Origin of the sequence: Streptomyces roseolilacinus (genome assembly GCF_014649335.1) — a bacterium.
GTDB lineage: Bacteria > Actinomycetota > Actinomycetes > Streptomycetales > Streptomycetaceae > Streptomyces > Streptomyces roseolilacinus.
Genome location: NZ_BMSV01000007.1, coordinates 218,897 through 273,764 on the forward strand (window position 1 = coordinate 218,897; position 54,868 = coordinate 273,764).

Consider the following 54,868-nt stretch of genomic DNA (forward strand, 5'->3'; position numbering starts at 1 on the left):
CGGATGGGCGACCTCACCGACGCGCCGGTCGCGGCGTTCGAGCGGACCACGGCCAAGGCGGTGGGGAAGCTCCACTGACCCAGGCACCTGCGGCCCCGTGGCCGCGGGCGGCGTGGGACCGGCGCGTACGGGGGTCGCGCCGGGCCCCTTCGCCGCGGCCGGCGCCCCGCACGGGACCGGCTCCGCGGCCGTGCCCGTGCGGGGCGTTCGGGACGGCCCTAGACTGGCGGGTGCCCGAAATGCCCGAAACGCCCCCTCGTGGGGCCGTGAAGGGAGTGATCCCATGTCGAAGCGCGGCAACAAGCGACGCGCCCGCAGGGGCAAGAAGGCCAATCACGGCAAGCGGCCCAACACCTGACGTCCGGGGGGCTCACCCGGCCCCGTGCGCCGCCTCCACCGCGTCCAGGGCCAGCGCCCAGGGGAAGCGGTCCGGCCAGTCCTGGTCGGGCGGGTCCGGGAGGTAGCCGCCCTCCCCGTACAGCACCGTCACGCCCGCCGCCCGCAGGGTCTCCACCGACCGGTCGAACTGCGGGTGGCGCACGTACGCCGCGTTCGCGCAGGGCATCGCCGCGATGGGGAGGCCCTTCCCGATGGCCTCCGCCGCGACGCCCACCACGAACGCGCCGGTCAGGCCGAGCGCCCAGGCGTTCACCGTGTTGAACGTGGCCGGGGCGAACAGCACCGCGTCGGCCGGTGGCCACACGTCCGGGTCGCCGGGGCGTTTGTAGTCGAAGCGGACCGGGTGCCCGGTCAGCGCGGCCAGCCCGTCGAGGCTCGGCTCCAGCCACCGCGCGGCGCTCGGCGTCAGTCCCAGGCAGACGTCCCAGCCGCGTGCCTGTGCGTCCTCGATCACCCTCGCCACGTCGAACACCGGGGGAGCGGCCGAGCAGAACAGATACAGAGTCCTCGCCTTGATCATGGGGTTCATCTGATCACATGCCGGACGGGTGCATCCTGGCGGTGAGGAACCGCCCCGACCGCCCCGACCGCCCGAGGAGCGCCATGTGCCGCAGCATCAAGACCCTCCGCCCGCCCGTGCTCCCCGAGGAGGCCACCGAGGACGACATCCACGCCGCCGCGCTCCAGTACGTGCGCAAGGTCTCCGGCTTCCGGGCGCCCGCCGCGCACAACCGGGAGGTGTTCGAGCGCGCCGTCGCCGAGGTCGCCGGGGCGACGCGGCGGCTGCTCGACGGGATCGAGGTGCGCGGCGCCGCTAGGAAGCCGGTGTCGGAGCGGGCGGAGGCGCCGGGCGCCGCATGACGTACGCCGCGACGCTCCCCGCCAGGAACAGCGCGAGCACCGACACCGCCGCGCTGAACCACGTCGCGCCCAGCCACTGCCCGCCGAAGTAGCCCACGCCCACGCTGTACGAGGCCCACGCGACGCCCGCCAGGACCGACCACGGCACGAACTCGCGGGCCCGGCGCCGCGCGGCCCCCGCGCCCAGCGACACCACCGACCGGCCGGCCGGGGCGAACCGGGCGATGACCACGAGGGCGCCGCCGCCCCGCCCGAGGGCCGTGCCGAGACGTTCCTGCGCGGTGGTGAGGCGCCGGGAGCGGGCGATGGCCCGGTCGAGGCGGGGCCCGCCGCGCCAGGCGAGGCGGTAGGCGACCAGGTCGCCGAGGACCGAGGCGGACGCCGCGCACAGGGCGAGGGCGACGAGCGAGATCCCGCCGGGGGCGGCCGTCGCCGTCGCCGCGGTCGCCGCGGTCGCGGCCGAGATCACCAGGACGCCGCTGGGCAGCACCGGGAGGAACACGTCCAGCACCACGGAGGTGGCCACCGCGGCGTAGATCCATGGGCTCGCGGCCAGCCACCGCACGCTCTCCAGCACCTTGACTCCCCGCTCCACCCCTGAGAAACCGCAACAGCGTACGCCTTACACGTCACCGGGCGCGCGGAGGGCGGCGCAAGGGGCGGAGCGCCCCGGCACGCGCGCGGGGCGCGGGGCCGTCGCCCCGCGCCCTGCGCGCGTCGTGCGGGTCCGCTTCGCGTGCGGACCGGTGGTCAGGCGGCCGCCGTCGCGCGGTCCCGCCCGGTCTCCCGGACGCGGGAGGAGAACAGGCCGTCCAGCGCCAGCGCGCCCGGTCCGGTGAAGACCAGCAGGAGCAGCGCCCAGCAGTACAGGGCCGCGGCCTCGCCGCCGTTCTCCATCGGGAACAGGCCCGAGGGCTGGTGCATCTTGAAGTACGCGTACGCCATGGCGCCCGACGAGACGAACGCCGCGGCGCGGGTGCCCAGGCCGACGAGGATGAGCGCACCGCCGACCAGCTCGATCACGGCCCCGTACCAGAACGGCCAGGTGCCGGCCGGGACCGTGGCGCCCGAGCCGTTCGAACCGCCGAGGACGCCGAACAGCTTCGCGGCGCCGTGGCAGAGGAACAGCAGGCCGACGACGATCCGGAACAGCGCCAGCGCGTACGGCTGGGACTGCTGGAGTCGGCTGGTGAGTGCGGACATGGGGGCTCCTTCGGCTGGGGACTGAACCGACGCGTCCCACGTTAGGCACCCCTAAGCATTACTTGCAAGTTCAACATTCAGTCGCGCGGAGATATCCGGGCCGAGAGTGGTGGTCGTCCGGCCGCCCGTGATCGGGCGGCCGGAACCGCAGGCCGGGGCGGTACCGGAGGGCGTTCGGGCGGTGGGGGACGGGGCGGCGGGCCCCTTCCGGCCCCGGTGGACGGGTCCCGCGCCACGTCGGGGGCGGGGCGGCCGCTCCCCGCTCAATGGCCGGATCTCGCCCCCCACGCCCGCTCGTGCACCGTCACGAGCTCCCGGTCCGCCCGCGCCCGCTCCAGCCGCAGCAGCGCCGCGCGCCCGTGGAGCGTCAGCGTCATCAGCTGGTTGCCGAACCACGGGCCGCCCGTCCTGGCCCAGCCGGTCTCCGAGGCGCCCACCCGGCCGTGCCGGGCCAGCGCCCGCCCGAGCCACCGCCCCGCACGGCTCCAGCCGAAGCGGAAGCCGAGCCGCAGGGCGTACGGGATGCGCTGGTGGACCGGCGAGCAGGTCAGCTGCAGCACCCGCGCCGCCGCGCCCGGCAGGTCGGGTTCGGCCACGTACGCGTGGTGCACGTCCCCCGACAGCACCGACACCGTCGCCGGGGCGTCCGGGCCCCGCGCCGCGTCGGTCAGCAGCCCCGTCAGCCACGCGAACGACTCCGGGAAAGCCGCCCAGTGCTCCAGGTCCGAACGGCGGCGCAGGGACTCGCCGGCCCGGGCCCAGCGCTCGCCGCGCTCGCCCCGGCACAGCGCCGCGTTCCACCGCTCGGCGTCGTGCACCAGCGGCGGCAGCAGCCACGGCAGGGAGCTGCCGATCAGCAGGTGGTCCCGGTCCGCGCGGCCCTCCAGCGCCTGCTCGCCCACCCAGCGGGCGTCCTCCTCGCCGAGCATGGCCCGCTTCTGCTCGTCCAGCACGCGGCCCGCCCGGGTGTCCACCATCACCAGCCGCGTCCGGCCCAGGTCCCGCCGGTAGCTCCACCGGATCCGCGCCGGGTCGGCGTCCGCCTCGGTGGCGAACCGGCGCAGCGCCGCCGTGCCGTCCGGGACCGCCCGCACCCGGGCGTACAGCGGGTCGACGGCGAGTTCGGAGGGGGACAGGTTGCCCAGGTGCTGGTGGACCCAGTACGACATGAGGCCGCTCAGCAGCCGCTCGCGCCACCACGGCCGGGCGCGCATCCCGGCCAGCCACTCGGCGCTCGTGTTCCAGTCGTCGATCACGTCGTGGTCATCGAAGATCATCATGCTGGGCACGGTGGAGAGGAGCCACCGGACCTCGGGGTCGAGCCAGGACTCGTAGTAGAGGCGGGTGTACTCCTCGTAGTCCGCCACCTGCTCGCCGGGCGGCTCGGCCAGGTCGCGGCGGCCGGCCAGCCAGCGCCTGGTCGCCTCGGACGGCTTGTCCGCGTACACCTGGTCGCCCAGCAGGAGCAGCACGTCGGGGCGTTCGGCGGCCGGGTCGGCGGCCAGCCGGGCGCCGAGCGCGCCCAGGGCGTCGGGCCCGGCGGGGCTGCGGCCGACCGCGCCCGTGGCGGCCCAGCGGCAGGACCCGAACGTGACGCGCAGCGGCCCCTCCGGGCCGCCCGGGGTCGTGAGGGTGCTCGGCGGGAACGGCGAGTCGGGGAGCGGCCACACGCGCCGCCCGTCGAGCAGCACCTCGTACTCCGTGGTGGTGCCCGGCGTCAGACCGGTGACCGGCACCAGCGCGTAGTGGTGCCCGGCGATCCGGAACGTGCGGGCGCTGCCGCCCGCGCCGTCCGCGCACCGCACCTCGGCGGTGCGCGGCGCGTCGGCCTCGATCCACACGGTCGCGGCCGGGCGGTACGCGCCCCCGGTCGCGTCCGGCCACTCCACGTACCTCAGCAGCGGTCCCAGCCGCAGTCCGGCGTCCATGCCCGACCCCCTTCACCCCGCCGTACGGTACGTGAACCGGGTGGGCGGGGATCACGGAGGGCCGCTCAACTCGACTGGTGGGAACGACCGTTGCGGATGCGGTCAGAAAGCCCCGAAGTCGCCCGCCTTGACGCCCGCCACGAACGAGGCGAACGCGTGGGCGGGGAGGTGCAGTGCGGGGCCGGCCGGGTTCTTGGAGTCGCGGACGGGGACCACGCCGTGCGAGGCGACGAGGTCGGCGGCGACCTCGACGCAGGCGCCGCCGTTGTCGCTGTACGACGACTTGAACCAGCGGGGGGAAGCGGTCGTAGTCATCACGGGGTGCCCTTTCGTAACTGATCGATCATGGTCACGGAGGCCGCCTGCGACGGCGCCTCGGCCTGCAGTTGATGGTAGGCCGTCAGAAGAGGCACCACCGAGGTGCTTTCTCGCTCAAGATGGCCCCGCTGCACGGACTCGGCGTACGACATGAGCGAGCGATCCGGCATCGTCAGTATGTAGAGCGGGAGGTTGAACGGGCGTCGTGCGCCCATGTCGAACGGGGCGATCTGGAGCACGGTGTTCGGCTGCTCGGCGAACTCGATCAGCCGCTCGAACTGCTCCTCCATGACCGCCGGTCCCCCCACGGGTCGACGGATGCAGCTCTCGTCCAGCACTACGAAGACCATCGGGGGCGGCGTCCGGACCAGCGTCGCCTGCCGCTCCACGATGAGCGAGACCCGCTCCTCGGCCTGGTCGGGTGTGATCGCCCCCCGCTTCACGGCGCTCTCCGCGAGTACGGAGGCGTACGCCGGGGTCTGGAGGAGACCGGGCATGACACCGACCTCGTACAACCGGATCTCCGCAGCGCGGCCTTCGTGTTCGAGGAACTCCGGAAAGCCCTCCAGCAACGAGCCGTGCCGCATCTCGCGCCACTCCCGCTCGAACGTGTCGCCGGTTCCCAGGGCCGCGTCCGCGCGCCGCGCGAGACGCAAGGTCGGCATCTTGCGACCGGTTTCTATGGACGACAGATGCGTGCTGGAGTACCCCATCCGGTCGCCCAACTCGTCCTGCGTCCAGCCGCGCTCTCCGCGCAACCTGCGCAGACGTGCCCCGAACGCCGCCTGCGGGGAACTGTCCGGGTCCAACTCCTTGATGTTCAAGAGCCCAACACCGACCTTCCTTCCTTCCGTGACACGTTGAAGCGGGTGCGGCACCGGGCCACGCTGAGACGTCGCGTAGTGAAGTGGCTACACAGAGGAGTTGCCCATGCCCGGAGAAACCGTACAACCCACCCCGCCAGGCCCAGCGCCCGTTCCGGTCCCCGGCACACTCGTGGTGGACACCAGTCGTGGTGACCGGCTCGGGGAGTTCCGGGGGGCCGCGGGGCCCTACTGGTCGTTGCGTGCCGTGTGCGGCGGGGTCGAGTGGGAGGCCGAGCCCGGGGCGGTCCGGCGGGCGACCCGCAAGGAGCGGCTCCACGCGGAGATCGAGCGGTGGAACGCACGGAGCCGGGGCGAGGTGCTGTGACGCGCCCGCACATCTCCGCGTCCGTCCGCTCCCCCTCTCCCGGCCGGGAGGTCCCCGTGCTCCAGTGCACCGCCGTCACCGCCGTCCTCTCCCCACGGGGGGAGGTCGGCTACCCGATGTGCGAACTCGGCGAGGGGCACGAGGGGGAGCACGCGCAGTACTGCTGGGACGACGACGTGGCGGGCGGGGCGGTCTGGTTCCGCTGGCGCGGGCTCGGCGGACGCTTCGTGCTGCTGGCCTGGTGCGAGACCGTCGGGGGCGCGTACGGGGACGCGTGCACGCTGTTCCGGGACCACTCCGCCGCGCACTCGTGGGACGTCACCGACCCGACCCTGGAAGCGGTGCGGCAGGACCTCGAACGGCGGTTTCCCGAACTGCTCCGGGAGCCGGACCCGGGGCCCGAGCAGGACTGACGGCTCCACCGGCAGCGGCGCCCACGGGTTCGCCGGCGCCCGGACCCTGTCCGAAGCGCCCGCCGGGGCCGCCCGGCCGGAGCCATGGGAGCGGGTCCCGGCAGCCGGACGGAACAGCGGCAGGGCCGCGACCGCCGGAACCCGGGCACCGGCATCGATGTCAGTGGCCTGGTGCATGATCGGCGCGTCGGTTCCTCCACGGGCTCGGGAGCGGTATGTCGATCACGAACCAGCAGGCGGCGGGGCGCGCGTTCCTGCGGGCGCTGTACGCGGACCCCTACTTTCCCGATCACGTCGTCGACAAGGGCAGGGCGGTCCTGCTGCGGCTGTGCGAGCGCATCGAGGCCGAGCGGCCGCGGGACCTCACGGCCCTGTACGCGCTGACCCGGACCGCGACGGAGGAGTTCAACCTGCTGGAGGCCGATTTCGAGGCGGCCGGGAGCGAGATCGAGACGGTCGCGCGTGAGGAGATCGCCGAGGACTTCCGGTTCGTCGCGTCGGCCTACGGGTTCGCGGACGCGGACGTGGAGGAGCTGATCGCCGCCCGGGACTGGTGAGCGGCGGCCGGGAGGGGCCGGGCGCCGGTCACGGCCGCTCGTCGCGGGCCGCGGCCGGTACGGCCGCTTCGTGTGGTCACCTCTTGACGGTCACCTTTCGGCGGATGGCCGGTGGTGGGTGGCGGGTGGTGCCCGTGGGGCTCGGTGGGCGGGCGCCCCGCCGGGGGCCGTGCGCCGGGCCCCCTCCGGCGCCCCCGCCGTGTGGCGCGGGGCCCGTGCGGTACGGAGAGCCGAGGGGGCCGGTTCCGCCGGGCCGTGCCGGCGGAGTGACGTTTCGTCAGGAGCAGCCGTTCAGCACCGACTGCAGGGCGCTCTTCTCGGCGGAGTCCACCGAGAGGCCCCAGTGGTGCTTCACGTGCACCCACATGCGTGCGTACGTGCAGCGGTACGCGGTGCGCGGGGGCATCCACTCGGCCGGGTCCTGGTCGCCCTTGGCCTGGTTGACGTTGTCCGTGACGGCGATGAGCTGCGGCCGCGACAGGTCGTTGGCGAAGGAGCCGCGCTGCGTGGTGGTCCAGGAGTTCGCGCCCGAGCGCCAGGCCTCGGCGAGCGGGACGACGTGGTCGATGTCGAGGTCGGAGGCGACGGTCCAGGTGGCGCCGTCGTACTCGGAGTACCAGCTGCCGCTGGTCGCCGCGCAGGAGGAGTCCTGGACGACGTTCACGCCGTCGCGCTTGAGGACGACCTCGCGGGTGTTGCAGGCGCCGTACTGGGTGCTCCAGTGGGGGAACAGGTCCCGGCTGTAACCGGTGGAGGAACCTTCCGTCCGGACCGCGAGCTGGCCCAGGTAGGTGCGCGCGGTGGCGGCGCTGACGGGGGTGGGCGGGGCCGCCTGGGCGGTGGGCGCGGTGGCCAGCAGGCCGGTGAGCGCGAGGGCGGCCGTCGTGGCGAGCGCGGCGAGGCGGCGCGTCGATCGACGCGCGTAGACACGGGACATGCGAACTCCCTTGTGCGGTGGGGGTGTTGGCCGGTGCGCCCGCGTGGGCGGCCCGTCCATGCTGGTGGCGCCGGGTGTCCTGGGGATGGGCTCCAGGTAACAGCCTGACGACATGAACACGTCACATCAAGGTCTGTGTCCAGTTCTTGACACAAGGACAGGTGCCGCCCGGCGCCCTAGGGTTGGCGTGTGCTGCTGCCGGTCGACCTCGCCTTCGGTGCCGTCCTCGCCGTCCTGCTCGCCGCCGCGGCGGCCGTCGTCGCCGCCGCCCGGCTGCGCCCGGCCCGCGAGACCGTCGTCGCGGGGGTGCGCGCGGCGGTGCAGCTCGCGGCCGTCTCGCTGGTGATCGGCTGGGTGGTGCGCGCCGTCCCGCTGCTGCTGCTCTTCCTGCTGATGATGTACGGCGTCGCCGTGCGGACCGCCGGGCGGCGCCTCACGCACAACCGCACCTGGTGGTGGGCCGCCGCCCCGGTGGGCGCCGGGGTCGCCCCGGTCGTCGCGGCACTGCTGCTCACCGGGCTCGTACCGGTCGAGGGCATCGCGCTGATCCCCGTGACGGGCATCCTCATCGGCGGGGCGCTCACCGCCACCGTCCTCGGCGGGCGGCGCGCCCTGGACGAGCTCGCCACCCGTCACGGCGAGGTCGAGGCGGGCCTCGCGCTGGGGCTGCTGCCGCGGGAGGCCAGGCTGGAGGTGGCGCGGCAGGCGGCGGCGGACGCGCTGCTGCCGGGGCTCGACCAGACCAGGACCGTGGGCCTCGTCACCCTGCCGGGCGCGTTCGTCGGGATGCTGCTGGGCGGGGCGTCGCCGCTGCTCGCGGGGGCCGTGCAGCTGTTCGTGCTGGTCGCGCTGATGGCCGTGCAGGCGGTCGCGGTCGCGGTGGTGCTGGAGCTGGTCGCGCGGGGAGTGCTGCACCGGGAGGAGGGGTCCGGCCGGCGTCGCGTACCCTGGAGGGAGCAGAAGGGGAGTAGCTCCTAGCCGGACCGTCGACATACTGCTGGGCCTCGTGCCCGGCCGGCGCCCGGAGGCGGACCTCGTCAGAGACCGCCAGCGAGACCTTCGGCATCAGCAGAATCCATGTATCCATGGCTCTGCCGTGCCGAAGCGACCCCTGGAACGCGTGAGCGAAGGTCCCTCGGCACGGCGGTGGCCCGACCGATTGAGGAACCAGCCCGTGCTCAGCTTCACGATCATGGCGATCACCTTCGGTGTCGTCTTTCTCGCAGAACTCCCCGACAAGACCGCCCTCGCCGGCCTCATGCTGGGCACCCGCTACCGCGCGTCGTACGTCTTCGCGGGCGTCGCCGCCGCCTTCGCGATCCACGTCGCGCTCGCCGTCGCCGCGGGCAGCGTCCTCACGCTGCTGCCGCACCGGCTGGTACAGGCGTTCGTCGGCGTGCTGTTCCTCGCGGGCGCGGCGATGCTGCTGCTGAAGAAGGACGACGACGAGGACGAGGAGATGAAGGCCCCCGCCGACCAGTCGTTCTGGAAGGTCTCCGGGGCGGGCTTCATGCTGATCCTCGTCGCGGAGTTCGGCGACCTCACGCAGATCATGACCGCGAACCTCGCCGCCCGCTACGACGACCCGCTCTCCGTCGGCCTCGGCGCCGTCCTCGCCCTGTGGGCGGTCGCCGGACTGGGCATCGTCGGCGGGCGGACGCTGATGAAGTACGTGCCGCTGCGGCTGATCACGAAGGTGGCGGCGGCCCTGATGCTGGCCCTCGCCGGCTTCAGCCTGTACGAGGCGCTGGTCGGCTGACCGGCCGGCCGGGGCGCCGCGGGAAGGGGCGCCCCGGCCGCCGGGCGCGGAGCCCAGGGAGTGTCTTCAAAGTGGCGTCGCCCGGCAGACGGGACTTCGAAGACACGACTCAGGGCGCGACGCGGAGGCGGACCGCGCCGTCGGCGCCCGCCTCCACCCGCAGGTGCGTCAGGTCCGGCACGTGCACGTCCGGCGCGAACGCCGCCGCCCGCGGGCCCACGCCCACGACGCGCATCCCGGCGGCCCGCCCGGCCGCGATGCCGGCCTCGGAGTCCTCGAACACCACGCAGTCCTCGGGCGCGAAGCCCAGCTCGACCGCGCCCTTCAGGAAGCCCTCCGGGTCCGGCTTGCTGGCGCTCACGCACTCGGCGGTCACCCGCGTGTCCGGCATCCGCAGCCCCGCCGCACCCATCCGGGCCCGCGCCAGCGCCGCGTCGGCGGAGGTCACCAGGGCGTGCGGGAGCGCGGCGATCGCCGCGAGGAAGGCGGGCGCGCCGGGTACCGGGACGACGCCGTCGAGGTCGGCGGTCTCCTCGGCGAGCAGTTCGAGGTTCTCCGCGACGTTCCGCTCCATCGGGCGGTCCGGGAGGAGGAGGGCCATCGTGGCGTACCCCTGGCGGCCGTGCACCACCTTCAGGGCCTCCTGGGGGTCCAGCCCGTGCCGCAGCGCCCACCGCCGCCAGACGCGCTCCACCACCGCGTCGGAGTTCACGAGCGTGCCGTCCATGTCGAGCAGCAGGGCGCGGGCGGTGAGGACGTCGGGGGCGGAAGCGGTGGCCGTCATGGGCACTCCAGAGGCGCGAAGGTGTACGAAGTGGGCCCGCCCGCCGGTCAGGGAATACGGGCGGGACCACTTTGTTTCTGCACGATACAAAACAAAGGGCGTGCAGCGCCACCCGGCCCCCGCGAAGACACCCGGACCGGGGCCGCGAAGACACCCGGACCGGGGCCGCGGAGGCGGACGGACCGGACCCGCGGAGGCGCCCGGAGCAGGGCCCGCGGCGGGCCGTGCGGGACGGGACGGCGGGCGCGGCTCAGTCGTCGTCGCGGGACTCGGCCTCCAGCGTCTCCCTGGTGGCGGGGCCGTAGACGCCGGAGGGGTCGGCGGTGATCCCGCGGTACGCCTGGTACCGGGCGACGGCCCGCTCGACGTTCTTGTCGTAGCGGCCGTGCATCGCGCTGTCGTACAGGCCGACCGCGCGCAGCCGGTGCTGGAGCTCCAGCACCTCCTCGCCCTGGTCGCCGCGGCTCAGGGTGGAGCCGCCCTCCTGAGGCCGTCCGCTGTCCGGCGCGGACGGCTCCCGCTCGCCGGGCCGGGGCCGCACCGAGGCGGTCGCCCGCAGCTCCGGGAGCCTCGACGCGGTCGGGCCCGCGGACGGCGCGGCGCTCGTGGCCTCCGCGGAGGCCGGGGCGCTCGACGCGGACGGCGAGGGGGTCGTCGCCGAGGACGCGGAGGAGGTGGCGGCGGACGGCTCCGACGAGGCGGTCCGCGAGGGCGTCGCGCTCTCCTCCGGCGTCGGGCCCGCCGGGCCGGACGGCCACGGGGGCGCGCTCAGGTTCGGGTCGGGCGCCACCCGGTCGGCCGTATCGTCGGCGTCGAACAGGCCGCTCGCGAACGCGGCCGTGCCGACCACCGCCACGACCGCCGCCACCGCGGCGGCGACCGCCCCGGGGCGCCGCCCGCCCGACGACCGCCGCGCCTCCTCCCGCCGGCGCGAACGGCGCGGCTCCGGGGTGACGTCCACGCCGTCCCCACCCCCCACGCCGTCGTCGCCGTGCACACCACCGGTACCGCCGCCACCGCCCGCGCCGTGCGCATCGTCCGCGCCGGCGAAACCCGCCGCGTACCCCGGGTCCGGCGCCGCGCCCCCGGCCGGCGGGCCCGCCACCGGGTACAGCGGCGCCGTGGACTCCACGTCCGGCTCCGCCCGCCAGGCCCCGTGGGCCGGCGCCGCCTCCGGCGGGAGCGGCACCCCCGCGCTCGCCCCGCCCCCCGCCGGGGCGCCCCAGGCCGGTGCGCGGGGGTCCCGCCCGGCCGGGGCCGCGCCGGTGCCGTACGGGTCGGGGGCGCCCGCGGCCGCGTCGCCCGCCGGCCAGGGGGAGGCGGGGTCGGACGGCTGCGGGAGGTTCACGTACGGGCGTATCCGCAGGGGCTCGAACGCGGCCGGGCCCGGCCCGGTGCCCCCCGCCCCACCGCAGGCGCAGCCGGCGCCCTGCGGCGCCGCGGGCGTGCCGCACTCAGGACAGACCGTTCCGGCCACTGTGGGTCCCTCCCCTAGAGGTACTGCTGTCTGGATCCCGCCCCCGGGAACTGGCAGCGATTATGCAGCCCCGACGTGACCTTCCCAACATCCCCGGCCGCTCTCGGCAGGCCATAACGGGCCGGACCGCCCACGATGGATGGGAAACAGTGAGGGAGGCGCCCATGACGCGGCCAGTCGGCACCCCGGCCACCAGCCCCGCCCCCGGGACGGGGTACGACCGGCGCGGGGTCCTGGTGCCCATCGGAGCGCTGCTGCTGGGCATGCTGCTCGCCGCGCTCGACCAGACCATCGTGTCCACCGCCCTGCCGACGATCGTCAGCGAGCTCGGCGGCATGGACCACCTGTCGTGGGTCGTCACCGCCTACATGCTCGCCTCCACCGCGGCCACGCCCCTGTGGGGCAAGCTCGGCGACCAGTACGGGCGCAAGAAGCTCTTCCAGGCGGCGATCGTCCTCTTCCTCCTCGGCTCCGTGCTGTGCGGCGTCGCGCAGGACATGCCGCAGCTCATCGCCTACCGCGCCGTGCAGGGCCTGGGCGGCGGCGGGCTCATGGTGCTGTCCATGGCGATCGTCGGCGACCTCGTCCCGCCCCGGGACCGCGGCCGCTACCAGGGGGTCTTCGGCGCCGTCTTCGGCACGACCAGCGTCCTCGGGCCGCTCCTCGGCGGCGTCTTCACCGAGCACCTCACCTGGCGCTGGGTGTTCTACGTCAACGTGCCCGTCGGGATCGTCGCCCTCTTCGTCATCGCCGCCGCCCTGCACATCCCGGCCCGCCGCACCCCCCACACCATCGACTACCTCGGCACGTTCCTGATCGCCTCGGTCGCCACCTGCCTGGTGCTCGTCGCCTCCCTCGGCGGCACCACCTGGCCGTGGGCCTCCGCCCGGATCATCGGCCTCGCCGTCCTCGGCGCCGTGCTGCTGGTGGCGTTCGTGTACGTGGAGCGGCGCGCCGCCGAGCCCGTGCTGCCGCTGCGGCTGTTCCGGATCCGCACCTTCACGCTCGTCTCCGTCATCAGCTTCGTCATCGGCTTCGCGATGTTCGGCGCCATGACCTACCTGCCGACGTTCCTCCAGGTCGTCCGGGGCGTCAGCCCCACCATGTCCGGCGTCCACATGCTGCCGATGGTCCTCGGCATGCTGCTCACCTCCACCGCGTCCGGGCAGGTCGTCAGCCGCACCGGCCGGTGGAAGGTCTTCCCCGTGGCCGGCACCGCGCTCACCACCGTGGGCCTGCTGCTCCTGCACCGGCTGGAGAGGGCCGGCCCCACGTGGGAGACGAGCCTGTACTTCTTCGTCTTCGGCGCCGGCCTCGGCCTCGTCATGCAGGTCCTGGTGCTGGTCGCGCAGAACGCCGTCGGCTACGAGGACCTGGGCGTGGCCACCTCCGGCGCCACCTTCTTCCGCTCCATCGGCGCCTCCTTCGGCGTGGCCGTCTTCGGCACGATCTTCACCGGCCGCCTCACCGGGAAGCTGGGCGACGCCCTCGCCGGCCAGGACGTCCCGCCCGGCGTCGACGCGCACGCGGTCGCCGCCGACCCGCGCGCCATCGCCGCACTGCCGCCCGCCCTGCGCCCGGCCGCGCTCGACGCGTACGCCACCTCCATCACGGACGTCTTCCTGTACGCGTCGCCGATCGTCCTGCTGGCCTTCGCCATCGCCTGGCTGCTGCGCGAGGACCGGCTGCGCGGCTCGGTCACCGCGCCCGACCCGAGCGAGACCCTCGCCTCCAACCCCGTCGAGCGCTCCTCGTACGACGAGGTCGCCCGCGCCCTGTCCGTGCTCGGCTCCCGCGAGGGCCGCAAGGCCGTGTACGAGAAGATCACCGCCCGCGCGGGGATGGACCTGCTGCCCGCGTCCAGCTGGCTGCTGCTGCGCATCCGCCGCCACGGGACCGTGGAGCCGGGGCGGCTCGCCGAGGCCGCGTCCGTGCCGATCAGGGCCGTCACGGAGGCGTCCCGGCAGGTGGAGGGGCGGGGGCTGGCCCGCCGCGAGGGACTCCAGCTGATCCTCACCGACGAGGGCCTGGAAGCGGCCACCCGGCTGGCGCGCGCCCGCGAGGAGTCCCTCGCCGAGCTGCTCGGCGACTGGTGGGGGCCGGACCGGCCGACCGACCTCATCCAGCTGGTGGAGGAGCTGACCGCCGAGCTGTGCGGCTCGGACCGGGAGCGCCCGGCGGCCGGGCCGCCGCCCCCGGACCACCGGGTCTAGGACCCGGACCGCCGGGACCGGGCCGGGGCGGGGCCGGCGGCCCGGCCCGCGCGGACCCGGCGGGCCCGCGCGGGGGTCAGCCCAGCTCCTTGCCGTACCAGACCTCCATGTACGGCCCCTCGCAGTACGCCGGTATCTCCCGGTAGCCGTGGCGGGCGTACAGGGCGCGGGCCTCCACCAGGTCCAGGCGCGTGTTCAGCACCATGCGCCGGGCCCCCAGCCCCACGGCGGCCTCCTCCAGGGCGTTCAGCAGCAGCCCCGCGCCGCCCGTGCCGCGGAAGGCGTGGCGGACGAAGACCCGGGTCAGCTCCGCCCGCTCGGCGTCCAGCAGCAGCACCCCGCCGCAGGCCGCCGCCCGCCCGTCGTACCGGCCCACCAGGAACCGCCCGGTCGGCGGCTCCAGGGCCTCCACGCCGTCGCCGGCCAGCCCCTCGTCGACCTCCCGGGGCGTGGCGGGGCGGCGCCAGTAGCGGCTGGCCACGTCGTCGTAGTAGTCGCGGCGCAGCGCGGTCGCGTCCTCGGTGTCGTACCGCTCGGCGCGTATGTCCCAGCCGGCGGCCGCGTTCGGCGTCACCACGGCCTCAGGACACCACCCGGGCGACGAGCATCCCGTCGTGGCCCTTCACGCCGACCGTCTGGAACGCGGTCGCGTCCAGCCGGGGGTCGCGCGCGACCAGGTCGAACATCGCGCGGGTGCCGCGGGTCGCCTCGTCGGCGGCCTCCTCGTCCAGGACCGTGCCGCCGCGCACCACGTTGTCGACGACGATCACGCTGCCCGGACGGGTCAGGCGCAGCGCCCACTCCACGTAGCGCGGGTTGTTCTTCTTGTCCGCGTCGACGAAGACCAGGTCGAAGGGGCCGGCGCCCTCCGCCTCCAGCTTCGGCAGCGTGTCCAGGGCCGCGCCCGTGCGGACCTCCGCCACCGCGCCGAGGCCGGCCCTGGCCAGGTTGAGCCGGGCGACCTCGGCGTGCGCGGGGTCGTACTCCAGCGAGATCAGCCTGCCGTCCGCGGGCAGCGCCCGGGCCAGCCAGATGGAGCTGTACCCGCCGAGCGTGCCGATCTCCAGGATCGTGCGGGCGCCCTGGACGCGGGCCAGCAGGTGCAGCAGTTTGCCCTGGTTGGGGGCCACCGCGATCTGCGGCAGGCCCGCCTCGTCGCTCGCGGCGAGCGCGGCGGTCAGCGCGTCGTCGGCGGGGGCGAGCAGGTCGGTGAGGTACGCGTCGACGGCGCTCCACCGCGCCTGGGGTTCCTGAGCGTTCTGAGTCATGATCGGGAAACTAGCCGACGTCCGCCGCCGGCGGGGGCGGGTTGCCGCACGGGGACGGCGGAGCCCCCGGTGAGCGTGCTCACCGGGGGCTTCCCACCGGGGGAACGGCCGCGGGGGCGGTCGCTCAGTACCAGTGGTTGGTCTGCCAGAACTGCCAGGCGCCGCACGGGCTGCCGTAGCGGTCGTTCATGTAGTCCAGGCCCCACTCGATCTGGGTGGCGGGGTTGGTCTTCCAGTCCGAACCAGCGGACGCCATCTTCGACGCGGGCAGGGCCTGGACCAGGCCGTACGCGCCGGACGAGGCGTTGGTGGCGGTGGGGTTCCAGCCGGACTCGTGCTCGACGATCTTGCTGAAGCACTGGTACTGGCCGGCCGGGACCATCTTCTTGGCGATGGTCTGCGCCGAGTTGGGCGCGGCCGAGGCCGGGGCCGTCACCGCCATCACCGCTCCCGAGGCGCCCAGCAGCACGGTGGCTGCGGCGACGGCGGACTTGTTGCGGGCGGAGAAACGGCCGGAGATGGAGCGGAACACGTAAGGGACCTCACGTCGGGGACAGGGTTGCCGCGGGCATGCCGGAACCAGGCCCGGGGGACGCCCGGGTGGCTCGGGGGCTTGCCGTGAGGCACCTCGGCGGGACCGTGGGGCGGTCACGCTGCCGTCGGTGCCCGGCGACGTCATCCACCAAAGCAGGGCCGGCGGGCCCTGGCAACGCCCCCCGTGTACGAGGCGCGACCGGAGACCGGCTCCGCCGGCGCGGCCCGCCCCGAACGCGTCAGCGCAGGTCGCCGCGGGCGGACCGGCCCTCCCGCGGGGGCTCCGCACCCCCACTAACGGGCGTCGTATGTGACGTGGGTCCTGTGGGGCGCCTCACCCCGGAATGCCCCGGATGAGGCTTTTCGGCGCCTTCGAATGTGACCTGGGCCTCGAACGCCGCCCGTCGTGTCGCACGCCGGAGGGCCTTCAGGACCGTCGATCCGATGGTCAACGTCAGCACCACCGTCAGCGCGGCCCGCCCCAGGTCCCAGCCCATGGAGGTCGCCAGGCAGTACGCCGCGAACCGCACGAGGTTCTCGTGGACCGGCTCACCCGCGTGGAAGGCGATCCCGCTCGACCCCTCCGGCAGCGCCAGCACCCACCCCTGCAGGTTCATCGCCGTCCCGTACGCGAACGCCGCCACCGCCCCGTACGCCGCCAGCACCAGCAGCTCGCCCCGGCCCCGCAGCCCCTCCCGGGCCGGCAGCAGACCGGCGCCCATCGTGAACCACGCCATCGACAGCATCTGGTATGGCATCCACGGCCCGACCCCGCCGGTCAGCAGCGCCGAGGCGAACATCGTCACGGCGCCCAGCACGAACCCGAAGCCCGGCCCCAGCACCCGGCCGCTCAGCACCATCAGGAAGAACATCGGCTCCAGGCCCGCCGTCCCCGCGCCCAGCGGCCGCAGCGCGGCGCCCACCGCCGCCAGCACGCCCAGCATCGCGACGGCCTTCGCGTCCACGCCCGAGTCGGAGATCGTCGCCACGACCACCCCGACGAGCAGCGGCAGCAGCGCCGCGAACAGCCACGGCGCGACCCCCGCGTGCGCCTCCGCCAGGCCGGACGCGCCGTCCGCCAGCAGCGGCCAGCCGAACGCGGCCACCCCGACGGCGCTGACCAGGACCAGCGCGGCGACCGAACGCGGGCCCAGCCGCACCGGACGCGCCGTCACAGCGCCGCCTCCACCTGCGCGACCGTCAGCCACGGCTGCGGTGCCAGTACCTTCGCAACCTGCGGGGCGAACGCCGGGGACGACACGACGACCTCGTGCGTCGGCCCGTCGGCGACGACCTCCCCGTCCGCGAGGACCACCACGCGGTGCGCCAGCTCCGCGGCCAGCTCCACGTCGTGCGTGGCCATCACGATCGCGTGCCCCTCGGCGGCGAGGCGCCGCAGCACCCGCACCAGGCGCGCCTTCGCCGCGTAGTCCAGGCCCCGGGTCGGTTCGTCGAGCAGCAGCAGCCCGGGGCGTCCGGTCAGCACCACGGCCAGGGCCAGGGCCAGGCGCTCGCCCTCCGACAGGTCCCGCGGGTGCGTGTCGTGCGGCACGCCCGGCAGCAGCCGCGCCACCAGCGCGCGGCAGGCGCCCGGCCCGGCGCCGGCGTCCGCGTCGGCCGCCGCGCACTCGGCGGCGACCGTGTCCGCGTACAGCAGGTCGCGCGGCTCCTGCGGGACCAGGCCGACCTCGCGGACCAGCTCCGCGGGCGGGGTGCGGTGCGGGGTGCGGCCCGCCACCAGGACGCGGCCGGAGGTGGGGGCGACCATGCCCACCAGGGCGCCGAGCAGGGTGGACTTGCCGGCCCCGTTGCGGCCCATGAGGGCGACGGCCTCCCCGGGGCGCACGCCGAGGGTGACGCCCCGCAGCGCCTCCACGCGCCCCCGCGTGACGACGAGCCCGTCCACGCGGGCGGCGTCCGGGGCGGTGCCGGCGGCGTCCGGGGCGGTACGGGCGGTGTCCGGGGCGGTGTCCCCGGGTGCCGGACGGCCGCCCCCGGCGCGGCCGAACGGCCACCAGGACCGGCCCGGACCGGTCCGGCGGACCCGCGCCGCCCCGGGCGCGGAGCGGGCGGGCGGCACGGTGCCCGCGGGCACCGGCGGCCCGTCGGCCGCCCCCGGGTCCGGCGTCCGGGACGCCAGGCGCTCGCGCAGCGGCCCCGCCAGCCGGCGGGCCTCGCGGACGGTGAGGGCCGGCGGGTCCCAGCCGGCGAGCCGGGACAGGGCGACCACCGGCGGGTGCACGGGCGACACCCGCATCACCTCCGCCGGAGCCCCCGCCACCGGGGGCGCGCCGGGCTCCCGCAGCAGCACCACCCGGTCCGCGTACTGCACGACCCGCTCCAGCCGGTGCTCGGCCATCAGGACCGTCGTGCCCAGGTCGTGCACGAGGCGCTGCAGGACGGCCAGGACCTCCTCGGCGGCGGCCGGGTCCAGGGCGGACGTCGGCTCGTCCAGCACCAGGACCTTCGGGTGCGGGGTGAGGACCGAGCCGATCGCCACGCGCTGCCGCTGCCCGCCCGACAGGGTCGCGAGGGGGCGGTCCCGCAGGTCGGCCAGGCCCAGCAGGTCCAGGGTCTCCTCGACGCGGCGCCGCATCACCTCGGGCGCCAGGCCCAGCGACTCCATGCCGTACGCCAGCTCGTCCTCGACCACGTCGGTGACGAAGTGCGCGGACGGGTCCTGGCCCACCGTCCCGACCAGGTCGGCCAGTTCCCGCGGCCGGTGCGTGCGGGTGTCGCGCCCGCCGACCGTCACCCGGCCCCGCAGCGTGCCGCCCGTGAAGTGCGGCACCAGCCCCGACACGGCGCCCAGGAGGGTCGACTTGCCGACCCCGGACGGGCCGACCAGCAAGACCAGCTCCCCCTCCGGGACGGTCAGGTCCACGTCCCGCACGGTCGGCGCGGCGGAGCCCTCGTAGGTCACCGTGACGTTCTCGAAGCGGATCACCGGGGCTCCTCAGCGGTCTTTCGGTACGGGCGCGACGAACGCCGGCAGGAGGCCCACCAGCACGGCGAGGGCGGGCGGCAGCGGCAGCCGGGGCGCCTCCAGCGGGGTGACGCCCGGCCGCAGCGCCTCCCCGGCCGGTCCGGCGGACGCCCACACCACCAGGGCGGCCACCGCGATCCCCGACCCGGCGACCAGCCACGTCCGGGGCCCCCAGCGGTCGGGCCGGTAGCGGGTGCGGGGCGTGCGCCGGCCGCCCAGCCACAGTCCGGCCAGCGCCGCCAGGACGCCCCCGGCGAGCAGCGGCACGCCGTACCCGGCGCCCTCCACGGCGAGCAGCCCGTACGTGCCGGCGCACACCCCGAGCAGGCCGCCCAGCGTCAGCGCGGTCGTCGTGTGCCGTACGGCGGGCGGGACGGCGGCGGTGCGCCCGTACCCGCGCGCGTCCATCGACGCGGCCACCGCCACCGACCGCTCCAGCGCCCCCTCGAGGACCGGCAGCCCGATCCCCAGGACCGCCCGCACCCCGCCCGTGGGGCGGCCGCGCAGCCGCCGGGCGGTCCGCAGCCGGGCCACGTCGGCGACCAGGTTCGGCGCGAACGTCATCGCGACGACCACGGCGACCCCGGCCTCGTACAGCGCGCCGGGCAGCGACTTCAGCAGCCGCGCCGGGTCGGCGAGGGCGTTCGCCGCGCCCACGCACACCAGCATCGCCGCCAGCTTCGCCCCGTCGTACAGGGCGAACACCAGCTGCTCCGCGGTCACCCGGCCGCCGATCCGCACGCCCCGCGCCCACTCGGGCAGCGGCACCTCGGGCAGCGTGACGAGCACGTGGGTGCCGGGGAGGGGGGAGCCGAGCAGCGTGGAGAACAGGACCCGGACCACCAGGACGGCCAGGCCCAGCTTGAGGAACGCGCCGTACGAGCGGGCCCAGGGCGCGTCGGTGCGGCGCGCGGCGACCACGTACCCGGCGACGCCGACGACCAGGCCGAGCAGCAGCGGGTTGGTGGTGCGGGACGCGGCGACGGCCAGGCCGAGCGCCCAGAGCCACCAGGCGCCCGCGTGCACGGCGTTGGACCGGTGCGCCTCGGGGGCGCGCAGCCTCATCGGCGTCCGCGCCGGCGGGCTCGTACGAGGGCGGCGGTGCCGAGTGCCAGGACGGCGGCGGCCCCCGCGTACAGGCCCAGCGACGGGTCCTCCCCCCGGCCGGCGGCGGTGCCGCCGGGCCCGGCCGACGGGGTCGGCGCGGTCGGCGGGGCCGGTGACGGCCGGCCGGTCGCCGGGGCGGCCACCTGCTCGCCGCAGCCCCGCTCCGGGTAGCCGGCGATGGCGCACAGCAGCGCCTGGCCGTCGTACCGCAGGGGCGCGGCCACGGCGGCGAGGGCCTCCGCGCCGGTCGCGTCGGGCCGCACGCGCGCGCAGGCGGTGCGGGGCGCGGGCGGGGTCCCGCCGGCCGGGGCGTCGGCGGCGGTGCCGAAGTCGAGGACGAGCGCGACCCGCTTGGTGCCCTCCTCGGCCCGGGTGCCCGCGCAGACGGCGGCGAAGTCGGCGGCCCGGCGCGGCCGGTCGGCGTCCCGGCTGCCGGCGCTGACCGCGAACCGGTAGCCGTGGACGGCGCCGTCGGCGGGCCGGACGGTGGCCGGGCCCTGCGTGGCGTACGCCCACGTGCCGCCCCGGCCGCCCTCCCAGAACGACCAGTACCGGTAGCCCGCCGCGTGCGCGGTGCCGGGCGCGGCCGGCACGGCGAGGAGCGCGGCCAGGCACGCGGCGGCCGCGGACGCCCCGAACCGCCGGTACGGGCGCGTGGCGGCGGTCACGGCCGCCGCTTCCCTCGGCCGCTGAGCAGGAAGCCGACGCCGATGCCGGCGACGAGGAAGACCGCGACGAGCAGCCAGACCGGGAAGCCGGACTCCTCCTGCTCCTCCCCGGCCTCCTCCTGCTTCCCCTGGTCGCGGTCCTCGGGCGTCGACGCCGGCTCGGGGCCGGTCGCGTTGAGCTGCCGGACCAGGTCGGCGCCGCCGAAGTCGCGCGGGTCGGCTCCGGCCGTGTGCGCGGCGAGGATCAGCTGGGCGTACGCGGCGGGGCCGCCTTCCTTCGCCCACGCGGCGGAGTTCCCCTCCAGCCACGCGATGCCGGTGTCCGCCGCGTCGCGGTGCCCGGCGGCGGCGAGGGCGAGGACGGCGTCGGCGGTGTTGCCCACGTCGGGCCGGTCGGCCGGGGCGGTCGTGCCGGGCATCGGCGGCAGGGTGAGGTGGCCGGTCTTCGCGAGGGCGGCCGCCAGGTACGCGGCGCCGTTGCGGGCGGCCCGCTCGACGGTCGGCTTCGCGGCGTCCTCGCAGGTGGGCTTCTGGTTCGGGGTGACGCCGCGGACCAGCAGGTGCTTGCCGAGCCCGGCGAGGGCGGCGGCCGCGGTGGCGTCGCCGTTGGGGCGCAGGGTGCCGTCCTTCTCCGGCTGGTAGGCGAAGGCGCCGCCGCCCTGCTTGGCGGAGCAGGGCAGCGCGAACGTGAGCAGCGCGTCGTACGGGGTCTTGCCCCCGGTGGAGCGGACCCGGCCGGGCTCCTCGCCGGTCCCGGCGAGGGCGCCGATGACGAGGGAGGTGGAGTTGGCGTCGCTGGGGGAGCCGGGGTTGTAGCCCCAGCCGCCGTCCGCGTTCTGGGCCGTGCGCAGCCACGCCAGGGCGGACTCGCGGGCCCCGGTGGCCTTCTCCTCGTGGCTGTCGACGCCCTTGAGCGCGTGCAGGGCGACGGCGGTGGCGTTGGTGTCGAGGGGCAGGTCGGCCGGGCAGGGCCGGGTCGTGTCGGCGCGGAAGGACGGGAAGCCGCCGTTCGCGCACTGCTGGCCGAGGAGCCACGCCACGGCCTGTCCGGCGGGCTCGACCCCGGTCGACTGCTGGGCGAGGAACGCCAGCGACTGCCGCCACACCCCGTCGTAGGCGGGGTCCTTGGTGCCGTACAGACCGGCCGGGAGGGCCGGGGCGGCGGGGGCCGACGGGACGGCGGGCGACGAAGCGGCGGGGACCGACGGGGCGGCCGGGGCCGACGGTACGGCCGGGGCCGACGGGGCGGCGAGCGCGGCGGGGGCGACCGCCCCGGCGCCGGCCGCGAGCAGCACGGCGGTGGCGGCGAGCGCCGTGGCGCCGCGGCGGACGGTGGTCATGGCGGGGTGCCTCTCCTCCGGGGCCGGGCACGGCGCGCGGAGGGCACCAGGCTCGGCTCCGTACTCCTCGACGGTGCCGGTCACCGGGCCGTTCCCGGGGACGCGAGCCGGTCAGACCCGTGACGAGGCATTCCGGCTCGCCGCCCGGGGCGGCTCACGGCTGCGGGGTCAGCGCCGGATTCGCACCGGCTTCCCCCCGTACGGGCATGAAGCGACGGGCACACTCTACCCGTGGGTCACCTGGCGGCCCCAGGGTGCTTCCCCGCCTCCCGGCGCCTTCGCTACCCCTCCCGGGGGCGCCCCCGAACCGCCCCGGGACCGTCGATCAGCCGGCAGGCCGTCTCGATGTCCAGCCGCACCTGCGCGATCGACGCCCGCCCGGACAGCCAGGTGACCAGCGCCGAGTGCCAGGTGTGCTCGATGACGCGGACCGCCGCCAGCTGCTCCGGCGTGGGGTGCTCCAGCCGCATGGCGTCCAGGATGATCGCCGTCGTCCGCCGCGACACGGCGTCCACCTCCGCGCTCACGCTCCGGTCGGCGAACGTCAGCGCCCGCACCATCGCGTCCGCCAGCTGCGGCTCCCGCTGCAGCGCGCGGAACGCCCGCATCAGCGTCTCGGCGACCCGCTCCGCCGGCCCCTCCCCGGCCGGGGGCCGCTTGCGCAGCGTCGCGTGGAGCCCGTCGAGCTGGTCCTGCATCGTGGCGACCAGCAGGTGGACCTTGGAGGGGAAGTAGCGGTAGAGGGTGCCCAGGGCGACCTCCGCCGCCTCGGCGACCTCCCGCATCTGCACGGCGTCGAAGCCGCCGCGGCCCGCCAGCCGCGCGCTGGCGTGGAGGATGCGGCGGCGCCGCGCCTCCTGCCGTGCGGTCAGGGGCGGTGACGCCGGCCTGCCTTCCACTGTCATGGGTCCCCGTCGATCCGTGCGTCGAGCGTCTCGTGCCGTCGTGTTCCGTGCCGTGGTGCGCGACAGTATGGCCCGGCCCCCGCCGTGGCGCGAATCACCTGTTCCGGTCCTCACGGGGGCGCTACCTGCCGGTAGATTCGAAGCTCCTCCGAGCGCCCGGGAACGATCAACTCTGAAACTTGTTCTAGATTAACGCGACCGGTTACGCTCCGCCGGAACGCAGGGATGGAAGGGGCCGCGAGTGACCGCTGAGGCCGTAGCAGCAGGCCCCCGTGCGGGCGCAGCAGCCGACGGAGAACGCCCGTTGCGCATCGCCCTCCTCACCTACAAGGGAAACCCGTTCTGCGGCGGCCAGGGCGTCTACGTACGGCACCTCTCCCGCGAACTGGCCCGCCTCGGCCACACCGTCGAGGTGATCGGCTCCCAGCCCTACCCGGTGCTCGACGAGGTCGGCGGCGGGGACGCCCCCGGGGCGGCGTCCGGACGGGTCGCGCTCACCGAGTTGCCCAGCCTCGACCTGTACCGCCAGCCCGACCCGTTCCGCACCCCCGGGCGCGACGAGTACCGCGACTGGATCGACGCCCTGGAGGTCGCCACCATGTGGACCGGCGGCTTCCCCGAGCCGCTCACGTTCTCCCTGCGCGCCCGGCGCCTCCTGGCCGCCCGCCGCGGGGACTTCGACGTCGTCCACGACAACCAGACGCTCGGCTACGGGCTCCTCGCCCCGCTCGGCGCGCCGCTGGTCACCACGATCCACCACCCCATCACCGTCGACCGGCGGCTGGAGCTGGACGCCGCCCGCGACTGGAAGCGCCGCGCCTCCGTACGCCGCTGGTACGCCTTCACGCGCATGCAGAAGCGCGTCGCGCGCCGCCTGCCGTCCGTCCTCACCGTCTCCGGCTCCTCCCGCCAGGAGATCGTCGACCACCTCGGCGTGCGCCCCGACCGCGTCCACGTCGTCCCCATCGGCGCCGACACGGGCCTGTGGTCCCCGGACCCGTCCGTCGCCGAGGTGCCCGGCCGGATCGTCACCACGTCCAGCGCCGACGTGCCCCTCAAGGGCCTCGTGTACCTGGTCGAGGCGCTCGCCAAGCTGCGCACCGAGGTCCCCGGCGCGCACCTCGTCGTCGTCGGCAGGCGCGCCGAGGACGGCCCCGTCGCCCGCGCCATCGAGCGGTACGGGCTCGACGGCGCCGTCCGGTTCGTCAAGGGCATCAGCGACGCCGAGCTCGTCGACCTCGTGCGCGGCGCCCAGGTGGCCTGCGTGCCCTCCCTGTACGAGGGGTTCTCGCTGCCCGCCGCCGAGGCCATGGCCACCGGCACGCCCCTGGTCGCCACGACCGGCGGCGCCATCCCGGAGGTTGCCGGACCGGACGGCGAGACGTGCCTGGCCGTACCGCCCGGCGACGCCGGCGCCCTGGCCGCCGCGCTCGGCCGCCTCCTCGGCCCCGACGGCGCCGGGCTGCGGGCCCGCCTCGGCGCGGCCGGACGCGCCCGGGTCCTGGAGCGCTTCACCTGGGCCCGCGCCGCGCAGGGCACCGCGGACCGCTACCGCGAGGCCGTCGCCGCGCACGGAGCGCGTCGATGACGGCCACCCCCCTCGCACCCCCGCCCTCCGCCACGGACCGTGAAAGCAGGCCCCGCACGTGCTGACCGTCGACTTCACCCGCTTCCCGCTCGCCCCCGGCGACCGCGTGCTCGACCTGGGCTGCGGCGCCGGGCGGCACGCGTTCGAGTGCTACCGGCGCGGGGCGCGGGTCGTGGCCCTCGACCGGAACGGCGAGGAGATCCGCGAGGTCGCCAGGTGGTTCGCCGCCATGGAGGAGGCCGGCGAGGCCCCGGCCGGGGCCACCGCCACCGCGATGGAGGGCGACGCCCTCAACCTGCCGTTCCCCGACGCCTCGTTCGACGTGGTGATCATCTCCGAGGTGATGGAGCACATCCCCGACGACAAGGGCGTCCTCGCCGAGATGGTCCGCGTCCTCAAGCCGGGCGGCCGCATCGCCGTCACCGTCCCCCGCTACGGACCCGAGAAGGTCTGCTGGGCGCTGTCCGACGCCTACCACGAGGTCGAGGGCGGCCACATCCGCATCTACCGGGCCGAGGAGCTCCTCGGCAGGATCCGCGAGGCCGGCCTCCGCCCGTACGGCACCCACCACGCGCACGCCCTGCACTCCCCGTACTGGTGGCTGAAGTGCGCGTTCGGCGTGGACAACGACAAGGCGCTGCCCGTGCGCGCCTACCACAAGCTGCTGGTCTGGGACATCATGAAGAAGCCCCTGGCCACCCGGCTCGCCGAACGGGCCCTCAACCCCGTCCTCGGCAAGAGCTTCGTGGTGTACGCGACGAAGCCCCACCTCCCGGCGGACGCCGCGCTGTGACGCCGCCCGAGCGCACCGAACACCTGACCCTGCCCGGCGTGCTGACCGCCGGGCAGGCCGCCGAGACCGTCGCCGGCATCCTCGCCGCCCAGCGCGACAGCGGCGCCATCCCCTGGTTCCGCGGCCACCACCTCGACCCGTGGGACCACACCGAGGCCGCCATGGCCCTCGACGCCGCCGGGGAGCACGACGCCGCCGCCCGCGCCTACGCGTGGCTCGCCCGCCACCAGAACCCGGACGGCTCCTGGTACGCCGCCTACCACGACGGCGACGCCGACCGGCCGACGGACCTCGCCCGCGAGACCAACTTCTGCGCGTACGTCGCGGTCGGCGTCTGGCACCACTACCTGACCACCGGCGACGAGGCGTTCCTCGACCGCATGTGGCCCGTCGTCCGCGCCGCCGTCGCGTTCGTCCTGGACCTCCAGCAGCCCGGCGGGCAGATCGGCTGGAAGCGGGAGGCGGACGGCACGCCCGTCACGGACGCCCTGCTCACCGGCAGTTCCTCCGTCCACCACGCCCTGCGCTGCGCCCTGGCCATCGCCGAGCACCGCGAGGAGCCCCAGCCGGACTGGGAGCTCGCCGCCGGCGCCCTCGCCCACGCCGTCGCCCGCCACCCGGAGCGGTTCCTCGACAAGGGCCGCTACTCGATGGACTGGTACTACCCGGTCCTCGGCGGCGCCGTCACCGGCGCGGCGGCGAAGGAGCGCATCGAGAGCCGCTGGGACGAGTTCGTCGTCCCCGGCCTCGGCGTGCGGTGCGTCATCCCCAACCCGTGGGTCACCGGCGGCGAGAGCTGCGAACTCGCCCTCACCCTCTGGGCGATGGGGGAGTCCGACCGGGCCGTGGACATCCTCCGTTCCATCGGCCACCTGCGCGCCGAGGGCGGCCTGTACTGGACCGGGTACGTCTTCGAGGGCGACCGCGCCGTCTGGCCCGAGGAGCTCACCACCTGGACGGCGGGCTCGCTGCTCCTCGCGGTCGCCGCGCTCGGCGGCGACGAGGCGACGGGGGCCGTGTTCGGCGGCGAGCGCCTGCCGACCGGCCTGGCACCGGACTGCTGCTGACCCCACGGGGCACGGCCACGCGAACGGGCCCGCCCACCCGCCTTCCGGCGTGGTGGGCGGGCCCGTTCCGTGCGACGCGGGGCGGGTCAGCCGCGCTGGATGCCCGTCGTGTCCTGCAGGACGCCGCGGCGGCCGTCCTGCGTCTGCGCGACCAGGGCCGCGCCGCGCTGCTCCACGGCCAGGTACCAGGTGCCCGGCGCCAGTTCGGCGATCGGCGTCGGCGAGCCGTCCTCGGCGTACAGCGGCCGCGCCACCGGCACGGCGAACCAGAACGGGGCGAAGTCCCCGGCCGGAGCACCCTGCTGGGCCGTGGCCGGAGCGCCCTGCTGGTCCGGCTGGTGCTGGTGGTGCGCCTGCTGCGGCTGCTGGGCGTCCGCCGGACCCGGCTGGCCCGGCTGCTGGCCGCCGACCGGGTAGCCGTAGCCGCCCGTACCGCCCGGCTGGGCGCCCGGGTAGCCGTAGCCGGCGCCGCCCGTCGCGCCCGGCTGGGCGCCGTACGGCTGGGGGGTCTGCGGGCGGGGGGCGCCCATCAGCGGCGCCTTCAGGGCCGGGACCAGCGGGGAGGCCACCGCGCCCGCGGCGAGCGCGATGGTGGCGAGCAGGCCGAGGATCATGCCGGCGCCCGCGGAGTTGACGTCCAGGATGGTCCAGAACGCCGTCCACAGCGCGAAGATGGTGAGGGCGACGCCGAACTGCCCCAGGTCGAGACCGGCCACCTTGCGCCCCGGCATGGCCCGCGCGAGGACGATCAGCGCCGCGCCGATGACGCCCGCGAGGAACATGCTCATCAGCAGGCCCAGCATGTCCCAGGCGTTGGGCATGTCGTAGTTCGAGCAGTCGATGCCGGTGGGGCAGTCGACGCTGCTCAAGCCGAGGAACGAGGCGATGAACAGCACCACCGCTGCTCCGATCACCACGCCATCGCCTCGAGTGAGGGAGCGGATGTTCACGTGAAAAGTCCTTCGTCGGTTCGTGTCGTCGTCAGGGGTGGCGCGAAACACGGGGGGCGCCCCATCGTACGGACGAATGTATCGTCCGCGCGGCCTACCCGAGCAGGTAGGTGCTGACCCCGTTCGCGATCCCCTGGGCGGCCCTCTGCCGCCACGCCGCGTCGGACAGCGAGGCGGCGTCCTGCGGGTCGCGCATGTTGCCGCATTCGACGAACACCTTGGGAACGGTCGACAGGTTCAGCCCGCCGAGGTCCTTGCGGACGTCCAAACCCGTTCCTCCGCCGAGGTAGTTGGCCGGGGCGGAACCGGTCGCCCGGGCGAACTCGGCCGCGATGCGCTCCCCGAGCGCGCGCGACGGCGCGACGATCGGCGCCGTGTCGGCCGCACCCGCCTTGACCAGGCCCGGAAGGATCACGTGGTGGCCCCGGTTGCCGACCGCCGAGCCGTCGGCGTGGACCGAGACGACGGCGTCGGCGCCCCTGCCGCCGCCCGCCCCGTTGCCGATGCGGGCGCGCTCGTCGATGCACGGGCCGAAGGGCCGGTCGGCGTCGTGCGTCAGCACCACGGTCGCCCCGAGGCGCCGGAGGGCCGTGCGCAGCCGGTGGGAGACGTCGAGGGTGAACGCGGCCTCCGTGTACCCGTCCCGCGTGGAAGTGCCGGTGGTGTCGCACTCCTTGCGGTTGGTGCCGATATCCACCTTCTCGTTGATCTTCGAGGGGTGCTGAAAATTCCCCGGATTGTGACCTGGGTCGATCACGACGACCTTGCCCGCGAGCGGTGCGGACGCGGGCGCACCGGCGGACGCGGACGCGGCGGCGGTGCCGGCCGGCGCGGGCGCGGCGCCGCCGCCCCGGCCGTCGGCACCCGGCCCGCCACCCGGCGGCCCGCCGGACGCCCCCGTCACGGCCCACCCCCCGGCGAGCAGGGCGGCCGCGGCGAGCGGCACGGCGGCCAGGAGGACGGCCTTCCGGAGGCGGGTGCGCTTCTGCGTGTCATCGTCGTACACGCGGGCGAGCCTAAGCGGTGCCGGGCGCTCCGGCTCGGAAGCCGAGGGCCGTTCGGCGCAGTACCCGCAGCGAGTCCGTCGCGGACACCTCCGTGAACGCCCCCGACTCCAGCGCCCGCCGGTAGATCCGGTACGGCGCCTGGCCGCCGTCCGCCGGATCGGGGAACACGTCGTGGATGACGAGCAGCCCGCCCTCCGCGACGCGCGGCGCCCACCCCTCGTAGTCGTTCACGGCGTGCTCGTCGGTGTGCCCGCCGTCGACGAAGACCAGCCCCACCTGCCCGGACCACACCCGCGCCACCTGCGGCGACCGGCCGACCACGGCGATGACGTGCTCCTCGAGCCCGGCGGCGTGCAGGGTGCGGCGGAAGGTCGGCAGGGTGTCCATCAGGCCCACCTCGGGGTCCACGACGGACGGGTCGTGGTACTCCCAGCCCGGCTGCTGCTCCTCGCTGCCCCGGTGGTGGTCGACCGTGACGGCCACAGTGCCGGCCGCCCGCGCCGCGTCGGCCAGCAGGATCGTGGAGCGCCCGCAGTACGTGCCGACCTCCAGCAGCGGGAGCCCGAGCCGCCCCGCGTCGACGGCCGCCGCGTACAGCGCGAGGCCCTCCCGCACGGGCATGAACCCCTTGGCCGCCTCGAACGCGGCGAGCGTCTCCGGCGACGGCTCCGGCGTCTGCTCCGGGGTGGGTGCGGCGCTCATGGGCGGGTTCCTCCAGGTCGTACGGGCGAACGAAGGCCATCGTCCCCCACGCCCCACCCCCAGGCGACGGCACCCCGGCCCGTACGACCCGGGGCCCTCACCGAGGGGGAGCGCCCCGACCGGTGCGAACGGCCCGGCGACGCCGACCGGCCGTGCGGCGCACCCGGCGCACCCGGCGCGCTTTCGGGACGCGAGGACCTAGGACCCGAGGCGCACGTCCCGTACGTCGATATCGGGATGTACGGGGTGCTGCCCAGCTGCGACCATGACAGGCATGGTCCAGCCTCGTACCGACGCCCCCGCCCCCGCCGCCCTCGCCGACCCCGAACTCCCCGCCCGGCCCTGGGCGGTGATCCTCGCCGCCTGCGCGGGCACGTTCCTCGTCGTGCTCGACGTGTCCGTCGTGAACGTCGCCCTGCCGTCGATGCGCGCCGACCTCGGCCTGTCCGCGCTGGCGTTGCAGTGGGTGGTGAACGCGTACTCCATAGCCTTCTCCGGGTTCATGCTGCTGGGCGGGCGGGCCGCCGACCTGTTCGGGCGCAAGCGGATGTTCCTGCTGGGCCTGACGGTGTTCACCGTCGCCTCCGTCGCGGGCGGACTCGCCCAGGAGGGCTGGCAGTTGCTCGCCGCGCGCGCCGCGCAGGGGCTGGGCGCGGCCGTGCTGTCGCCGGCGACGCTGACCATCGTCACCAGCGCCGTACCGGAGGGCCCGGCCCGGACGCGGGCCATCAGCACGTGGGCGGCGGTCGGCGCGGGCGGCGGCGCGGCGGGCGGCCTCGTCGGCGGCCTCCTCACGGACCTGCTGAACTGGCGCTGGGTCCTCCTCATCAACGTCCCGGTCGGCGCCCTCGTGCTGATCGCCGGCGCCGTGTGGGTGCGGGAGTCCCGGACGGGCGCCGGGCGCCGCCTGGACCTGCCGGGCGCGGTCCTCGTGACCACCGGGCTGGCGGCGTTCGCGTACGGCGTGGTGCAGACCGAGCAGGCCGGCTGGACGGAGCCCCGGACGCTGGTGCCGCTGCTCGGCGGGGTGGCGCTGCTGGCCGCGTTCGTGGCGGTGGAGTCCCGTACCCGCGAACCGCTCATGCCGCTGAAGGTGTTCCGGGCGCGGGCGGTGTCGGCGGCGAACGTCGCGCTGTTCGTCATCGGCTCGGCGACGTTCGCGTCCTGGTTCTTCATGACGGTGTACGCGCAGAACGTCCTCGGCTACAGCCCGCTGGAGGCCGGGCTCGCCCTGATGCCCAGCTCGGCCGGCGTCGTCGTCGGCTCCAAGCTGGCGCCGCGCCTGATGCCGCTGCTCGGCGCGCGGTTCCTCGCGGTGGGCGGCGCGCTGATCACCGCGACCGGTTTCGCCTGGCAGTCGCTGATGGACGTGGACGGCGCGTACGCCACGGACGTCCTGGGGCCGGGGATCATGATGATGACGGGGGTCGGGCTGGTCCTCACGCCGCTCGCCGCGATGGCCACGTCCGGCGCCGCGCCGGGCGACGCGGGCCTCGTGTCGGGCCTGGTCAACACCTCCCGCACGATGGGCGGCGCGGTCGGCCTGGCCGTCCTGTCGACCGTCGCCGCCTCCGGCGCGGCGGGGGCCGCCACCCCGGAGGCCCTCACCGCCGGGTACGCCCTCGCCTTCCGCACCGGCGCGGGCATCCTCCTCGCGGCCGCCGCGCTGATGCTCCTGTGGCTGCCCCGCCCGGTCTCCGCCCCGGCAGCGGGCAGGACGGCGCGCAACGGCGCCTGAGCGAAAAGGCGTTGCGCCCGCGGCCCGGCCGTGCCACGGTTTCCGGGTCCATGATCAGACGCGTTTCTCCACCAAGGGACTGAAGCCCATGATTGCGGCGCCTGCCAGCGGCCGCCGTCGGCACTGACCACTCCTCCTCACGGCGGCCCCACGTCGCGGTGACGCGCACCCGCGCGCACCGGTTCACCGACATCTACGTGAGGTCACTCCACCGTGGACACAGACGTCCAGAGCTTCGTCGTCGCCCACCTCCGTCGCCGCCCCGCGGTCGTCGAGACCGGGGGCTTCGTCGTCGGCATCGACCCGGGCACCACCAGCCCGTACCTCAACTACGCCACCCCCCTTCCCGGCGCGCGCCCCACGGCCCGCGACGTCGCCGCGCTCGTCGCGGCGTTCCGGGAGCGCGGGCTCACGCCCCGGCTGGAGTTCGCGCCGGACGCCGCGCCCGGGGTGGAGCCCGCCCTGCGCGAGGCCGGGTTCGCGACCGAGGCGGTGCACGAGTACCTGGTGTGCGCACCGGACACGTTCACCCCGCCGCCGGCCTCCGCGCCCCTGGCACGGACCCCGTCGACGGACGCGGAGTACGCGGCGGTCGACGCCGCCCTGTCCGAGGCGTTCGGCGGCGGGTTCGCCCCGTCCGCGGAGGGCGCGGCACGGCTGCGCCGCGTCCAGGAGGGCGGCGGCGCCGTGCGGTTCGTCCGGGCCCCGGACGGGGGCTGCGCGGGCGCCGCCACCTGCTCGGCGCCCGCCGAGGGCACCGCCGAGGCGGCGGGCGTGGGCACCCGGCCGGCGTTCCGCGGGCGCGGTGTCGCCGGCGCGGTCACCGCGGCCGTCACCGGGGCGCTGCTGGCGCGGGGCGCCCGCTCGGTGTGGCTGGAGTACTCCGGGGAGGGGTCCAGGCGCGTGTACGAACGCGTCGGCTACCGCCCCCAGGGCACCCGCCTGTACCTGGTCCTGCCGGACTGACCGGCACGGCGAGGGCCCCGCGCGACCCGCGCGGGGCCCTCCCGCCCGCCCGGCCCGGACCCCGCACCGGGCGGGCGGCACCTTCCGGCGGAGGTCCGGCCCGGCGGCACCCCCGGCGGCGGTCCGCCCCGGTGGCGGACCACCGCCTCCTTCCCCGCGGGGCCGCGGCGCGCTATACAGGCCGGGCCGGAGCCGTCCCCCACCACCCCGAGGAGCGCCCCGCCCATGCCCATCGACGCCACGAGGGCCCTGGCCGCCGAACCCTGGTCGGAGACCCTCGCGTGGGACCACAAGGACGTCCAGCTCTACCACCTCGGCATCGGCGCGGGCGTCCCCGCGACCGACCCCGCCGAGCTGCGCTACACGCTGGAGTCCCGGCTGCACGTGCTGCCGTCGTTCGCCACCGTCGCCGGCGGCGGGACGGGCATGCTCGCCGGGCTGTCCGCGCCCGGCGTCGACGTGGACCTCGCCGCCGTCCTCCACGGCGGGCAGCGCGTCGACGTGCACCGCCCGCTCCCGGTGCGCGGGCGGGCCGTCACCACCTCCCGCATCGCCGCCGTGTACGACAAGGGCAAGGCCGCCGTGCTCGTGCTGCGCTCCGAGACCGCCGACGACGACGGGCCGCTGTGGACGAGCGAGGCGGACGTCTTCGTGCGCGGCGAGGGAGGGTTCGGCGGCGAGCGCGGGCCCTCCCGCCCGGCCGCCGACGACCGGGTCCCCGACCGGGCGCCCGACCGGACCGTCGAGCGGCCCGTACGGGAGGACCAGGCGCTGCTGTACCGGCTGTCCGGCGACTGGAACCCGCTGCACGCCGACCCCTCCTTCGCCGCGCTCGCCGGGTTCGACCGGCCGATCCTGCACGGCCTGTGCACGTACGGCATGACGCTGAAGGCCGTCGTCGACACGGTGCTCGGCGGGGACGTCACCCGCGTCCGCTCGTACCGCACCCGCTTCGCCGGCGTCGTCTTCCCCGGCGAGACCCTCCGCGTCCGCATGTGGGACGGCGACGGCCGCGTCCGGGTCTCCGTCACCGCCGCCGAACGCGGTGACGCGCCCGTCCTCGCGGACACCGCCGTCGAGACCCGCTAGCCGCCGAGCCCCGCCGGCCGCCGGCGCGGGAACGCCGAGGGCCGCCCCGGGAATCCGGGACGGCCCTCTTCTCCGCTTCGCGGCGGCGGACGTTACGCCGCGCCGCCCTGGCCGGAACTCCTGCGGTGGCGGCCGTGCGGCTGCGCCGACGTGTCCTCCGACGGTGCCGGGCCCCCGCGGTGCTTTCCGGAGCCGCCGGCGTCCCCGTGCGCCCGCGTCGCCTGGGTCGTGTCGGTGCTGGCTTCAGACATGTGGTGAAGTCACCCCGTAATGATCGCTGTTGTGATGCGACCCGTGAGTCTAATGGGGCAGCGCGCGCCCCGTGAGAGGCGCCTGCTGCAACGGCACCGGCCGGTGCGCCGCCACCGCCGCCGGGGCGCCGTGCCGCCCCCCACCCGCGGCTTCCGCCGATCCGGTGGGCGCCGGCCCCGCCGCCTCCCGCGGTACGAGCGGGTCCGCCGCGCCCGCGACGCGCGCCAGTCCGCACGGCACCGAGGCGTTCGCGTACGGCAGGGACAGCGCCCCCTCCCGGGTCCACCGCCCCGCTCCCGCGAACCAGCCCTCCGGGGCGGGCAGTTGCAGCAGCCGCCGGGCCGCGGGGCGCCACACCCCGACCCAGCTCCCGGCCGCCGCGTCGACGCGCAGCGCCACCGCGCACGCCTCCGGCGTCAGCATCTGTCCCGGCTGCACCGCGAACGGCGTCAGCACCGCGTCCGCCGACCGCAGGCACTCGGGGAACCGCACCGGCCGGGTGCTGCCCAGCAGCCCCCAGCCCAGCCGCTCGCGTCCCGGTGACGGCGCGTCCGAGCGGATGAGCAGCAGCCCGCTGTCCGGGTCGGCCAGGAGCAGCCGGTCCCGGCTCTCCTCGGTGATCTGCAGCAGGGGGGTGACCTCCCCGCCCCGCCGCAGGTCCACCGCGACGGCCTTCACCGGTCCGCCGTCCGCCGCCCGGTCCAGGGCGAGCAGCCGCCCCTCCCGGTCCAGCCACACCCCGCCCGAGCAGTGCCCCCGGACCTCGGCGACGTGCTCCGGCCCCGACGCGCCGCCCGCCACCCGCCAGACGCCCGTCGAACGCCCGCCCACCGCCAGCGCGTACGCGCACACCCCGTCCGGGGCGGGCGGCAGCAGCCGCACCGACTCCGCCTCGACCGCGCCGAGCGGCAGCTCGCCCGTCCTCGGGCCCGTCGGGTACAGCAGCGAGAACGTGCACCTCCCGGCGACCCGGCGCGCGATGAGCACCCGGCCGTCCGCGAGCGGCAGCAGTTGGGCGTGCGGGTCCTCGGGCTGCCCGAGCGGCAGCGGAACGGCGTACGGCTCCGGTCCGTCGAGCGTCCAGCGCTCGGGGAACAGCGCCTCGCCCTCACCGGCCAGCCGGGCCGCGTAGGAGCCGTCCGCCGCGATCGTGAACCCCCTCCCGCCGACCGCACCGTCCCCGTCGCCGACCTCGTCCCGAGCGGTGGCCTCGATGGCGCAGGCTGTCATGGCTCGTCACCTCCGGCCCCGACGCTAGTTTTCGCACTTCCACCCGAACGGTGCGAGACCGTCTGTTTCACACATAAGGGTGGCCGCAGCGGGGTTCGCCTGAGGGGAAGGGGGGCGGTGTGCTGGACGGAGCCTCCGCTGAGCAAGGCCTCCCCAAGCGGAATTCGAAGGTCCGGGTTCCGCCCGTCCCCGTCCCCGCCAGGAGCCGCCATGTCCGTACGGTCCGTACGACGCCGCCGCGCCACCGCCGCCGTCGTCGCCCTCGCCGCCGCGCTCTCCCTCGCGGCCTGCGGCAGCCAGGACGGGAACGGCGCCGGCGGCACCGGGGACGGGGCGGCCGACAAGAGGTCCGTCGCCCAGGGCGGCCAGGGCTTCGGCGGTGCCCGCGCCAAGACCGCGGCGCTCGGCACCGACGCCGAGCCCGGCCGGTTCCCGCGCACCCTCACCCACGCGATGGGCGAGACGGAGATCAAGGCCGCGCCGCGGCGGGTCGTCGTCCTCGACGTCGGCGAGCTCGACAACGTCGTCTCCCTCGGGGTCAAGCCCGTCGGCTACGCCCCCGCCGAGGGCGACCCCGACCTGCCCGCCCACCTGGCGAAGGACGGCGGCAGCCCGAGAGCGTCGGCACCATCAACAGCCTCGACCCGGAGGCCATCGCCAACCTGAAGCCGGACCTCATCCTCGGCAGCCGGCACCCGCCCGCGGCACCCCGGCACCCGCCCGCGGCACCCCGGCACCCGCCCGCGGCACCCCGGCTCCCGCGCCCGACGCGCGGGAGGCCGGGGCGCCGCGCGTCCGGCGCGGGGGCGGCCGGGATGCGGCCCCCGCCCCCGGACGGCGGCCCCGCGCCCGGGCCGGGGCGGGCGCCACCGGGTCGGCCGGGCCCGGGTGGGGTTGCGGGTAGCCTTGGGGGCGTGCCACGTCTTACCGAAGTCCTCGCCGAGCTCGACGCCCTCTGGCCCCCCGAGCGGGCCGAGCAGTGGGACGCCGTCGGCACGGTCTGCGGCGACCCCGACGCCGAGGTCGACCGCGTCCTCTTCGCCGTCGACCCCGTCCAGGAGGTCGCCGAGGAGGCGATCCGGCTCGGCGCCCGGCTGGTCGTCACCCACCACCCCCTCTACCTCCGTGGGACGACGACCGTCGCGGCCTCCCACTTCAAGGGCCGCGTCGTGCACACCCTCATCAAGCACGACATCGCCCTGCACGTCGCGCACACCAACGCCGACACCGCCGACCCCGGCGTCTCCGACGCCCTCGCGGGCGCCCTCGGCCTGCGCGTGACCGGCCCCCTCGTCCCCGAGAACGGCCTCGGCCGGATCTGCGAGGTGGACCCGCCGGAGACGCTCCGCGCGTTCGCGGCACGCGCCGCGGAGCGGCTGCCCGCCACCGCCCAGGGCATCCGCGTCGCGGGCGACCTCGACGCGACGGTCCGCACGGTCGCCGTCAGCGGCGGCTCCGGCGACAGCCTGTTCGACGCGGTGCGCGCGGCCGGCGTCGACGCGTTCCTCACCGCCGACCTGCGCCACCACCCGGCCTCCGAGGCCACCCAGCACTCCCCGCTCGGCCTCGTCGACGCGGCCCACTGGGCCACCGAGTGGCCCTGGTGCGAACTGGCCGCCGCCCAGCTCGACGAGATCTCCGACCGCCACGGCTGGAACCTGCGGGTGCACGTCTCGAAGACGGTCACCGACCCGTGGGCCGCCCACCACACGTCCCCCTCCGCTCACCACACCTCCCCTGGAGCCCCCAACTGAACGCCGCGCCCGCCGACCAGATCCGACTCCTCGACGTCCAGGCCCTCGACACGCGCCTGTCGCAGCTCGCCCACAAGCGCAGGACCCTGCCCGAGCACGCCGAGATCGAGTCGCTGACCAAGGACCTCACCCAGCTGCGAGACCTGCTCGTCGCCGCGCAGACGGAGGAGAGCGACTGCGCCCGCGAGCAGAAGAAGGCCGAGCAGGACGTGGACCAGGTCCGCCAGCGCGCCGTCCGCGACCAGCAGCGGCTCGACTCGGGCGCCGTCACCTCCCCGAAGGACCTGGAGAACCTCCAGAAGGAGATCGTCTCCCTGTCGAAGCGCCAGGGCGACCTGGAGGACGTGGTCCTGGAGGTCATGGAGCGCCGCGAGTCCGCGCAGGAGCGGGTGGACGAGCTGACCGAGCGCGTCTCCTCCGTCCAGGCGAAGGTCGACGACGCGACGGCCCGCCGCGACCGCGCGGAGGACGGGCTGGACACCGAGGCGGCGGCCGTCGCCAAGGAGCGGGAGCTGGTGGCCGGTTCCGTGTCGGCGGGCCTGATGGAGCTGTACGAGAAGATCCGCGGGCAGCAGGGCGGCGTGGGCGCGGCCCGCCTGTACCAGCGCCGGTGCGAGGGCTGCCACATCGAGCTGAACATCACCGAGCTGAACGACGTCCGGTCCGCCGCGGCCGACACGGTCGTGCGGTGCGAGAACTGCCGCCGCATCCTGGTCCGCACGGCGGAGTCCGGCCTGTAATGAGCGGGGTGCGGCTGCGCGAGCTGATCGTCGAGGCCGACGGCGGCTCCCGGGGCAACCCGGGCCCGGCCGGGTACGGCGCGGTGGTCCTGGACCCGGTGTCGGGCGAGGCCCTGGCGGAGACCGCCGAGTACATCGGCGTCGCCACCAACAACGTCGCCGAGTACAAGGGCCTCCTCGCCGGGCTCCGCGCGGCGCGCGAACTGGCGCCGGAGGCGGCGGTGCGGGTCCGGATGGACTCCAAGCTGGTCGTCGAGCAGATGTCCGGGCGCTGGAAGATCAAGCACCCGGACATGAAGCCGCTCGCGGCGGAGGCCGCCCGGATCTACCCGCCGGGACAGGTCTCGTACGAGTGGATCCCGCGCGAGCGCAACAAGCACGCGGACCGGCTCGCCAACGAGGCGATGGACGCGGGCCGCCAGGGCCGCCGGTGGCAGCCCTCCGCGTCGCGCGCCGCCCTGGACGCGACCGCCGCCCGCGTCGTCGGCGACGCGGCGGCGGGCGCGGCGAGGGCCCGGGCGGCCCTGGCCGACGCGGCCGGGCCGGCCGTCCGGGAGGCGGCCCCCGCGGCGCACCCCGCCCCGGCCGGCGCGGCGTCCGGCACGCTCGCCGTACCGGCCCCGGCGCCGTGGCCCCGCTCCGCCGGGGCACCCGGGGACGCGCTCGCCGCCCCGGAGGCGGCCGGGGGCCCCGGACCCGCCGCCACCGCCCCCGCGCCCGCCGCCGGCGCGGCGGCGACGCCCGCCACCCCCTCCGTCGGATGGGCCGCGCCCGCCGACCTCGGGGCGCCCGCCACGTTCGTGCTGCTGCGGCACGGGGAGACCGCGCTGACGCCCGAGAAGCGGTTCTCCGGCAGCGGCGGCAGCGACCCCGAACTCTCCGCCGTCGGGCGGCGGCAGGCCGAAGCCGTCGCCGCCGCGCTCGCCGCGCGCGGCACCGTGCGGGAGATCGTCTCCTCGCCGCTGCTGCGCTGCCGCCAGACCGCGGCGACCGTCGCCGGGCGCCTCGGCCTCGACGTGCGGATCGAGGACGGGCTGCGCGAGGCGGACTTCGGGGCGTGGGAGGGCCTGACCTTCGCCGAGGTGCGGGAGCGCTACCCGGACGACCTGGACGCCTGGCTCGCCTCGCCGAAGGCCGCCCCCACGGGCGGCGAGTCGTTCGCGGCCGTGTCGCGCCGGGTCGCCGCGGCCCGCGACCGGCTGACGGAGCGTCACGCGGGCCGCACCGTCCTGGTCGTGACGCACGTGACGCCCATCAAGACGCTGGTCCGCCTGGCGCTGGGCGCCCCGCCCGAGGCGCTGTTCCGGATGGAGCTGTCCGCCGCGTCCCTCTCGGCCGTGGCCTACTACCGGGACGGCAACGCCTCGGTCCGGCTCCTCAACGACACGTCGCACCTGCGCTGACCGCCGCCCCGCCGGGGGGACCGCCGAGCGCCGCCGCCTCGCGCGCCAGGGACTCCACCCGCCTCCAGTCCCCGGCGGCGAGCGCGGCGGGCGGCGCCACCCAGGTGCCGCCCACGCAGCCGACGTTCGGCAGGGCCAGGTACTCCCGCGCCGACACCGCCGAGACGCCGCCCGTCGGGCAGAACCGCGCCTGCGGCAGCGGCCCGGCCAGCGCCGCCAGGTACGCGGCGCCGCCCGCCGCGCCGGCCGGGAAGAACTTCATCTCCCGCACCCCGCGCTCCAGCAGCGCCATGACCTCCGACGCCGTCGACACCCCCGGCAGGTACGGCACCCCCGACGCCTCCATCGCGTCGAGCAGCCCGCCCGTCCAGCCGGGGCTCACCAGGAACCGCGCGCCCGCCGCGACGGCGTCCGCCGCGGCCCGCGCCGACACGACCGTGCCCGCCCCGACCAGGCACCGGGGCACCTCGGCGGCGACCGCCCGGATCGCGTCGAGCGCGGCCGGGGTCCGTAGGGTCACCTCGACCGCCCGCAACCCGCCCGCCACCAGCGCCCGCGCCAGCGGTACGGCGTCGGCGGCGTCCTCGACGACCACGACGGGCAGGACGGGCACGGCCGGCACGGCCAGCAGCGGTTCCGGCGTCATGCCCGGCATCCTGCCCCGGCCCGGCACCCCCCGCAACGGCCGTTGCAGGCGGTGCAACGAAGGTCAGTGGACCTCGTCGACCAGCACGTCCAGCGACCACGCCGCACCGGCCCGCCCCGGCGCCTCGCCCTCCACCACGTACCCGAGGTCCCGCAGCGCCTCCACCAGTTCGCCCGGCGTCGCGGGCGCCGCGCCCGCCTCCAGCAGGCCGCGCACGATCCGGCCCTTCGTCGCCTTGTTGAAGTGGCTGACCACCTTCCGGGTCGGCGCGTGCAGCACCCGCACGGTCGCCGTGCGCCCGGCCACCTCGCCCTTCGGCCGCCACGCCGCCGCGTACGCCGCCGACCGCAGGTCCAGCACCAGCCCGTCCCCGGCCACCTCCGGCATGACCTCCGCCATCGGCCCGCGCCAGTACGCGCCGAGCGCCCCCAGCCCCGGCAGCCGCACGCCCATCGAGCAGCGGTACGACGGGATCCGGTCGTCGATCCGCACCGCCCCCCACAGCCCGGAGAACACCAGCAGCGACGCCCGTGCCCGCTCCCGCGCCGCCGCGTCCAGCGTCGCCAGGCCCAGCGCGTCGTACAGGACGCCCGTGTACACCTCCCCGGCGGGACGGGCCCCGGCGGTCGCCAGCGCGGCGTTCTTCGCGACCTCGCCGCGCAGCCCCTCGCTCAGCCCGAGCACCTCGCGCGCCTTCTCCTCGTCGGCGGCGCACAGCTCGACCAGCTCCGCGAACACGGCGGCCCGCGCCTTCGCCAGTCCCGGCAGGGACAGCGCGTCCGGCTCCAGCGGCGCGCCGCGCCCCGAGGCGGCCTTGCCCTCCGACGGCGGCAGCAGCACGAGCACGGTGGTTCTCCTCACGAACGGAAACGGCGGCGGGGCGCGGCCCCCCGCCAGCGTACAAAGTGCCGTACCGCGCCCCGCGTCCTACGCTCGGCGTATGCCCCGCCGCCAGCTCCACGTGACCGGCGCCGCCGAGACCCCCCTGCGGAAGGCCCTGCGCGCGCTGCGGACCGAACTCGGCCTCCCCCGCGGCTTCCCGCCCGACGTACTGGCCGAGGCGGAGGCCGCCGCGAAGTCCCCCCGCCCGCCCGGCCTGGACGCCACCGACCTGCCGCTGTTCACGATCGACCCGCCCGGCTCGGTCGACCTGGACCAGGCCATGCACCTGGCGCGCCGCGCGGACGGCGGCTACCGCGTCCACTACGCCGTCGCCGACGTGGCCGCGTTCGTCGCCCCCGCCGGGGCGCTCGACGCGGAGGCGCACCGCCGCGTCCTCACCCTGTACCTCCCCGACGGCCGCGTCCCGCTCCACCCGCCCGTCCTGTCGGAGGGCGCCGCCAGCCTGCTGCCCGGCCAGACCGCCCCCGCGCTGCTGTGGCGCATCGACCTCGACGCGTACGGGCGCCGCGTCGCCGCCGAGGTCCGCCGCGCCCTGGTCCGCAGCCGCGTCCGCCTCGACTACGCGACCGTCCAGCAGTACATCGACGCGGGCACCGCCGAGGAGCCCCTCGCCCTGCTGCGCGACATCGGCCGCCTGCGCGAGGAGCTGGAGGTCGAGCGGGGCGGCGTCTCCCTGCGCGTGCCCGAGCAGGAGATCGTCGAGGCGGACGGCTCGTACCGCACGGTCTACCGCGCCCCGCTCCCCGCCGACGGGTGGAACGCGCAGATCTCGCTGCTCACCGGCATGGCCGCCGCCGACCTGATGACCGCCGCCGGCACCGGCGTCCTGCGCACCCTCCCCGCCGCCCCGGACGGCGCCGTGGCCCGGCTGCGGCGCTCCGCGCAGGCCCTCGGCGTCGACTGGCCGCACCACGTCTCGTACGCCGCGCTCGTCCGCACCCTCGACCCGAGCCTGCCCCGGCACGCGGCGTTCCTCCAGGACTGCACGGCGCTGCTGCGGGGCTCCGGGTACACGGTGTTCACGGACGGCAACGTGCCGGTGCCCGCGCTGCACGCCGCCGTCGCCGACGAGTACACCCACTGCACCGCCCCGCTGCGCCGCCTCGTCGACCGGTACGCGGGCGAGCTGTGCGTCGCCGCCGTCGAGGGCCGGGAGCCGCCCGAGTGGGTGCGGGCCGCGCTGGCGGCGCTGCCGCAGGAGATGGCGGAGGGCGGGCGGCGCGCCAACCGGGTCGAGCGGGAGTGCGTCGACATCGTCGAGTCGGCGCTCCTCATGGACCGGGTGGGCGAGGTGTTCACCGGGACGGTCGTGGACGTGCGCGACGACGACCCGGCGACCGGCACCGTCCACCTGGAGTCCCCGGCGGTGGTGGCCCGCCTGGAGGGCGCCGGGGCGCCGCTGCCCCTGGGCGAGCGGCTGGAGGTACGGCTCACGCAGGCGTTCCCGGGGCGGGAGAAGGCGCTGTTCGTGCCTGCCTGAGCGCGGCCAGCAGCGCCCGCGGGTCGTCGGCGTGGAACCGTACGACGCGCACCTCCCGCCGCCCGCCGAGCAGCCCCACGACCTCGACCGGCGCGGCCAGCTCCACGGTGAGCGACGTCTGCCCGCCGACCTTCAGGTCCAGCTCCCCCTCGGCCTTCCCGTGCGTGAACAGCGGCTCGTGCCGGACGGCGGCGACGGCGTCGAGCGGTACCGCGAGGTCCACGTGGCACCCCTGCCGCAGCCGCAGCACCCGCCCGTCCAGCAGGTGGGGCCGGGTGACGGAGGCGGCGTGGAGGCCCAGGACGAACAGCACGGTGTACACGTCGAGCACCAGGAACACCTCGTGCACCACGGGCACGTCCCACAGCAGCCAGGACATCCCCACGCTCTCGACGGCGCACACGAACGCGAAGCCGTACATGAGCGCGGCCTGGTCCCGGGCGTGCCCGAACGCCTCGGTGCCCCCGCCCGCCCCGTGCCGCCGCCGCCCCACCCACCGCACCAGGCTCACCATCAGGCCCAGCTCGTGCCCGACGATCCGTACGACGGGCTCCGGCACCACCTCGTACAGCGCCTCGCGCGGCGGGAGCCCCCGGCGGCGGGCCCGCCGGTACCCGGCGCCCCCCAGTCCCACGGTGACCACGGCGAACAGCTCCAGCGCGTGCAACACCGGCGCGGGCACCGCCACCCCGGCGACCAGGCACCCGGCGAGCACCGCCTCGGCGGGCAGGACGGCGTACCCGGCCCCCCGCAGCAGCCGCCTCACCGCCCGTCCTCCGCCCGCTCGGCCTTCCCGGCCCGCCCGGCGTCCCCGGCCCGTCCGGCACTCCCGGCCCGCTCGGCGGCCGTCCGCAGCGCCCGCCGGATCACCTCGGTCTGGGCGGGGGAGAACTCCGCGAGGAACGCCCCCTCGAACCCCCCGCCCCAGGCGTCCGGGTCGACGTGCCCCATCCGCTCCACCACCTCGTCCGGCAGCAGCCCGACGAGCAGCGACACGGCGGGCCCGACCCGCGGGTCCCCGGCGTCGGCGCCGGCCAGCTCGTCGAGCCGCGCGTACAGGTCGTAGGCCCGCTCCATCGCCTCCGGCGCGGCGACCGCCTCCCGCATGGCGGTGACCAGCCGCCTGCCCTCCCCGCCGGTGAACGAGGAGTCCATCAGGGTCAGCAGCTCCCGGTCGAGCGCCGCCATCCGCGGCTCGGGCCCGCCGCGCTCGGCGCCGACCCGGGCCATGTCCGCGAACAGCGCGGCCAGCTCCGGCGAGACGGGCCCCTCGGCCGGCAGCCGCCCCTCCCGGGCCTGCCCCAGCAACACCGCCAGCCGCTCCCGCCGCACCCGCACCTCGGCCTCCTGCCGCGCCAGGTCGGCGTCCAGCTCCTCCAGCACCTCGACCAGCTCCTTCCCGGCGTCGTCGGCGAGGACGTCACGCACCTCGTCCAGGGACAGGCCCAGCTCGGTCAGCCGCCGCACCCGCGCCAGCAGGACGGCGTCGCGCAGGGCGTACTCGCGGTACCCGTTGCCGCGCCGCGGCGGCTCGGGCAGCAGCCCGATCCGGTGGTAGTGCCGTACGGCCCGCGTGGTGACGCCGACGAGCCGGGCGATCTCTCCGATCCTCATGCGGCCAGTAGAAACATTGACGTCGCGGCAAGGTCAAGCGGTCCACCGGGGCGGGTACCATGGTCGGCACGGCAGACGAGCCGGGCGGGCGGCCGCGTGGGGACCGAGAGGTCCTCCCGAGGAACGTCCGGGCTCCACAGGGCAGGGTGGTGGGTAACGCCCACCCGGGGTGACCCGCGGGACAGTGCCACAGAAAGCAGACCGCCGGGGGCCTCGGCCCTCGGTAAGGGTGAAACGGTGGTGTAAGAGACCACCAGCGCCTGGGGTGACCCAGGCGGCTCGGTAAACCCCACCCGGAGCAAGGTCAAGAGGGGACACCCCGGTGTCCCTGCGCGGACGTTCGAGGGCTGCCCGCCCGAGTCCGCGGGTAGACCGCACGAGGCCGGCGGCAACGCCGGCCCTAGATGGATGGCCGTCACCCCGACGACCGCGAGGTCCCGGGGTACAGAACCCGGCGTACAGCCCGACTCGTCTGCCCCGCAAGTCCCTGACCTGCGACTCGGGCGCCTTTCCCGTGATCCGGATCTCCCGCTGGGGAGGATCCGGGGAGAACCGCCGGCGGGGAGGGGGTCCGGCGGTCGCTGTCCCCCTTCTCCGACCGGCCGACGGGCGCCTCCCGGGCTCCGGGTCCGCCCCGGCCGCGGTCGCCGTCGCCGTCCCGCACCTCCTGGCCGCGCGGGCGGCCGGGCGCCCGCGCGGTTCTCCTCCGGCGGGGCCACCATGGCGTAGGCGGTGGGAACGGGGGCGGGATGGCGGATCCGGGGGACGAGGGAATGCGGCAGGCGGGGCGGATCGCCGCCGCTGTGCTCGCGCGCGACGTGACGGCGGTCGAGGTGGTCTCGGCGGCGCTGCGGCGGATCGAGCGGGGTGACCGGGCTCTGTGCGCGTTCGCCGACGTGTGGGAGGAGGACGCACGACGGTGGGCGGGCGAGGTGGACGCGCGGGTCGCGGGCGGTGAGGCGCCGCCGCTCGCCGGGGTGCCGATCGGGGTCAAGGGGCGGCACGGGCTGCGCGCGGCGGACCGGCTGGTCGCGGCCGGGTGCGTGCCCGTGGGGGCCACCGCCGTACCCGGGCGCGGGACCGCCTGGCAGACCTGGGGGCTCGGGCGCCACGGGCGCACCGTCAACCCGTGGCGGGCCGACCGTACGCCGGGTGGCTCGTCGGCGGGTTCCGCGGCGGCCGTGGCGGCGGGGCTGGTACCGCTGGCGACGGGCAGCGACGGCGCCGGGTCGGTGCGGATACCGGCGGCCTGGTGCGGCGTCCTCGGGCTGAAGACCACGAACGGCCGCCTGCCCTCGCGGGACCGCACGGGCCTGGCGGCGGACGGTGTCCTCGTCCGGTCGGCGGCGGACGCGGAGGCGTACTGGCGGGCGGTCGCCGGGGAAGCCGCCGGGGGCGCGCTCCCGGACGCGCTCACCGCGGTCTGGTCCCCGGACCTCGGCTTCGCCGACGTCGACCCCGAGCCGCTCGCCCTCGCCCACGACGCCGCCCGGCGGCTCGTGGCGGCGTGCGGCGCACGGCTGCTGCGGTCGTTCCCGCTGCGGCTGGAGGACCCCGCGCCCGCGTGGCTCACCCTGCGCGCCCCGGACGCGACGGCCGGCGGGCGTGCCGCGGCCGCCCGCCTCCGATCCGCCAACGACCGGCGCCTGGACGACCTCTTCCGACGCGCCGACCTGCTGCTGACGCCGACCACACCTCACGCACCGCACGGCCACGACGGGCCGGGTGAGCGGTATTCGACCGCGCTGACCTGGGCGTTCAATGTGAGCGGGCACCCCGCGATCAGCCTCCCCGCCGGTTTCGGCACCGACGGCTGCCCCCTGGGCCTCCAGGTGGTGGCCCGGCACGGCGAGGAGGCGCTGCTCCTCGCCGTCGCCCGTGCCTTCGAGACCTCGGACCCGTGAGGGCCCCGGCACGCCGGGACCGCACCCGGGGGCCGCGCCGACGGTCCACGGCGGGCGCGGACGTCGAGCGGCGGGGCGACCGGGACGGGCCGGCCGAGCCGCCGGCGCCCGGCCTCACCGGGACCGGGCGTGGACGCGGGCCAGGTGGTCGGCGAAGACGCGGGACGCGTCCGGGGTGAGGGTGCGCAGGGCGATCATCGCGGTGATGACGACGTCGCAGAGCTCCGCCCGGACGTCGTCCCACGTGTGGCTCTCGCCCTTGCGGGGGTTGCGGCCGTACGCCCCGATCACTGCCTCGGCGACCTCGCCCACTTCCTCCGAGAGCTTCAGGACCCGAAGGAGGGTGGTCTGCTCCGGGGAGTCGGGGGCGTGGCCGTCGAGCCAGGCGTGGAGAGCCTCGACCGTCTTCCATGTGTCGTCCATGGCGGGAAGGCTCCCCGGGCCGCACCGGCCGTATGCGGACGCCCGGGTGGCGCTCCCGGCGTACGGGCGCGGGCGCCGTGCGGAGGAGCCCCGGCCGGGCGGGGTCACATGCGGGCCCCCGCGCCCGTCACGCGGACGCGCGGGTCGCCGGCGCGCAGCTCGACCGTCAGCTCCGCCGGGCGGCCCAGGTCCTCGCCCTGGTGCAGGGTGAGCAGGGACGCCTCCGGGACCAGGCCCAGGGCGCGGGCGTACGCGCCGAAGGCGGCCGCCGCGGCGCCCGTCGCCGGGTCCTCGACCACGCCGCCCACCGGGAACGGGTCCCGGACGTGGAAGACCGCCGCCGACTCCCGCCACACCAGCTGAACGGTCGTCAGGTCCAGGCGCAGCATCAGCGACCTCAGCCGCTCGAAGTCGTAGTCCAGGTCCGCCAGCCGCTCCCGCGAGGCCGCCGCCAGGACCAGGTGCCGGGCACCCGCGAAGGCGATCCGCGGCGGCAGGGCCGGGTCCAGGTCGGCGGCCGGCCAGTCCAGCGCGGCCAGCGCCTCCGTCACGTCGCCGGCGGCGGCGTCCTCGACGTACGGGACGACGCTGGTCAGCGTCGCGCGCAGCGTCCCGTCCCGCTCGGCCACCGACACCGGCACCTCACCGGCCCGCGTCGCGAACACCAGGTCGCCGGGCCCCGTCCGCTCGCCCAGCGCGACGGCCGCCGCGACCGTGGCGTGCCCGCAGAACGGCACCTCCGCGACCGGGCTGAAGTACCGCACGGTGAACGCCCGCCCCGGCTCGCCCAAGCCCTCGGGCGGCGGCGTCAGGAAGACGCTCTCGCTGTAGCCGAGCCGGGCGGCGACCGCCAGCATGCCCGCGTCGTCCAGGCCGGAGGCGTCCAGGACGACCCCGGCCGGGTTGCCGCCCGAGGGGTCGGCGGAGAACGCGGTGTAGTGCAGGACCTCGGGGGTCTCCTCGCTGCTCTTCATGGTCTTCGCAACCCCCGTGCCCCGGCCCCTTGTTCCCGGCGGGCGCCCCCGCCCGGCGGAGCGTCAGCCCCGGCCCAGGTAGGGCATCGCGGTCGCGGTCACCGTCACGAACGGGATGTTCGCCTCCGGCGGCAGCGACGCCATGTGGACCACCGTCCGCGCCACGTCCGCCACGTCCATCACCGGCTCCGGGGCGAGCGTGCCGTTCGCCTGGAGGATGCCCTCCTCCATGCGCCGCGTCATCTCCGTCGCCGCGTTGCCGACGTCGATCTGGCCGCAGGCGATACCGTACGGGCGCCCGTCCAGCGCCAGCGCCTTCGTCAGGCCGGTGACCGCGTGCTTGGTCGCGGTGTACGCCACCGAGTGCGGGCGCGGCACGTGCGCCGAGACGGAGCCGTTGTTGATGATCCGCCCGCCGCGCGGCGACTGCCCGCGCATCTGCCGGTACGCCGCCTGCGCGCACAGGAACGTCCCCGTCAGGTTCACGTCCACCACCTGCCGCCAGGTCGCGGGGTCCAGGTCCTCGACGGGCGTCCCGCCCCCGGCGAACGAGCCCGCGTTGTTGAACAGCAGGTCGACCCGGCCGAACCGGTCGCGGACCGCCGCGAACAGCGCCGCCACCTCGGCCGGGGACGTGACGTCCGTCGGTACGCACAGGGCGCCGCCGCCCGCCAGCTCCGCCGTCCCCGCCAGCGCCTCCGGGCGCCGGCCGGCCAGGGCGAGCGACCAGCCCGCCTCCGCCAGCGCCACCGCCACGCTCCGGCCGATGCCCGAGCCGGCCCCGGTCACCACCGCGATCCTCCGCACAGCGTCCATGGGCGCGCAGCGTACGGGACGGTCCGGCACCCGGACCTCACGTGACCGCCATGTGGATGTCGTGCTCCGGCCAATCCCCGCCGGTGTACTCGGTCCATGACGTCCGACATCACCGAACTCCGCGCAGCGGCCCGTCACTTCGGCAGACGGGGCTTCCTCGCCGGCACGGGCGCCGCCGCCGCGCTCGCCTTCGCCGTCGGCATCCCGGCCGCGGGCGCCGCCCAGGCCGCCGAACTCGACGGACGCCGGATCCCCGAGGACCCGTTCACGCTCGGCGTGGCCTCCGGCGACCCGCACCCCACGTCCGTCCTGCTGTGGACCCGCCTCGCGCCCCGCCCCTACGAGCCCGGCGGCGGCCTGCCCGCGGCGCGCGTCACCGTCCGGTGGGAACTCGCCCACGACGAGCGGTTCACCCGCGTCGTCCGGCGCGGACGCGCCACCGCCCACCCCGAGTTCGACCACACCGTCCGCGTCGAGGTGCCCCACCTCGAACCGGGCCGCGTCTACCACTACCGCTTCCGCGCCGGCACCTGGACCAGCCCCGCCGGCCGCACCCGCACCGCCCCGCACCCGGGCGCCCGCCCGGCCGCGCTGCGCATCGCCGCCGTGTCCTGCCAGGCGTACCACGACGGGTACTTCACCGCCTACCGCCACCTCGCCGACGAGCCGGACCTGGCCGCCGTCGTCCACCTCGGCGACTACCTGTACGAGTACGCCGTCAACGCCACCGGCGGCGCCCGCGCCTACACCGACCGCCGCCTGCCCGCCCACTTCAACCGGGAGACGGTCACCCTGGAGGACTACCGGCTCCGGTACGCCCTCTACAAGACCGACCCGGACCTGCGGGCCGCCCACGCCGCGCACCCGTTCGTCGTCACCTGGGACGACCACGAGACGGAGAACAACTACGCCGGCGGCACCCCGGAGAACGACGTGCCGCCCGAGGAGTTCCTGCTGCGCCGCGCCGCCGCGTACCGCGCGTACTGGGAGAACCAGCCGCTGCGCCCCGCCCAGCGGCCCACCGGCCCCCACATGCGGGTCCACCGCCGGCTGCGCTTCGGGCGGCTCGCCCAGTTCGACGTGCTCGACACCCGCCAGTACCGCTCCGACCAGGCGTACGGCGACGGCTGGCGCGTCCCCGGCCCGGAGTCGGAGGACCCGTCGCGCACCATGCTCGGCGCCGAGCAGGAACGCTGGCTGCTCGACGGCTGGCGGGCGTCGGACGCGCTGTGGAACGTCGTCCCGCAGCAGGTCGTCCTCGCCCGGCGGCGCAACGTCCCCGGCCCGGACTTCAAGCTCTCCATGGACGCCTGGGACGGCTACCCCGCCGCCCGCCGCCGCTTCCTCGACGGGGCGCAGGCGGCCGGCGTCGACAACCTGGTGGTCCTCACCGGCGACGTCCACGTCGGCTACGCCCTCGACCTGAAGGCCGACTTCGACGACCCCGCCTCGCGGACCGTCGGCACCGAACTCGTCGCCACCTCCGTCAGCAGCGGCAAGGACGGCGCCGACCGGCCCGCCAACTGGGGCGACCTGACCGCCGCCAACCCGCACCTGAAGTACTACAACGGGCGGCGCGGCTACCTCCGCGTCACCTTCGACGAGCGGCAGGCCCGCGCCGACTACCGGACGGTGGCCGCGGTCACCACCCCCGGCGCGCCCGTCGGCACGGCCGCCTCCTTCGTCACCGAGGCGGGCGCGCCCGGGCTGCGCCCGGTGTAGGCGCGGCTACTCGCCGGGGTAGCGGACGCCGATGCGGTCCCGGACCGCGTCGAGCGTCCGCATCACGGCGAGCGTGCCGTCGAGCGGCACCAGCGGCGACTCCTTCTCACCGGCCCGCAGGCAGCGCATCACCTCCGCCGCCTCGTACTGGTAGCTGTCCCGGCGGCCCTCCACCCGGAACTCCTCCGGGTCCCGGCCCTCCCGGTACAGCGTGAACCCCTCCGGGAAGAAGAAGCCGCGCGGCAGCTCGATGCGGCCCGCCGTCCCCGTCACCGTCGCGGTCAGCGGGGTGTCCGCCACGACCGAGCAGGACAGCAGCGCCTGAGCCCCGGAGTCCCAGCCGAGCAGCACGCCCGTGTTCAGGTCGACGCCCTCCGGCGACAGCAGCGCGTCGGCCCGCACCCGGTCCGGCTCGCCGAGCAGCAGCTGCGCGAACGCCACCGGGTACACGCCGAGGTCCAGCAGCGCCCCGCCGCCCGCGGCCGGGTCCCGCAGCCGGTGCCCCGGGTCGTCGGAGGCGACCAGGCCGAAGTCCGCGTGGATCGTGCGGACCTCGCCTATCGCCCCGTCCCGCACCACCTCCACCAGCCGCCGCACGACCGGGTTGCAGTACATCCACATGGCCTCCATCAGGAACGTCCCGCGCTCCCGGGCCAGGTCCACCAGCTCCCCGGCCTCCCGCGCGTTCAGCGTGAACGGCTTCTCGCACAGCACGGCCCGGCCCGCCTCCAGGCACAGCCCGGCCGCCGCCCGGTGCGCGGCGTGCGGGGTCGCCACGTACACCACGTCGACCCCGTCGTCGGCGGCCAGCTCCGCCCACGTCCCGTACGCGCGCGGGATCCCGAACCGCTCCGCGAACGCCTCCGCCGAGGCCGCCGACCGCGACGCCACGGCCACCACCTCGGCGTCGTCCGGCATCTCCAGCAGGTCCCGCGTGAACGACGCGGCGATCCCGCCCGTCGCCAGCACACCCCAGCGCACCTTCCGCCCCATGCCCGGCCCCTTTCGATTGATGTTTAAACCACCCGGATCGAGCTGAGAGCATAGGGGGCGCCACCCAGGACAGGAGATGAGATGCCGGAGACCGGCCCGAGCACCCAGGGACAGACCGCCCACGGACCGATACCGACCCCCCGCACCGAGACCCCGGCCGCCCCGCCGCCCACGACCGCGCACCGCGCGGCCGGCCTCCTCGTCACCCTCGTCCTCGGCGGGCTGACGGCGCTGCCGCCGCTCTCCATGGACATGTACCTCCCGGCCCTCCCGGAGGTCACCGAGTCCCTGCGGTCACCGGCCGCGACCGTCCAGCTCACCCTCACCGCCTGCCTCGCCGGCATGGCGCTCGGCCAGCTCGTCGTCGGGCCGATGAGCGACAAGTGGGGGCGCCGCCGCCCCCTCCTCGTCGGCATGGTCGTGTACGTCCTCGCCACCGCCGCCTGCGCGTTCGCGCCGAACGTCGCACTGCTCATCGCGTTCCGGCTGCTCCAGGGCCTCGCGGGCGCGGCGGGCATCGTCATCGCCCGCGCCGTCGTCCGCGACCTGTACGACGGCGTGGAGATGGCCCGGTTCTTCTCCACCCTCATGCTGATCTCCGGCGTCGCCCCCGTCATCGCCCCGCTCATCGGCGGGCAGATCCTGCGGATCACCGACTGGCGGGGCGTCTTCCACGTCCTCACCGTGATCGGCGTACTGCTCACCCTCGTCGTGTGGAAATGGCTCCACGAGACACTGCCGCCCGCCCGGCGGCACGACGGCGGCGTCGGCTCCGCCCTGCGCACCATGCGCGGACTGCTCGCCGACCGCGTGTTCACCGGCTACATGCTCTCCGGCGGCTTCGCCTTCGCCGCCCTCTTCGCCTACATCAGCGCCTCGCCGTTCGTGGTACAGGAGATCTACGGAGCGTCACCGCAGACGTTCAGCCTCCTCTTCGGGATCAACTCGATCGGCCTCGTCGCCGTCGGCCAGATCAACGGCAAGCTGCTCGTCGGCCGCGTCAGCCTCGACAAGGCCCTCGCCACCGGCCTCACCGTGATCACCGTCGCCGCGGCCGCGCTGCTCCTGATGACCAGCGGCGTCTTCGGCGAAGTGGGCCTCGTCCCCGTCGCCGCCGGACTGTTCGTCCTCATGTCGGCGATGGGCCTCGCCATGCCGAACACCAACGCCCAGGCACTGATGCGCACCCCGCACGCCGCCGGCTCCGCCTCCGCGCTGCTGGGCACCTCCTCGTTCCTCGTCGGCGCGATCGCCTCGCCGCTCGTGGGCATCGCCGGGGAGCACACGGCCGTGCCCATGGCCGTCGTCCAGCTCGTGTGCGCGCTGACCGCCGTCGCCTGCTTCCTCGGACTGTGCCGCCCCTGGCAGCGGACCGGCACCCCCGCCGGCCCGCCTACCATGGGCCGGTGAACGCCACCCTCCCGACCCCGGAAGCCCTGCGCGCCGCCCTCGCCGGGCTGCTCGACGGGCTGCCGCCCACCAAGGCGGCACAGGCCGTCGACCGGCTCATCGCCAACTACCGCGGCACCACCCCCACCGACACGCCCGTGCTGCGGGACCGCGCGGACGTCGCCGCGTACGCCGCGTACCGCATGCCCGCCACGTTCGAGGCGGTACGGTCCGCGCTGGCCGCCCTGCGCGACGCCGCGCCCGCGTGGCGGCCCGCCACCCACACCGACGTCGGCGGCGGCACCGGAGCGGCGAGCTGGGCGGTCGCCGAGGCGTGGGAGGAGGCGGGCGACGAGGCACCCCGCACCACCGTCCTCGACTGGGCCGAACCCGCCCTCGCCCTCGGCCGGGAGCTGGCCGCCGCCTCCGGCGCACCCGGCCTGCGCGGCGCCGAGTGGCGGCGGGCCCGCATCGGCGGGGCACTGCGGCTCGACCCGGTGGACCTCGTCACCGTCTCGTACGTGCTGAAGGAACTCACCCCGGCCGACCGGGACGCGCTCGTCACCGAGGCAGCCCGCGCCGCCGCGGCCGTGCTGATCGTCGAACCCGGCACCCCCGACGGGTACGAGCGGATCATCGCCGCCCGCGACCGGCTGATCGGAGCCGGCCTGCGGATCGCCGCGCCCTGCCCGCACAGCGCCGCCTGCCCGATCGCGCCGGGCACCGACTGGTGCCACTTCTCGGCGCGGGTCAGCCGCTCCTCGCTGCACCGGCAGGTGAAGGGCGGCTCCCTCGCCTACGAGGACGAGAAGTTCGCGTACGTCGCGGCGGTCCGGTTCCCGGCGGAACCGGCCACCGCGCGCGTGACGCGCAGGCCGCAGATCCGCAAGGGACAGGTCCTGCTCGACCTGTGCACCGCGGAGGAGGGCCTGCGGCGCGACACGGTCACCAAACGGCACGGCGCCCTGTACAAGGAGGCCCGCGACATCGAGTGGGGAGCTGGTTTTTAAGGCTCGTTCCGCCTCCCCCTTTTTTTGGGCTCGTTGCGCCTCCGGGGCGCTGGGAGCGGGTGTCGAGGCGGTGAACGTGCTCGGCCCCTCGTTCCTCGGGGCGCTGCGCGCGATCACCGCCTCGACACCCGCGCGCCCCTTCGGCTCCACGAGCGGTACAGGGGGACACCCTCCCCCTCCCCGGCGATCCGACCCCGCACGAAGCCGTGGCCCCACCGGCAGGGCACCCGCGCTCCCTCGGCTCTGCGAGCGGCCCATGTGGGCGCCCACCCCCTCCCGGGCGCAGGTCGTGGCCGGAGTCGTGGGGAGTCTCGCGGTCCGGAGGGGGCGGGTCGCCCCTGCGTGCGGGGCGGGTCCGTCCCGGACCCGTACGGGGGGCCGTCGGGCCTCACCGGAAGGGGTCGAGACGAGACGTATCGGTTCGTTCTCGCTGGTAGATTGCCCCCATGCCCGAACCCCAGGCGGCGTCCCCGCGGACGCCCGACGCCACGCGCCGCAGCGAGCGCTCCCGCCGTGCCATCTTCGACGCCGCCCTCGCCCTGGTCGGCGAGGCGGGCTACGCCCGGACCACGATCGAGGGCATCGCCGCCCGGGCCGGCGTCGGGAAGCAGACCATCTACCGCTGGTGGCCGTCGAAGGCCGCCGTCCTCCTCGACGCCTTCCTCGACCTGGCCGGCCAGGCCGGCGAGGAGGGGGCGGGCGGACTGCCCGACACCGGGGACCTGGCCGCCGACCTGAAGCTCGTGCTGCGCGCCACCGTCGACGAGCTCAACGACCCCCGCTTCGACGTCCCCACCCGCGCCCTCACCGCCGAGGGCGTCGTCGACCCCGACCTCGGCGCCCGGTTCGTCGAGCGGCTCCTCGAACCCCAGCTCCAGCTGTACGTGGAACGGCTCACCGCCGCGCAGGAGGCCGGCCACGTGCGCCCCGGCGTCGACCCGCGCATCGCCCTGGAACTGTTCGTCGGCCCGCTCACCCACCGCTGGCTGCTGCGCACCCGCCCGCTCACCCACGCCTACGCCGACGAGCTCGTCGAGTACGCCCTCCACGGCATCGCCCCCCGCTGAGCCCGGCGCGTGGACCTCCTCACGGTGAACGAGAAGCGAACGGAGGGCATACCCGGGCGAAATCCGGCAACTCGACTCGCTCGGCGGTCCTTCCGGTCACGACGGCCCTCCCGGGGTTGAGCAGTCGTGTTACCTGCGGCGCGGGATGGTGCGACCATGGCAGGGACCACAGGGGCTCGTATTCAGGTGTGAGGGGATAGATGGGCGACGGCATCGGCCGCTACCGCGGCACGGAGAGCAAACTCGCGCAGTGGCTGCGCCGCCGCCCGAGGCAGTCCGCCGCCGACACCCCGAGCCGGGAGGAACTGCTCCTGGCCACGGCCGCCGCGGGACTGCCGCTCGCCCCCGCCGCGTATCCGGTCGGCTACCGCTGCTCCTGCGACCGCATCGGCTGTCCCACCCCCGCCCGCCATCCCGTCTCCTTCGCCTGGCAGACGCAGTGCGCCACCGATCCGGCGCAGATCGAGCGGTGGGCGCACAGCCAGCCGCAGGCCAACTTCATCACCGCGACCGGCATGGTCCACGACGTCCTGGACGTTCCGTTGGAGGCCGGTCGCGCCGCGTTGGAGCGGCTGCTCGCCGAGGGCGTCGAGGTGGGCCCGGTCGCGGAGGCGGGGGGCGCGCTGGGCGGGGGCCGCGCGCTGTTCTTCACGGCCACGCGCGGCACGCCCGAGGACGAGGACGAGTGGTGGCCGTGCGAGCTGGACTGCCACCCCGAGACGATGGACGAGCACCCGGGCCTGCGCTGGCACTGCCGGGGCAGCTACGTCCTCGTACCGCCGGCGCGGCTGCCCGGCGACCACGCGGTGGAGTGGGTACGGGGCCCCGAGCACCCGCTGCCGGACCCGCTGACCCTGCTGGAGACGCTCACCGACGCCTGCGCCCGCCACGCCGAGCAGTACGACGACGAGCACGGCCACCACGCGGTGGCGTGGCCGCTGACCCGCTGACCCGCCGGGACGGGGAACGTCCGGGCCGCCGGCGTGCCGGGGTCAGGAGCCCTTGAGGCTCGTCACGCCCTGGACGCGGTTCACGATCGTCACCTGACCGGTGTCGGCCGGGCCCGGCTTCACCAGGGCGGTCAGACTGGTCACCCACTCCTTGGTGAGCGTGTTGCGCACCTCGCCGGTGAGCAGCGGCTTCTCCTCGGCCGTCACCCGGGGCCGGTAGCCGTGGGCGGTGGTGGCCCGCTCGTAGATGCGGTTCGAGAAGAACACCATCGCCCCGCCGTCCTCGGTGACCAGGCCCACCGGCGCGAACGCCCCCGTGTCCAGCTCCTGGTCGGCGAACTGGAGCGAGAGGCCCGGGCGGTTGGAGATCTTCGCGCGCTGCTCCCGCAGCTGCGAGGTGTGCGGGCCGTCCGCGAACACCTTCGGCTCGCCCGACTTGAGGTACGCGGCGTAGTCCCGGCTCAGGTCGCGGGGCGCCGCCGCCAGCGTCGCGCCGTCCGCCGGGGCGGGCTCGGCCCAGCCGTCCGCGTCGGTCCGGAAGGCGGGCACCCGGTCGGGGGCGAGGACCGTGAGGTGCGCCGCCTCCCACATCCGGTCGGCCCCCTCGCGGACGAACAGCAGCAGCCAGCGGTTGTCGCCCTGACCCCCGTCGGTGTCCGTGTTCGAGTCGACGTCGGCGACGAACCAGCGCGGCCAGCCGGCCTTCCGGGGGATGACGAGCCTGGCGTCGTCCAGCTCCAGCGGACGGTGCCGGGGGTTGCCGTCCGGATCCGTCACCGACCGCGCCTTCAGCCCGGCCTGGTTGATGGCGCCGAGCGAACCGGTCACCCGGTGCGCGTCGAGGGTCGGG

At 76.1% G+C, this 54,868-nt stretch carries 57 protein-coding genes, 1 other RNA gene, 1 pseudogene and 1 riboswitch (2 of these 60 cut by a window edge); of the genes and pseudogenes, 27 read left to right on the plus strand and 32 right to left on the minus strand.

Features of this window, described 5'->3' with window-relative positions; genetic code table 11:
* Both IE106_RS18710 and IE106_RS31000 read left to right on the plus strand, forming a co-directional pair.
* Positions 1-78: the end of a hypothetical protein gene (locus tag IE106_RS18710; RefSeq protein WP_189535488.1), read on the plus strand. It extends 582 nt beyond the left edge of the window; only the last 78 of its 660 coding nucleotides appear in the window; its start codon lies off the left edge, out of view; its stop codon occupies positions 76-78.
* Between the two features lie 205 nt (positions 79-283).
* A complete protein-coding gene (locus IE106_RS31000) occupies positions 284-358 on the plus strand; it encodes a 50S ribosomal protein bL37 (RefSeq protein WP_372499312.1) in 75 nt (24 codons plus the stop codon).
* A gap of 12 nt (positions 359-370) precedes the next feature.
* Here IE106_RS31000 and IE106_RS18715 read toward each other — a convergent pair whose 3' ends face one another.
* Positions 371-919, minus strand: a complete 549-nt coding sequence (locus IE106_RS18715; protein ID WP_189535901.1) for a flavoprotein — start codon at positions 917-919, stop codon at positions 371-373.
* 83 nt (positions 920-1,002) lie between these two features.
* Between IE106_RS18715 and IE106_RS18720 the strand changes: the two genes are divergently transcribed.
* A complete protein-coding gene (locus tag IE106_RS18720) occupies positions 1,003-1,260 on the plus strand; it encodes a DUF2277 domain-containing protein (RefSeq protein ID WP_189535490.1) in 258 nt (85 codons plus the stop codon).
* On the opposite strand, the gene IE106_RS18725 is transcribed toward IE106_RS18720, so the two are convergent.
* From IE106_RS18725 to IE106_RS18745, 5 genes are all read right to left on the minus strand, one after another.
* Positions 1,214-1,837, minus strand: a complete 624-nt coding sequence (locus IE106_RS18725; RefSeq protein WP_189535492.1) for a DedA family protein — start codon at positions 1,835-1,837, stop codon at positions 1,214-1,216. The genes IE106_RS18720 and IE106_RS18725 overlap by 47 nt on opposite strands.
* A 173-nt stretch (positions 1,838-2,010) precedes the next feature.
* Positions 2,011-2,463: a DoxX family protein gene (locus IE106_RS18730; protein ID WP_189535494.1), complete on the minus strand. Its 453-nt coding sequence runs from the start codon at positions 2,461-2,463 to the stop codon at positions 2,011-2,013.
* Between the two features lie 263 nt (positions 2,464-2,726).
* Positions 2,727-4,391, minus strand: coding sequence for an alkaline phosphatase D family protein (locus IE106_RS18735; protein ID WP_189535496.1), 1,665 nt, complete (start codon positions 4,389-4,391; stop codon positions 2,727-2,729).
* Between the two features lie 102 nt (positions 4,392-4,493).
* Positions 4,494-4,706, minus strand: coding sequence for a DUF397 domain-containing protein (locus tag IE106_RS18740; protein WP_189535498.1), 213 nt, complete (start codon positions 4,704-4,706; stop codon positions 4,494-4,496).
* A complete protein-coding gene (locus tag IE106_RS18745; RefSeq protein ID WP_189535500.1) occupies positions 4,706-5,533 on the minus strand; it encodes a helix-turn-helix domain-containing protein in 828 nt (275 codons plus the stop codon). Before IE106_RS18745 ends, IE106_RS18740 begins: the two co-directional genes overlap by 1 nt.
* A gap of 106 nt (positions 5,534-5,639) precedes the next feature.
* Between IE106_RS18745 and IE106_RS18750 the strand changes: the two genes are divergently transcribed.
* The 3 genes from IE106_RS18750 (at position 5,640) to IE106_RS18760 (ending at position 6,870) form a co-directional block, all read left to right on the plus strand.
* Positions 5,640-5,900 carry a hypothetical protein gene (locus IE106_RS18750; protein WP_189535501.1) on the plus strand — a complete coding sequence of 87 codons (261 nt, stop codon included), beginning with the start codon at positions 5,640-5,642 and terminating at the stop codon, positions 5,898-5,900.
* Positions 5,897-6,313, plus strand: coding sequence for a hypothetical protein (locus IE106_RS18755; RefSeq protein ID WP_229840581.1), 417 nt, complete (start codon positions 5,897-5,899; stop codon positions 6,311-6,313). Before IE106_RS18750 ends, IE106_RS18755 begins: the two co-directional genes overlap by 4 nt.
* Before the next feature lie 215 nt (positions 6,314-6,528).
* Positions 6,529-6,870 carry a DUF5713 family protein gene (locus IE106_RS18760; RefSeq protein ID WP_189535503.1) on the plus strand — a complete coding sequence of 114 codons (342 nt, stop codon included), beginning with the start codon at positions 6,529-6,531 and terminating at the stop codon, positions 6,868-6,870.
* 277 nt (positions 6,871-7,147) lie between these two features.
* On the opposite strand, the gene IE106_RS18765 is transcribed toward IE106_RS18760, so the two are convergent.
* Complete coding sequence (locus tag IE106_RS18765; protein WP_189535506.1) at positions 7,148-7,807, minus strand: HNH endonuclease family protein; 660 nt, start codon at positions 7,805-7,807, stop codon at positions 7,148-7,150.
* A 189-nt stretch (positions 7,808-7,996) separates the two neighbouring features.
* Between IE106_RS18765 and IE106_RS18770 the strand changes: the two genes are divergently transcribed.
* Positions 7,997-8,785, plus strand: coding sequence for an ABC transporter permease (locus IE106_RS18770; protein ID WP_189535508.1), 789 nt, complete (start codon positions 7,997-7,999; stop codon positions 8,783-8,785).
* A 196-nt stretch (positions 8,786-8,981) separates the two neighbouring features.
* Entirely contained in the window at positions 8,982-9,566 is a 585-nt protein-coding gene (locus IE106_RS18775) for a TMEM165/GDT1 family protein (protein WP_189535510.1), read from the plus strand.
* A 109-nt stretch (positions 9,567-9,675) separates the two neighbouring features.
* Here IE106_RS18775 and IE106_RS18780 read toward each other — a convergent pair whose 3' ends face one another.
* Together IE106_RS18780 and IE106_RS18785 are read right to left on the minus strand one after the other, a co-directional pair.
* Positions 9,676-10,350 (minus strand): HAD-IA family hydrolase, encoded by a 675-nt coding sequence (locus IE106_RS18780; protein WP_189535512.1) that lies wholly within the window; start codon positions 10,348-10,350, stop codon positions 9,676-9,678.
* A 250-nt stretch (positions 10,351-10,600) separates the two neighbouring features.
* On the minus strand, positions 10,601-11,698 hold the full coding sequence (locus tag IE106_RS18785; protein WP_189535514.1) for a peptidoglycan-binding domain-containing protein: 1,098 nt from the start codon (positions 11,696-11,698) through the stop codon (positions 10,601-10,603).
* 293 nt (positions 11,699-11,991) lie between these two features.
* On the opposite strand from IE106_RS18785, the gene IE106_RS18790 reads away from it, so the two are divergent.
* Positions 11,992-14,040, plus strand: coding sequence for an MDR family MFS transporter (locus IE106_RS18790; RefSeq protein WP_189535516.1), 2,049 nt, complete (start codon positions 11,992-11,994; stop codon positions 14,038-14,040).
* A 76-nt stretch (positions 14,041-14,116) separates the two neighbouring features.
* Here the strand turns inward: IE106_RS18790 and IE106_RS18795 are convergent, their stop codons facing one another.
* The 9 genes from IE106_RS18795 to IE106_RS18835 all read right to left on the minus strand — a co-directional run bounded on the left by IE106_RS18795 (position 14,117) and on the right by IE106_RS18835 (position 22,848).
* Positions 14,117-14,584, minus strand: a complete 468-nt coding sequence (locus tag IE106_RS18795; protein WP_189535905.1) for a GNAT family N-acetyltransferase — start codon at positions 14,582-14,584, stop codon at positions 14,117-14,119.
* A gap of 37 nt (positions 14,585-14,621) precedes the next feature.
* A complete protein-coding gene (locus tag IE106_RS18800; RefSeq protein ID WP_189535518.1) occupies positions 14,622-15,308 on the minus strand; it encodes an O-methyltransferase in 687 nt (228 codons plus the stop codon).
* Between the two features lie 124 nt (positions 15,309-15,432).
* Positions 15,433-15,840 carry an aggregation-promoting factor C-terminal-like domain-containing protein gene (locus IE106_RS18805; RefSeq protein ID WP_229840582.1) on the minus strand — a complete coding sequence of 136 codons (408 nt, stop codon included), beginning with the start codon at positions 15,838-15,840 and terminating at the stop codon, positions 15,433-15,435.
* A gap of 241 nt (positions 15,841-16,081) precedes the next feature.
* Positions 16,082-17,017, minus strand: a complete 936-nt coding sequence (locus IE106_RS18810; RefSeq protein ID WP_229840583.1) for an ECF transporter S component — start codon at positions 17,015-17,017, stop codon at positions 16,082-16,084.
* Entirely contained in the window at positions 17,014-18,789 is a 1,776-nt protein-coding gene (locus IE106_RS18815) for an ABC transporter ATP-binding protein (RefSeq protein ID WP_189535521.1), read from the minus strand. The genes IE106_RS18810 and IE106_RS18815 overlap by 4 nt, the downstream gene beginning before the upstream one ends.
* A gap of 9 nt (positions 18,790-18,798) precedes the next feature.
* Complete coding sequence (locus tag IE106_RS18820) at positions 18,799-19,893, minus strand: CbiQ family ECF transporter T component (RefSeq protein WP_189535523.1); 1,095 nt, start codon at positions 19,891-19,893, stop codon at positions 18,799-18,801.
* Positions 19,890-20,603, minus strand: a complete 714-nt coding sequence (locus IE106_RS18825) for an SCO2322 family protein (protein ID WP_189535525.1) — start codon at positions 20,601-20,603, stop codon at positions 19,890-19,892. The genes IE106_RS18820 and IE106_RS18825 overlap by 4 nt, the downstream gene beginning before the upstream one ends.
* Entirely contained in the window at positions 20,600-21,943 is a 1,344-nt protein-coding gene (locus IE106_RS18830) for an SCO2321 family membrane protein (protein WP_189535527.1), read from the minus strand. The genes IE106_RS18825 and IE106_RS18830 overlap by 4 nt, the downstream gene beginning before the upstream one ends.
* Positions 21,944-22,069: 126 nt before the next feature.
* Positions 22,070-22,138: riboswitch (cobalamin riboswitch) on the minus strand.
* An 86-nt stretch (positions 22,139-22,224) separates the two neighbouring features.
* Complete coding sequence (locus IE106_RS18835) at positions 22,225-22,848, minus strand: TetR family transcriptional regulator (protein WP_189535528.1); 624 nt, start codon at positions 22,846-22,848, stop codon at positions 22,225-22,227.
* Positions 22,849-23,089: 241 nt separating this feature from the next.
* Between IE106_RS18835 and IE106_RS18840 the strand changes: the two genes are divergently transcribed.
* From IE106_RS18840 to IE106_RS18850, 3 genes are read left to right on the plus strand one after another with little or no spacing between them, the layout of a single operon-like run.
* Complete coding sequence (locus IE106_RS18840; protein WP_189535530.1) at positions 23,090-24,436, plus strand: glycosyltransferase family 4 protein; 1,347 nt, start codon at positions 23,090-23,092, stop codon at positions 24,434-24,436.
* 58 nt (positions 24,437-24,494) lie between these two features.
* Complete coding sequence (locus tag IE106_RS18845) at positions 24,495-25,229, plus strand: class I SAM-dependent methyltransferase (RefSeq protein WP_189535532.1); 735 nt, start codon at positions 24,495-24,497, stop codon at positions 25,227-25,229.
* Positions 25,226-26,296: a prenyltransferase/squalene oxidase repeat-containing protein gene (locus tag IE106_RS18850; protein WP_189535534.1), complete on the plus strand. Its 1,071-nt coding sequence runs from the start codon at positions 25,226-25,228 to the stop codon at positions 26,294-26,296. Before IE106_RS18845 ends, IE106_RS18850 begins: the two co-directional genes overlap by 4 nt.
* An 86-nt stretch (positions 26,297-26,382) precedes the next feature.
* On the opposite strand, the gene IE106_RS18855 is transcribed toward IE106_RS18850, so the two are convergent.
* The 3 genes from IE106_RS18855 to IE106_RS18865 form a co-directional block, all read right to left on the minus strand.
* Positions 26,383-27,246, minus strand: coding sequence for a hypothetical protein (locus tag IE106_RS18855; protein WP_189535536.1), 864 nt, complete (start codon positions 27,244-27,246; stop codon positions 26,383-26,385).
* 94 nt (positions 27,247-27,340) lie between these two features.
* Positions 27,341-28,252 (minus strand): N-acetylmuramoyl-L-alanine amidase family protein, encoded by a 912-nt coding sequence (locus IE106_RS18860; protein ID WP_189535538.1) that lies wholly within the window; start codon positions 28,250-28,252, stop codon positions 27,341-27,343.
* A gap of 10 nt (positions 28,253-28,262) precedes the next feature.
* Complete coding sequence (locus IE106_RS18865) at positions 28,263-28,955, minus strand: class I SAM-dependent methyltransferase (protein WP_189535540.1); 693 nt, start codon at positions 28,953-28,955, stop codon at positions 28,263-28,265.
* 265 nt (positions 28,956-29,220) lie between these two features.
* Here IE106_RS18865 and IE106_RS18870 point away from each other — a divergent pair, with 265 nt between their 5' ends.
* The 3 genes from IE106_RS18870 (at position 29,221) to chsH3 (ending at position 32,748) form a co-directional block, all read left to right on the plus strand.
* A complete protein-coding gene (locus IE106_RS18870) occupies positions 29,221-30,693 on the plus strand; it encodes an MFS transporter (RefSeq protein WP_189535544.1) in 1,473 nt (490 codons plus the stop codon).
* 213 nt (positions 30,694-30,906) lie between these two features.
* Positions 30,907-31,659 carry a GNAT family N-acetyltransferase gene (locus IE106_RS18875; protein WP_189535545.1) on the plus strand — a complete coding sequence of 251 codons (753 nt, stop codon included), beginning with the start codon at positions 30,907-30,909 and terminating at the stop codon, positions 31,657-31,659.
* A gap of 225 nt (positions 31,660-31,884) precedes the next feature.
* A complete protein-coding gene (gene chsH3 / locus IE106_RS18880) occupies positions 31,885-32,748 on the plus strand; it encodes an enoyl-CoA hydratase ChsH3 (protein WP_189535547.1) in 864 nt (287 codons plus the stop codon).
* A gap of 92 nt (positions 32,749-32,840) precedes the next feature.
* On the opposite strand, the gene IE106_RS18885 is transcribed toward chsH3, so the two are convergent.
* Positions 32,841-32,999: a hypothetical protein gene (locus IE106_RS18885; protein WP_189535549.1), complete on the minus strand. Its 159-nt coding sequence runs from the start codon at positions 32,997-32,999 to the stop codon at positions 32,841-32,843.
* A gap of 49 nt (positions 33,000-33,048) precedes the next feature.
* On the minus strand, positions 33,049-34,230 hold the full coding sequence (locus IE106_RS18890) for a hypothetical protein (RefSeq protein ID WP_189535552.1): 1,182 nt from the start codon (positions 34,228-34,230) through the stop codon (positions 33,049-33,051).
* A 210-nt stretch (positions 34,231-34,440) separates the two neighbouring features.
* Between IE106_RS18890 and IE106_RS30845 the strand changes: the two are divergent.
* From IE106_RS30845 to IE106_RS18910, 4 genes and pseudogenes are all read left to right on the plus strand, one after another.
* Positions 34,441-34,922: pseudogene (locus IE106_RS30845) on the plus strand (ABC transporter substrate-binding protein); the annotation flags it as partial.
* 222 nt (positions 34,923-35,144) lie between these two features.
* A complete protein-coding gene (locus IE106_RS18900; RefSeq protein WP_189535909.1) occupies positions 35,145-35,984 on the plus strand; it encodes a Nif3-like dinuclear metal center hexameric protein in 840 nt (279 codons plus the stop codon).
* Complete coding sequence (locus IE106_RS18905; RefSeq protein WP_189535912.1) at positions 35,981-36,724, plus strand: zinc ribbon domain-containing protein; 744 nt, start codon at positions 35,981-35,983, stop codon at positions 36,722-36,724. The genes IE106_RS18900 and IE106_RS18905 overlap by 4 nt, the downstream gene beginning before the upstream one ends.
* On the plus strand, positions 36,724-38,127 hold the full coding sequence (locus IE106_RS18910; protein ID WP_229840584.1) for a bifunctional RNase H/acid phosphatase: 1,404 nt from the start codon (positions 36,724-36,726) through the stop codon (positions 38,125-38,127). The genes IE106_RS18905 and IE106_RS18910 overlap by 1 nt, the downstream gene beginning before the upstream one ends.
* On the opposite strand, the gene eda is transcribed toward IE106_RS18910, so the two are convergent.
* A complete protein-coding gene (gene eda, locus IE106_RS18915; RefSeq protein WP_373295960.1) occupies positions 38,102-38,782 on the minus strand; it encodes a bifunctional 4-hydroxy-2-oxoglutarate aldolase/2-dehydro-3-deoxy-phosphogluconate aldolase in 681 nt (226 codons plus the stop codon). The genes IE106_RS18910 and eda overlap by 26 nt on opposite strands.
* 54 nt (positions 38,783-38,836) lie before the next feature.
* A complete protein-coding gene (gene yaaA / locus IE106_RS18920; RefSeq protein WP_189535555.1) occupies positions 38,837-39,619 on the minus strand; it encodes a peroxide stress protein YaaA in 783 nt (260 codons plus the stop codon).
* 94 nt (positions 39,620-39,713) lie between these two features.
* On the opposite strand from yaaA, the gene IE106_RS18925 reads away from it, so the two are divergent.
* On the plus strand, positions 39,714-41,156 hold the full coding sequence (locus tag IE106_RS18925; RefSeq protein WP_189535558.1) for an RNB domain-containing ribonuclease: 1,443 nt from the start codon (positions 39,714-39,716) through the stop codon (positions 41,154-41,156).
* On the opposite strand, the gene IE106_RS18930 is transcribed toward IE106_RS18925, so the two are convergent.
* A complete protein-coding gene (locus IE106_RS18930; RefSeq protein ID WP_189535560.1) occupies positions 41,107-41,922 on the minus strand; it encodes a hypothetical protein in 816 nt (271 codons plus the stop codon). The genes IE106_RS18925 and IE106_RS18930 overlap by 50 nt on opposite strands.
* Positions 41,919-42,770, minus strand: a complete 852-nt coding sequence (locus IE106_RS18935) for a MerR family transcriptional regulator (protein WP_189535561.1) — start codon at positions 42,768-42,770, stop codon at positions 41,919-41,921. The genes IE106_RS18930 and IE106_RS18935 overlap by 4 nt, the downstream gene beginning before the upstream one ends.
* Positions 42,771-42,846: 76 nt before the next feature.
* Here IE106_RS18935 and rnpB point away from each other — a divergent pair.
* Both rnpB and IE106_RS18945 read left to right on the plus strand, forming a co-directional pair.
* An RNA gene (rnpB, locus tag IE106_RS18940) (RNase P RNA component class A) lies at positions 42,847-43,245 on the plus strand.
* Between the two features lie 274 nt (positions 43,246-43,519).
* Positions 43,520-44,674: an amidase gene (locus tag IE106_RS18945; protein WP_229840586.1), complete on the plus strand. Its 1,155-nt coding sequence runs from the start codon at positions 43,520-43,522 to the stop codon at positions 44,672-44,674.
* Positions 44,675-44,788: 114 nt separating this feature from the next.
* On the opposite strand, the gene IE106_RS18950 is transcribed toward IE106_RS18945, so the two are convergent.
* The 3 genes from IE106_RS18950 to IE106_RS18960 form a co-directional block, all read right to left on the minus strand.
* The gene (locus tag IE106_RS18950; RefSeq protein WP_189535563.1) at positions 44,789-45,097 is read right to left on the minus strand and encodes a MazG-like family protein; all 309 of its coding nucleotides are present in this window, start codon (positions 45,095-45,097) and stop codon (positions 44,789-44,791) included.
* A 104-nt stretch (positions 45,098-45,201) separates the two neighbouring features.
* Positions 45,202-46,071 carry a PhzF family phenazine biosynthesis protein gene (locus IE106_RS18955; protein WP_189535566.1) on the minus strand — a complete coding sequence of 290 codons (870 nt, stop codon included), beginning with the start codon at positions 46,069-46,071 and terminating at the stop codon, positions 45,202-45,204.
* Positions 46,072-46,134: 63 nt separating this feature from the next.
* Positions 46,135-46,887 carry an SDR family oxidoreductase gene (locus tag IE106_RS18960; protein ID WP_189535568.1) on the minus strand — a complete coding sequence of 251 codons (753 nt, stop codon included), beginning with the start codon at positions 46,885-46,887 and terminating at the stop codon, positions 46,135-46,137.
* A 96-nt stretch (positions 46,888-46,983) separates the two neighbouring features.
* On the opposite strand from IE106_RS18960, the gene IE106_RS18965 reads away from it, so the two are divergent.
* A complete protein-coding gene (locus tag IE106_RS18965; RefSeq protein ID WP_189535569.1) occupies positions 46,984-48,609 on the plus strand; it encodes an alkaline phosphatase D family protein in 1,626 nt (541 codons plus the stop codon).
* 6 nt (positions 48,610-48,615) lie between these two features.
* Here IE106_RS18965 and IE106_RS18970 read toward each other — a convergent pair whose 3' ends face one another.
* Entirely contained in the window at positions 48,616-49,602 is a 987-nt protein-coding gene (locus IE106_RS18970; RefSeq protein WP_189535571.1) for a Gfo/Idh/MocA family protein, read from the minus strand.
* Between the two features lie 81 nt (positions 49,603-49,683).
* On the opposite strand from IE106_RS18970, the gene IE106_RS18975 reads away from it, so the two are divergent.
* The 4 genes from IE106_RS18975 to IE106_RS18990 all read left to right on the plus strand — a co-directional run bounded on the left by IE106_RS18975 (position 49,684) and on the right by IE106_RS18990 (position 54,018).
* A complete protein-coding gene (locus tag IE106_RS18975; RefSeq protein ID WP_189535573.1) occupies positions 49,684-51,012 on the plus strand; it encodes a Bcr/CflA family multidrug efflux MFS transporter in 1,329 nt (442 codons plus the stop codon).
* A complete protein-coding gene (locus IE106_RS18980; protein ID WP_189535575.1) occupies positions 51,009-52,001 on the plus strand; it encodes a small ribosomal subunit Rsm22 family protein in 993 nt (330 codons plus the stop codon). Before IE106_RS18975 ends, IE106_RS18980 begins: the two co-directional genes overlap by 4 nt.
* 446 nt (positions 52,002-52,447) lie before the next feature.
* Complete coding sequence (locus IE106_RS18985; RefSeq protein WP_189535576.1) at positions 52,448-53,068, plus strand: TetR/AcrR family transcriptional regulator; 621 nt, start codon at positions 52,448-52,450, stop codon at positions 53,066-53,068.
* 200 nt (positions 53,069-53,268) lie between these two features.
* A complete protein-coding gene (locus tag IE106_RS18990; protein ID WP_189535578.1) occupies positions 53,269-54,018 on the plus strand; it encodes a bifunctional DNA primase/polymerase in 750 nt (249 codons plus the stop codon).
* 42 nt (positions 54,019-54,060) lie between these two features.
* On the opposite strand, the gene IE106_RS18995 is transcribed toward IE106_RS18990, so the two are convergent.
* Positions 54,061-54,868 carry the 3' portion of an SCO2278 family lipoprotein gene (locus IE106_RS18995; protein ID WP_229840587.1) on the minus strand. 110 nt of this gene lie beyond the right edge of the window, so the window shows 808 of its 918 coding nt (coding positions 111-918); its start codon lies off the right edge, out of view; the stop codon is at positions 54,061-54,063.

Excerpts from the sequence above, each read along its gene's own strand:
- IE106_RS18780 (WP_189535512.1), bottom strand. The coding sequence starts at position 10,350 with ATGACGGCCACCGCTTCCGCCCCCGACGTCCTCACCGCCCGCGCCCTG.
- IE106_RS18865 (WP_189535540.1), bottom strand. The coding sequence starts at position 28,955 with ATGAGCGCCGCACCCACCCCGGAGCAGACGCCGGAGCCGTCGCCGGAG.
- IE106_RS18800 (WP_189535518.1), bottom strand. The coding sequence starts at position 15,308 with ATGACTCAGAACGCTCAGGAACCCCAGGCGCGGTGGAGCGCCGTCGAC.
- IE106_RS18955 (WP_189535566.1), bottom strand. The coding sequence starts at position 46,071 with ATGAAGAGCAGCGAGGAGACCCCCGAGGTCCTGCACTACACCGCGTTC.
- IE106_RS18885 (WP_189535549.1), bottom strand. The coding sequence starts at position 32,999 with ATGTCTGAAGCCAGCACCGACACGACCCAGGCGACGCGGGCGCACGGG.
- chsH3 (WP_189535547.1), top strand. The coding sequence starts at position 31,885 with ATGCCCATCGACGCCACGAGGGCCCTGGCCGCCGAACCCTGGTCGGAG.
- IE106_RS18965 (WP_189535569.1), top strand. The coding sequence starts at position 46,984 with ATGACGTCCGACATCACCGAACTCCGCGCAGCGGCCCGTCACTTCGGC.
- IE106_RS18765 (WP_189535506.1), bottom strand. The coding sequence starts at position 7,807 with ATGTCCCGTGTCTACGCGCGTCGATCGACGCGCCGCCTCGCCGCGCTC.
- IE106_RS18925 (WP_189535558.1), top strand. The coding sequence starts at position 39,714 with ATGCCCCGCCGCCAGCTCCACGTGACCGGCGCCGCCGAGACCCCCCTG.
- IE106_RS18910 (WP_229840584.1), top strand. The coding sequence starts at position 36,724 with ATGAGCGGGGTGCGGCTGCGCGAGCTGATCGTCGAGGCCGACGGCGGC.
- IE106_RS18990 (WP_189535578.1), top strand. The coding sequence starts at position 53,269 with ATGGGCGACGGCATCGGCCGCTACCGCGGCACGGAGAGCAAACTCGCG.
- IE106_RS18720 (WP_189535490.1), top strand. The coding sequence starts at position 1,003 with ATGTGCCGCAGCATCAAGACCCTCCGCCCGCCCGTGCTCCCCGAGGAG.
- IE106_RS18890 (WP_189535552.1), bottom strand. The coding sequence starts at position 34,230 with ATGACAGCCTGCGCCATCGAGGCCACCGCTCGGGACGAGGTCGGCGAC.
- IE106_RS18820 (WP_189535523.1), bottom strand. The coding sequence starts at position 19,893 with ATGAGGCTGCGCGCCCCCGAGGCGCACCGGTCCAACGCCGTGCACGCG.
- IE106_RS18870 (WP_189535544.1), top strand. The coding sequence starts at position 29,221 with ATGACAGGCATGGTCCAGCCTCGTACCGACGCCCCCGCCCCCGCCGCC.
- IE106_RS18835 (WP_189535528.1), bottom strand. The coding sequence starts at position 22,848 with ATGACAGTGGAAGGCAGGCCGGCGTCACCGCCCCTGACCGCACGGCAG.
- eda (WP_373295960.1), bottom strand. The coding sequence starts at position 38,782 with ATGCCGGGCATGACGCCGGAACCGCTGCTGGCCGTGCCGGCCGTGCCC.
- IE106_RS18975 (WP_189535573.1), top strand. The coding sequence starts at position 49,684 with ATGCCGGAGACCGGCCCGAGCACCCAGGGACAGACCGCCCACGGACCG.
- IE106_RS18950 (WP_189535563.1), bottom strand. The coding sequence starts at position 45,097 with ATGGACGACACATGGAAGACGGTCGAGGCTCTCCACGCCTGGCTCGAC.
- IE106_RS18730 (WP_189535494.1), bottom strand. The coding sequence starts at position 2,463 with ATGTCCGCACTCACCAGCCGACTCCAGCAGTCCCAGCCGTACGCGCTG.
- IE106_RS18970 (WP_189535571.1), bottom strand. The coding sequence starts at position 49,602 with ATGGGGCGGAAGGTGCGCTGGGGTGTGCTGGCGACGGGCGGGATCGCC.
- IE106_RS18985 (WP_189535576.1), top strand. The coding sequence starts at position 52,448 with ATGCCCGAACCCCAGGCGGCGTCCCCGCGGACGCCCGACGCCACGCGC.
- IE106_RS18935 (WP_189535561.1), bottom strand. The coding sequence starts at position 42,770 with ATGAGGATCGGAGAGATCGCCCGGCTCGTCGGCGTCACCACGCGGGCC.
- IE106_RS18750 (WP_189535501.1), top strand. The coding sequence starts at position 5,640 with ATGCCCGGAGAAACCGTACAACCCACCCCGCCAGGCCCAGCGCCCGTT.
- IE106_RS18945 (WP_229840586.1), top strand. The coding sequence starts at position 43,520 with ATGGCGGATCCGGGGGACGAGGGAATGCGGCAGGCGGGGCGGATCGCC.
- IE106_RS18760 (WP_189535503.1), top strand. The coding sequence starts at position 6,529 with ATGTCGATCACGAACCAGCAGGCGGCGGGGCGCGCGTTCCTGCGGGCG.
- IE106_RS18960 (WP_189535568.1), bottom strand. The coding sequence starts at position 46,887 with ATGGACGCTGTGCGGAGGATCGCGGTGGTGACCGGGGCCGGCTCGGGC.
- IE106_RS18740 (WP_189535498.1), bottom strand. The coding sequence starts at position 4,706 with ATGACTACGACCGCTTCCCCCCGCTGGTTCAAGTCGTCGTACAGCGAC.
- IE106_RS18790 (WP_189535516.1), top strand. The coding sequence starts at position 11,992 with ATGACGCGGCCAGTCGGCACCCCGGCCACCAGCCCCGCCCCCGGGACG.
- IE106_RS18735 (WP_189535496.1), bottom strand. The coding sequence starts at position 4,391 with ATGGACGCCGGACTGCGGCTGGGACCGCTGCTGAGGTACGTGGAGTGG.
- IE106_RS18830 (WP_189535527.1), bottom strand. The coding sequence starts at position 21,943 with ATGACCACCGTCCGCCGCGGCGCCACGGCGCTCGCCGCCACCGCCGTG.
- IE106_RS18715 (WP_189535901.1), bottom strand. The coding sequence starts at position 919 with ATGATCAAGGCGAGGACTCTGTATCTGTTCTGCTCGGCCGCTCCCCCG.